60 protein-coding genes (2 of these 60 running past the window's edge) are annotated in these 56,280 nt (G+C 53.2%); 42 read left to right on the forward strand and 18 right to left on the reverse strand.

The window, feature by feature from the left end; genetic code table 11:
* Positions 1-321, reverse strand: partial view of an AAA family ATPase gene (locus ACQE3D_RS17895; RefSeq protein WP_427551137.1) — the beginning only. 864 nt of this gene lie to the left of the window's left edge; the window shows 321 of its 1,185 coding nt (coding positions 1-321); it begins with the start codon at positions 319-321; its stop codon lies off the left edge, out of view.
* A 423-nt stretch (positions 322-744) separates the two neighbouring features.
* Between ACQE3D_RS17895 and ACQE3D_RS17900 the strand changes: the two genes are divergently transcribed.
* The 8 genes from ACQE3D_RS17900 to ACQE3D_RS17935 all read left to right on the forward strand — a co-directional run bounded on the left by ACQE3D_RS17900 (position 745) and on the right by ACQE3D_RS17935 (position 8,110).
* Positions 745-1,497: a hypothetical protein gene (locus ACQE3D_RS17900; RefSeq protein WP_427551139.1), complete on the forward strand. Its 753-nt coding sequence runs from the start codon at positions 745-747 to the stop codon at positions 1,495-1,497.
* A gap of 2 nt (positions 1,498-1,499) precedes the next feature.
* A complete protein-coding gene (locus tag ACQE3D_RS17905; RefSeq protein ID WP_313729617.1) occupies positions 1,500-2,753 on the forward strand; it encodes a tyrosine-type recombinase/integrase in 1,254 nt (417 codons plus the stop codon).
* A gap of 138 nt (positions 2,754-2,891) precedes the next feature.
* Entirely contained in the window at positions 2,892-3,899 is a 1,008-nt protein-coding gene (locus tag ACQE3D_RS17910; protein WP_313729616.1) for an STAS-like domain-containing protein, read from the forward strand.
* Between the two features lie 28 nt (positions 3,900-3,927).
* Complete coding sequence (locus tag ACQE3D_RS17915; RefSeq protein WP_313729615.1) at positions 3,928-4,218, forward strand: HigA family addiction module antitoxin; 291 nt, start codon at positions 3,928-3,930, stop codon at positions 4,216-4,218.
* An 89-nt stretch (positions 4,219-4,307) separates the two neighbouring features.
* A complete protein-coding gene (locus tag ACQE3D_RS17920) occupies positions 4,308-4,961 on the forward strand; it encodes a hypothetical protein (RefSeq protein ID WP_313729614.1) in 654 nt (217 codons plus the stop codon).
* A 132-nt stretch (positions 4,962-5,093) separates the two neighbouring features.
* Positions 5,094-5,345 carry a hypothetical protein gene (locus tag ACQE3D_RS17925; RefSeq protein ID WP_313729613.1) on the forward strand — a complete coding sequence of 84 codons (252 nt, stop codon included), beginning with the start codon at positions 5,094-5,096 and terminating at the stop codon, positions 5,343-5,345.
* A 488-nt stretch (positions 5,346-5,833) separates the two neighbouring features.
* Positions 5,834-6,628 carry a hypothetical protein gene (locus tag ACQE3D_RS17930; RefSeq protein WP_427551140.1) on the forward strand — a complete coding sequence of 265 codons (795 nt, stop codon included), beginning with the start codon at positions 5,834-5,836 and terminating at the stop codon, positions 6,626-6,628.
* Positions 6,629-6,832: 204 nt separating this feature from the next.
* A complete protein-coding gene (locus ACQE3D_RS17935) occupies positions 6,833-8,110 on the forward strand; it encodes a replicative DNA helicase (protein WP_313729611.1) in 1,278 nt (425 codons plus the stop codon).
* A gap of 54 nt (positions 8,111-8,164) precedes the next feature.
* On the opposite strand, the gene ACQE3D_RS17940 is transcribed toward ACQE3D_RS17935, so the two are convergent.
* Positions 8,165-8,503, reverse strand: coding sequence for a hypothetical protein (locus ACQE3D_RS17940; RefSeq protein WP_313729610.1), 339 nt, complete (start codon positions 8,501-8,503; stop codon positions 8,165-8,167).
* 46 nt (positions 8,504-8,549) lie between these two features.
* On the opposite strand from ACQE3D_RS17940, the gene ACQE3D_RS17945 reads away from it, so the two are divergent.
* From ACQE3D_RS17945 to ACQE3D_RS18025, 17 genes are all read left to right on the forward strand, one after another.
* Positions 8,550-9,095 carry a hypothetical protein gene (locus ACQE3D_RS17945; protein ID WP_313729609.1) on the forward strand — a complete coding sequence of 182 codons (546 nt, stop codon included), beginning with the start codon at positions 8,550-8,552 and terminating at the stop codon, positions 9,093-9,095.
* 17 nt (positions 9,096-9,112) lie between these two features.
* Positions 9,113-9,670, forward strand: coding sequence for a hypothetical protein (locus ACQE3D_RS17950; protein WP_313729608.1), 558 nt, complete (start codon positions 9,113-9,115; stop codon positions 9,668-9,670).
* 215 nt (positions 9,671-9,885) lie between these two features.
* Positions 9,886-11,733, forward strand: a complete 1,848-nt coding sequence (locus tag ACQE3D_RS17955) for a phage tail tip lysozyme (protein ID WP_313729607.1) — start codon at positions 9,886-9,888, stop codon at positions 11,731-11,733.
* Positions 11,734-11,735: 2 nt separating this feature from the next.
* The gene (locus tag ACQE3D_RS17960; protein ID WP_313729606.1) at positions 11,736-12,494 is read left to right on the forward strand and encodes a hypothetical protein; all 759 of its coding nucleotides are present in this window, start codon (positions 11,736-11,738) and stop codon (positions 12,492-12,494) included.
* A 2-nt stretch (positions 12,495-12,496) separates the two neighbouring features.
* Entirely contained in the window at positions 12,497-13,495 is a 999-nt protein-coding gene (locus ACQE3D_RS17965) for a hypothetical protein (RefSeq protein WP_313729605.1), read from the forward strand.
* A gap of 49 nt (positions 13,496-13,544) precedes the next feature.
* On the forward strand, positions 13,545-13,877 hold the full coding sequence (locus ACQE3D_RS17970; protein WP_313729604.1) for a hypothetical protein: 333 nt from the start codon (positions 13,545-13,547) through the stop codon (positions 13,875-13,877).
* A gap of 54 nt (positions 13,878-13,931) precedes the next feature.
* Positions 13,932-14,465 carry a helix-turn-helix transcriptional regulator gene (locus ACQE3D_RS17975; RefSeq protein WP_313729603.1) on the forward strand — a complete coding sequence of 178 codons (534 nt, stop codon included), beginning with the start codon at positions 13,932-13,934 and terminating at the stop codon, positions 14,463-14,465.
* Positions 14,466-14,543: 78 nt separating this feature from the next.
* Positions 14,544-15,260: a VPLPA-CTERM sorting domain-containing protein gene (locus ACQE3D_RS17980; protein WP_313729602.1), complete on the forward strand. Its 717-nt coding sequence runs from the start codon at positions 14,544-14,546 to the stop codon at positions 15,258-15,260.
* Between the two features lie 46 nt (positions 15,261-15,306).
* On the forward strand, positions 15,307-15,486 hold the full coding sequence (locus ACQE3D_RS17985) for a YHYH domain-containing protein (protein WP_313729601.1): 180 nt from the start codon (positions 15,307-15,309) through the stop codon (positions 15,484-15,486).
* Positions 15,483-15,926 carry a hypothetical protein gene (locus ACQE3D_RS17990; RefSeq protein ID WP_281021092.1) on the forward strand — a complete coding sequence of 148 codons (444 nt, stop codon included), beginning with the start codon at positions 15,483-15,485 and terminating at the stop codon, positions 15,924-15,926. Before ACQE3D_RS17985 ends, ACQE3D_RS17990 begins: the two co-directional genes overlap by 4 nt.
* A gap of 249 nt (positions 15,927-16,175) precedes the next feature.
* Entirely contained in the window at positions 16,176-16,751 is a 576-nt protein-coding gene (locus ACQE3D_RS17995) for a hypothetical protein (RefSeq protein WP_313729600.1), read from the forward strand.
* 19 nt (positions 16,752-16,770) lie between these two features.
* The gene (locus ACQE3D_RS18000; RefSeq protein WP_313729599.1) at positions 16,771-17,256 is read left to right on the forward strand and encodes a helix-turn-helix domain-containing protein; all 486 of its coding nucleotides are present in this window, start codon (positions 16,771-16,773) and stop codon (positions 17,254-17,256) included.
* Positions 17,253-17,867, forward strand: coding sequence for a hypothetical protein (locus ACQE3D_RS18005; protein WP_313729598.1), 615 nt, complete (start codon positions 17,253-17,255; stop codon positions 17,865-17,867). The genes ACQE3D_RS18000 and ACQE3D_RS18005 overlap by 4 nt, the downstream gene beginning before the upstream one ends.
* 3 nt (positions 17,868-17,870) lie before the next feature.
* Positions 17,871-18,623: a hypothetical protein gene (locus ACQE3D_RS18010; RefSeq protein WP_313729597.1), complete on the forward strand. Its 753-nt coding sequence runs from the start codon at positions 17,871-17,873 to the stop codon at positions 18,621-18,623.
* A 5-nt stretch (positions 18,624-18,628) separates the two neighbouring features.
* Positions 18,629-19,471 (forward strand): hypothetical protein, encoded by an 843-nt coding sequence (locus tag ACQE3D_RS18015; protein ID WP_313729596.1) that lies wholly within the window; start codon positions 18,629-18,631, stop codon positions 19,469-19,471.
* Between the two features lie 3 nt (positions 19,472-19,474).
* Positions 19,475-20,992, forward strand: coding sequence for a hypothetical protein (locus ACQE3D_RS18020; RefSeq protein ID WP_313729595.1), 1,518 nt, complete (start codon positions 19,475-19,477; stop codon positions 20,990-20,992).
* A gap of 260 nt (positions 20,993-21,252) precedes the next feature.
* Positions 21,253-21,900, forward strand: a complete 648-nt coding sequence (locus tag ACQE3D_RS18025) for a retropepsin-like aspartic protease family protein (protein ID WP_313729594.1) — start codon at positions 21,253-21,255, stop codon at positions 21,898-21,900.
* Positions 21,901-21,912: 12 nt separating this feature from the next.
* Here ACQE3D_RS18025 and ACQE3D_RS18030 read toward each other — a convergent pair whose 3' ends face one another.
* The gene (locus ACQE3D_RS18030) at positions 21,913-22,455 is read right to left on the reverse strand and encodes an HNH endonuclease (RefSeq protein ID WP_427500869.1); all 543 of its coding nucleotides are present in this window, start codon (positions 22,453-22,455) and stop codon (positions 21,913-21,915) included.
* 26 nt (positions 22,456-22,481) lie between these two features.
* Between ACQE3D_RS18030 and ACQE3D_RS18035 the strand changes: the two genes are divergently transcribed.
* On the forward strand, positions 22,482-22,739 hold the full coding sequence (locus ACQE3D_RS18035) for a helix-turn-helix transcriptional regulator (protein ID WP_313729593.1): 258 nt from the start codon (positions 22,482-22,484) through the stop codon (positions 22,737-22,739).
* On the forward strand, positions 22,736-23,383 hold the full coding sequence (locus tag ACQE3D_RS18040; RefSeq protein ID WP_313729592.1) for a Rha family transcriptional regulator: 648 nt from the start codon (positions 22,736-22,738) through the stop codon (positions 23,381-23,383). Before ACQE3D_RS18035 ends, ACQE3D_RS18040 begins: the two co-directional genes overlap by 4 nt.
* Here the strand turns inward: ACQE3D_RS18040 and ACQE3D_RS18045 are convergent.
* Positions 23,361-23,630 (reverse strand): hypothetical protein, encoded by a 270-nt coding sequence (locus tag ACQE3D_RS18045; protein ID WP_313729591.1) that lies wholly within the window; start codon positions 23,628-23,630, stop codon positions 23,361-23,363. The two genes, ACQE3D_RS18040 and ACQE3D_RS18045, sit on opposite strands and share 23 nt — an antisense overlap.
* A 381-nt stretch (positions 23,631-24,011) precedes the next feature.
* On the opposite strand from ACQE3D_RS18045, the gene ACQE3D_RS18050 reads away from it, so the two are divergent.
* Together ACQE3D_RS18050 and ACQE3D_RS18055 are read left to right on the forward strand one after the other, a co-directional pair.
* Positions 24,012-24,362 carry a type II toxin-antitoxin system HicB family antitoxin gene (locus ACQE3D_RS18050; RefSeq protein WP_313729590.1) on the forward strand — a complete coding sequence of 117 codons (351 nt, stop codon included), beginning with the start codon at positions 24,012-24,014 and terminating at the stop codon, positions 24,360-24,362.
* A complete protein-coding gene (locus tag ACQE3D_RS18055) occupies positions 24,359-24,601 on the forward strand; it encodes a type II toxin-antitoxin system HicA family toxin (protein ID WP_313729589.1) in 243 nt (80 codons plus the stop codon). Before ACQE3D_RS18050 ends, ACQE3D_RS18055 begins: the two co-directional genes overlap by 4 nt.
* Positions 24,602-24,902: 301 nt before the next feature.
* Here the strand turns inward: ACQE3D_RS18055 and ACQE3D_RS18060 are convergent, their stop codons facing one another.
* Both ACQE3D_RS18060 and ACQE3D_RS18065 read right to left on the reverse strand, forming a co-directional pair.
* A complete protein-coding gene (locus ACQE3D_RS18060) occupies positions 24,903-25,241 on the reverse strand; it encodes a hypothetical protein (protein WP_310749026.1) in 339 nt (112 codons plus the stop codon).
* A 67-nt stretch (positions 25,242-25,308) separates the two neighbouring features.
* Complete coding sequence (locus ACQE3D_RS18065) at positions 25,309-25,812, reverse strand: hypothetical protein (RefSeq protein WP_313729588.1); 504 nt, start codon at positions 25,810-25,812, stop codon at positions 25,309-25,311.
* A 341-nt stretch (positions 25,813-26,153) separates the two neighbouring features.
* On the opposite strand from ACQE3D_RS18065, the gene ACQE3D_RS18070 reads away from it, so the two are divergent.
* The 6 genes from ACQE3D_RS18070 (at position 26,154) to ACQE3D_RS18095 (ending at position 29,319) form a co-directional block, all read left to right on the forward strand.
* Positions 26,154-26,465 (forward strand): hypothetical protein, encoded by a 312-nt coding sequence (locus ACQE3D_RS18070; RefSeq protein WP_313729587.1) that lies wholly within the window; start codon positions 26,154-26,156, stop codon positions 26,463-26,465.
* Complete coding sequence (locus ACQE3D_RS18075; RefSeq protein ID WP_313729586.1) at positions 26,462-26,821, forward strand: DUF7673 family protein; 360 nt, start codon at positions 26,462-26,464, stop codon at positions 26,819-26,821. Before ACQE3D_RS18070 ends, ACQE3D_RS18075 begins: the two co-directional genes overlap by 4 nt.
* Complete coding sequence (locus ACQE3D_RS18080; RefSeq protein WP_313729585.1) at positions 26,818-27,198, forward strand: hypothetical protein; 381 nt, start codon at positions 26,818-26,820, stop codon at positions 27,196-27,198. The genes ACQE3D_RS18075 and ACQE3D_RS18080 overlap by 4 nt, the downstream gene beginning before the upstream one ends.
* 71 nt (positions 27,199-27,269) lie before the next feature.
* On the forward strand, positions 27,270-27,677 hold the full coding sequence (locus tag ACQE3D_RS18085; protein ID WP_313729584.1) for a helix-turn-helix domain-containing protein: 408 nt from the start codon (positions 27,270-27,272) through the stop codon (positions 27,675-27,677).
* Positions 27,678-28,077: 400 nt separating this feature from the next.
* A complete protein-coding gene (locus ACQE3D_RS18090) occupies positions 28,078-28,500 on the forward strand; it encodes a site-specific integrase (protein ID WP_427551141.1) in 423 nt (140 codons plus the stop codon).
* A gap of 183 nt (positions 28,501-28,683) precedes the next feature.
* Positions 28,684-29,319 carry a hypothetical protein gene (locus ACQE3D_RS18095; RefSeq protein WP_313729582.1) on the forward strand — a complete coding sequence of 212 codons (636 nt, stop codon included), beginning with the start codon at positions 28,684-28,686 and terminating at the stop codon, positions 29,317-29,319.
* A 303-nt stretch (positions 29,320-29,622) separates the two neighbouring features.
* Here ACQE3D_RS18095 and ACQE3D_RS18100 read toward each other — a convergent pair whose 3' ends face one another.
* Entirely contained in the window at positions 29,623-30,051 is a 429-nt protein-coding gene (locus ACQE3D_RS18100) for a hypothetical protein (protein ID WP_313729581.1), read from the reverse strand.
* A 25-nt stretch (positions 30,052-30,076) separates the two neighbouring features.
* Positions 30,077-30,373, reverse strand: a complete 297-nt coding sequence (locus ACQE3D_RS18105) for a hypothetical protein (protein ID WP_313729580.1) — start codon at positions 30,371-30,373, stop codon at positions 30,077-30,079.
* 1,249 nt (positions 30,374-31,622) lie between these two features.
* On the opposite strand from ACQE3D_RS18105, the gene ACQE3D_RS18110 reads away from it, so the two are divergent.
* From ACQE3D_RS18110 to ACQE3D_RS18125, 4 genes are all read left to right on the forward strand, one after another.
* Entirely contained in the window at positions 31,623-33,848 is a 2,226-nt protein-coding gene (locus ACQE3D_RS18110; protein ID WP_313729579.1) for a type I secretion system permease/ATPase, read from the forward strand.
* Positions 33,845-35,188 (forward strand): HlyD family type I secretion periplasmic adaptor subunit, encoded by a 1,344-nt coding sequence (locus ACQE3D_RS18115; RefSeq protein ID WP_313729578.1) that lies wholly within the window; start codon positions 33,845-33,847, stop codon positions 35,186-35,188. The genes ACQE3D_RS18110 and ACQE3D_RS18115 overlap by 4 nt, the downstream gene beginning before the upstream one ends.
* Positions 35,178-36,722, forward strand: coding sequence for a TolC family protein (locus ACQE3D_RS18120; RefSeq protein ID WP_313729577.1), 1,545 nt, complete (start codon positions 35,178-35,180; stop codon positions 36,720-36,722). Before ACQE3D_RS18115 ends, ACQE3D_RS18120 begins: the two co-directional genes overlap by 11 nt.
* Before the next feature lie 85 nt (positions 36,723-36,807).
* Positions 36,808-38,037: a glycosyltransferase family 4 protein gene (locus tag ACQE3D_RS18125; RefSeq protein ID WP_313729576.1), complete on the forward strand. Its 1,230-nt coding sequence runs from the start codon at positions 36,808-36,810 to the stop codon at positions 38,035-38,037.
* 224 nt (positions 38,038-38,261) lie between these two features.
* On the opposite strand, the gene ACQE3D_RS18130 is transcribed toward ACQE3D_RS18125, so the two are convergent.
* The 5 genes from ACQE3D_RS18130 to ACQE3D_RS18150 all read right to left on the reverse strand — a co-directional run bounded on the left by ACQE3D_RS18130 (position 38,262) and on the right by ACQE3D_RS18150 (position 51,166).
* Entirely contained in the window at positions 38,262-45,542 is a 7,281-nt protein-coding gene (locus tag ACQE3D_RS18130) for a calcium-binding protein (RefSeq protein WP_427551144.1), read from the reverse strand.
* Between the two features lie 20 nt (positions 45,543-45,562).
* Positions 45,563-46,060, reverse strand: coding sequence for a hypothetical protein (locus tag ACQE3D_RS18135; RefSeq protein WP_313729574.1), 498 nt, complete (start codon positions 46,058-46,060; stop codon positions 45,563-45,565).
* 20 nt (positions 46,061-46,080) lie between these two features.
* Positions 46,081-46,515 carry a hypothetical protein gene (locus ACQE3D_RS18140; protein WP_313729573.1) on the reverse strand — a complete coding sequence of 145 codons (435 nt, stop codon included), beginning with the start codon at positions 46,513-46,515 and terminating at the stop codon, positions 46,081-46,083.
* Positions 46,516-46,745: 230 nt separating this feature from the next.
* Complete coding sequence (locus tag ACQE3D_RS18145; RefSeq protein ID WP_313729572.1) at positions 46,746-50,252, reverse strand: hypothetical protein; 3,507 nt, start codon at positions 50,250-50,252, stop codon at positions 46,746-46,748.
* Positions 50,249-51,166: a hypothetical protein gene (locus ACQE3D_RS18150; RefSeq protein ID WP_427551146.1), complete on the reverse strand. Its 918-nt coding sequence runs from the start codon at positions 51,164-51,166 to the stop codon at positions 50,249-50,251. Before ACQE3D_RS18150 ends, ACQE3D_RS18145 begins: the two co-directional genes overlap by 4 nt.
* A gap of 348 nt (positions 51,167-51,514) precedes the next feature.
* Between ACQE3D_RS18150 and ACQE3D_RS18155 the strand changes: the two genes are divergently transcribed.
* A complete protein-coding gene (locus ACQE3D_RS18155; RefSeq protein WP_427550980.1) occupies positions 51,515-51,976 on the forward strand; it encodes a helix-turn-helix domain-containing protein in 462 nt (153 codons plus the stop codon).
* On the forward strand, positions 51,895-52,491 hold the full coding sequence (locus ACQE3D_RS18160) for an IS630 family transposase (RefSeq protein ID WP_427501179.1): 597 nt from the start codon (positions 51,895-51,897) through the stop codon (positions 52,489-52,491). Before ACQE3D_RS18155 ends, ACQE3D_RS18160 begins: the two co-directional genes overlap by 82 nt.
* Here the strand turns inward: ACQE3D_RS18160 and ACQE3D_RS18165 are convergent.
* The 4 genes from ACQE3D_RS18165 to ACQE3D_RS18180 are packed head-to-tail and all read right to left on the reverse strand — an operon-like array spanning position 52,477 to position 55,406.
* The gene (locus ACQE3D_RS18165; protein WP_313729570.1) at positions 52,477-54,189 is read right to left on the reverse strand and encodes a DUF3987 domain-containing protein; all 1,713 of its coding nucleotides are present in this window, start codon (positions 54,187-54,189) and stop codon (positions 52,477-52,479) included. The two genes, ACQE3D_RS18160 and ACQE3D_RS18165, sit on opposite strands and share 15 nt — an antisense overlap.
* Positions 54,186-54,491 (reverse strand): CHC2 zinc finger domain-containing protein, encoded by a 306-nt coding sequence (locus tag ACQE3D_RS18170; RefSeq protein WP_313729569.1) that lies wholly within the window; start codon positions 54,489-54,491, stop codon positions 54,186-54,188. The genes ACQE3D_RS18165 and ACQE3D_RS18170 overlap by 4 nt, the downstream gene beginning before the upstream one ends.
* On the reverse strand, positions 54,484-55,206 hold the full coding sequence (locus ACQE3D_RS18175) for a hypothetical protein (protein ID WP_427551147.1): 723 nt from the start codon (positions 55,204-55,206) through the stop codon (positions 54,484-54,486). Before ACQE3D_RS18175 ends, ACQE3D_RS18170 begins: the two co-directional genes overlap by 8 nt.
* Entirely contained in the window at positions 55,203-55,406 is a 204-nt protein-coding gene (locus ACQE3D_RS18180) for a hypothetical protein (protein WP_313729567.1), read from the reverse strand. Before ACQE3D_RS18180 ends, ACQE3D_RS18175 begins: the two co-directional genes overlap by 4 nt.
* Positions 55,407-55,734: 328 nt before the next feature.
* Here ACQE3D_RS18180 and ACQE3D_RS18185 point away from each other — a divergent pair, with 328 nt between their 5' ends.
* On the forward strand, positions 55,735-56,088 hold the full coding sequence (locus ACQE3D_RS18185) for a YkgJ family cysteine cluster protein (RefSeq protein WP_313729566.1): 354 nt from the start codon (positions 55,735-55,737) through the stop codon (positions 56,086-56,088).
* Between the two features lie 14 nt (positions 56,089-56,102).
* On the opposite strand, the gene tnpC is transcribed toward ACQE3D_RS18185, so the two are convergent.
* On the reverse strand, positions 56,103-56,280 hold the final stretch of the coding sequence (gene tnpC / locus ACQE3D_RS18190) for an IS66 family transposase (protein WP_313728405.1). Its footprint extends 1,382 nt past the window's final position; the window shows 178 of its 1,560 coding nt (coding positions 1,383-1,560); its start codon lies beyond the right edge, outside the window; its stop codon occupies positions 56,103-56,105.

Here is a 56,280-nt window from a genome sequence, read left to right on the forward strand (position 1 = left end):
GTTGCCGGCGCCTGCCAGTCTGTCGAGATCAAATAGCAGGCGGCGCAAATGCGGCGCGAGTAAAACAGCCAAGTTTTTACCTTCATGCGCTTTAACCAACAACGTGCGATAACCTGCATCAATCGCCATACGCTCGATATCGTTTAATAGAACGGTTTTACCAACGCCTCGCAACCCCGTCAGTAATAAGCTTTTTTCCGGGCGCTTAGCACGCACACGTCCCAGCAATACCCGAGCGTGTTCCAGAATGGCGTCCCGTCCGGCCATTTCAGGAGGTGGCGATCCAGCACCGGGTGAAAAAGGATTTTTGATTTTATCCATAGCAATATCTCGAATGTATCAATTTATTCATAAATATACTACGAATCATGTATACATTTAAATAAATCGATACACTTCAATCCGAATGGGTGCATCTAAGGCATGAGAGATGAAGATTGCACGATTAAGCCTCAAAAAATCGTGCGTGACTTTTGCGTGATTCGGTTGTGGTACGTTATGCATTGTACTGCTACTTAGTGCAACGGGAGTCTTGATTTAGTTAATTAAATCAATCAGTTACAATGCATCTTGAGCACTTTTAATGCGATGGTCGTGCGTTCGAATCGCACACGACCCACCATCTTTAAGTCTTTGAACTGGAAAGACAAAGTCAACTGGATTGCCGTCGAGTTGAAGCAACATAACCGCAGCAAGGCGCAAATTTAGGCGCACTCTGCATTATTTGCTCAATGAGGTGGCGTAATGAACCAGTTAAATCAATCCCTCCCAAGCTCAACGGACAACCGTCCTTCTGAGCAGTCGTTGCTAATCCCTATTCGTTCAAAGAGCCCCGATAAGCTTTCCGCGTGCGCGGAATCCGGGCCGTATGCTGTCGAAGTATTTGCCGTAGGCACGGAAAACAAAATTCTTGGCGAGCGCTACGCCGTAAGGCAACATGCCGAGCAATCTGCCAGGCATCTCGACGCCGATCAAATGTTTCTTCACCGCGAAATTCGTTTTTTTCCCTCGGAGCTTTCCAAAGCTCGACAGGAGTTACTCAGCGAAGTGATCGGCGCGACCCGAGGAACATTTTTTGTCGTTCAGGGTGGCGATGGTCACCCACTCCATTATCATCTGATCGGTCCGCGGTTCCAATCCCTAGAACAGGCCGAAGCCTGGCGATACCTCAGCTTGCCGTATTACCCAGAATGCCAAGTCGTGCAGGACGAGTCCGGGGGCTTCGAGTTTAGCGCGACTAATCAGTCGGAGATCAATCATGTCTCGGCTTTCAGCGTGGTGGCTTTTGATGCCGAGCAAGGCCAGTCGGTTTCAATTGCCGATCGCTACTTCACGACCGAGGCCGACGCACGCCGCTATCAGCTTGAATTGCTACCAGATTACCCGGACTGCAACATCGTTCAGAGTCGCTTCCGCTTTAATGGCGTTCGCCATCGTCAAGAAATCCTGGAGGTTCTATTCGATGAAGATTCCGCCGCAGCGGGCGCGGAGGCGTAATCATGGCTTACATTCGACCACTATCGAACGGTAAGTTTCGCGCGGATGTCCGCATGAAAGGTATCGTTAAAAACAAAACCTTTACCTCCGAAAAACTCGCGCAGGCCTGGGCTGATGACATCGAAAACAACATCAAGGCCATTCCATTATTGGACCTGAGCCAATTGGCGGCCTTGAGCGAATCGGATGTCGAGCGGATGGGCGGCGCTACGCTTTTTGCTCACCTTGGTATTGATCTATTCGCGATTCGTAACTCCTCGAAGCTGGAAGCCATCAATGCGTTATCCAAGAAGGAGTTGTTGCAATTGTCGCCGCAAGAAATCGAGCGCATGGGAGGCGCCGAACTATTTATCAAGGCCGGCAAGCGCATCCGTTACAAGACGTTCCGCGAAGTCTGCGACGAATACCTGTCGCGGTGGAATAAAAAGGACTACAAAGGCCAGATGCAACGGGTTGATTACTGGTGCAGGGTTTTCGGCGATCGCATCATGACCGACATCGACATCTTCGACTTGCGAGAACACGTTGACGACATGATCGATGCAGGCGAGCGAACGACCACGATAAACCGCAAAAAAGCCGTACTTTCCAGTGTCTATAAGTTTGCCTTGAGTCGCGGCTACGTCGATGAAAACCTGGTGCGAAGCGTCGTGGTCGACGACGACACCCAGCGCCGGGATCGGGTATTATCGGACCAGGAACGCCAACGCTTGATTAAAGCCTGTCAAGCGTCCCATTGGGACAAGTTGTATCTGCTGGTGGTCATGGCAATGACCACCGGCGCCCGCAAAGGCGAATTGATGAATCTGCGTTGGAGCGACATTAATTTCAAAGAAGGCACCGCCTTTCTCGGCGATACCAAAAACGGTACGAGCCGGGAGCTTTACCTTGCGCCCGTGGTGATTACCGAGCTGAAACGCCATCAGGAAATCGGCACAGGCTTGATCTTCCCGTCGTTCGAGCTTCCCGAGCAACCGATGGACTTCCGCGCGGCCTGGCGCGCTGCCTTGAAAGCCTCAAATATCTCCGGCAAGGATATTTTGAATGCGGACGGCACCGTCAAGATCGAACGCTTTACCTTCCACTGCCTACGGCATGGCTTCTGCTCGGCGCTGTCCGACCAAGGCAAGGAAATCAATCAAATAGCCAAGCTAGCTGGCCACAAGAGCATTCAAACCACCATGCGCTATATCCACCAAGGCCGCGACCAGAAGCGGCAGATCGTCAACGAACTGGCGCAAGCGTTCAACCTGTAAAGGCTAACAGCCGGCTAGTTTTTGATTGAACTGGCCGGCCTCTCAATTCATGACGCGAATAATCAAATCAATCGGCGCTTTACGTTTAGCATATTGTGGCTTTACAATTATTTTAAAATCACTTTACGTTTAGTCCCTATGAGCACTGACCTACGCCACTCCATCTTAATAACGATTGCCGAAGACGGCAGCAATGTCGCCAGTCGTCTTGCCGTTGAACACGGCGTTTCCCGCCAAGCTGCAAGCGCTTGGCTGACAAAGCTGAAAAAAGAAGGTGTCATCACCTCATCCGGTGTGGGCCGTGGCGTGCGTTACCAACTGGCAACGATGGCGCAAGTGCAGCGCGTCTATCCCCGAGCCGGCTTACGCGAGGATATTGTCTGGGCCGAATCAATTTCGCCGTTGCTAAACGACTTGCCCGGCAATGTCCGCGACATCTGGCATTATGCCGTCACCGAGATGGTGAACAATGCCATCGACCATTCCGGCTCCGAAAACGTCGCCGTGGAATTGGTGCGCGATGCACTCAACACCACCATTTACATCGCCGATGAAGGAGAAGGAATCTTTCTGAAAATTCAGCGGGCGATGAATTTGTACGATCCGCGTGAGGCGATCCTGGAACTAGCCAAGGGCAAGCTGACCACCGACCCCGCCAACCATACCGGCGAAGGCATTTTCTTTTCGTCCAAGGTAATGGACGCCTTCGACATTCGTTCCGGCCTGTTGCATTTCATGCACGACGAATGGGGCGCCGATATTCTGCTGGAACGTCCCGCCAATGCGCCGGGCACGTTGGTATTGATGCGCCTGGCCAACGATAGCCCGCGTATCTTGCAAGACGTCTTCGACCAGTTTGCCGCGCCGGAGGAATATACCTTCGCCAAGACCATTGTGCCGGTTCGCCTGGCTCAGCATGAAGGCGAAAAGCTGGTTTCCCGATCGCAAGCCAAGCGTTTGACCATGCGCTTCGAGCGCTTTCAGACCGTGGTATTGGATTTTGCCGGCGTCGAGGAAATCGGCCAAGCGTTTGCCGACGAAGTCTTCCGGGTGTTCGGCAACGCCCATCCCAATACCCAATTACTGCCGATCAACTTAACCCCAGCCGTTGAAAACATGGTTAAGCGGGCACTGGCGGCTAAATGAGCATATTTAACAGGAATCGATGATGACGATGTTCAATCCCCCACACCCCGGCAGCATTTTGAAAGAGGACGTGTTACCCGAACTGGGTATCGGCGTCACCGAAGCCGCCGCACAGCTTGGCGTTTCCCGTGTCGCCTTGTCCCGCGTCGTCAATGGCCGGGCGGCCATTAGTGCCGATATGGCGATCCGGCTGGAAGCCTGGATGAACGGCCCGACCGCCGATACCTGGGTACGCATGCAGGCCGAATACGATTTGTGGCAGGCCCGGCAAAAGCCCAAGCCCAATGTCACGCCGATTCAGCGGCCGCGCGCGGCATAACGAATATCCGAATTAGCCAGCCTTACCCGACGGGGGACAGGCGGAGTCATTAATCGCTTGGCTGGCTATCCACCTTAATGACAATGCACTTGAATGGAGTGATTCAGGCCATGGGACCTTACCGAGAACCAACAGGCGAAGATATTTCAGATTTGCTGCTTCGTTTTGCACCAAAAGACATTTTGGAAGCCGTGGATTTAACAGAAGATAATAAAGATGAGTTTATTGATAGCTTTGATTCAGGTCGCTATCGTAATGGATATAGCTATAAAACTGATATAACGGCCTTAGCTTTATATTACAGCAATATAAATGCCGTCAATCACATTAAATATATAGATTACATAGAAAATGAGAGTCTTGCTCAATATTTCTATATAAATCCTGGTGTTATTTACTCTTTAATTCAATTTGTAAAAAGCGAAGAGTTTTATGAGGTTAATAAATTAAAGGACGATATTGATGCAGGTGATTTGCGAAAAAAAGATGAAATAATAAAACAAATTAAAGAAGAGCTTAAAAGATATAAAAGCGGTCCAAAAGCAAAATCAGAGGGAACGAGTGATAAATGGACGCCTGTTAAGAAAGACTTTTATGATTACATGAATATAAATCCAGAGTCAAAGGTTGAAGAAGCACGCAAGCTCATATTGAAGCCAAGGATTGGTATTAAAGACAGCGGATTTAAGATAATGCCAACAGATAAAACTTTGCGAACACACCTTCCGTACCCAAACAAATAAGCTAACAAATTACAGTTTTACCGGTAAAACTGCAACCATACCGGTAACTATGCAGTTTGTTTGATGAATTAGTTGTTTTGCATCAATACCATAGCCTCACACACCCAAACTAACTAAATGGAGAGTGAGAGCATGAGAACCGCAACAGATATATCCGCAGCCACGGCAACCGCCGGGCAAGTCAATGTAACGCTGGATGATATTATCCCGTCCGGCGATGTCCCCAAAAAATTCCCTCATCTTTATAGCGAAAAATCCTGGCGGTGGGCTGTTGTGCAGCGCAAAAACAATGGTTTGTCCAGGGCATTCCATAAAGTCGGCAAAACGCTATTTGTTAACACACGCGTTTTGGCCGAGTGCATCGTTTCGAATAAAGATACCTGATCGCATATTAAATGCGTTGCAAAGCCTTGTGAATTAAGGCTTGCAATGAATTAGGCGCAGATAAAGACGCAATTTCCCAGTTTTTAGAAAAAAGACTTCGACTCGACGGCAATTGAATCGGGAAATGCGTCAACAATCTACGTTAATTAATTTCGAGAAAGTTGTTAGGCGGAATGGCCGACTGGGTTGAATAATGAGCACAAAATATTTGTTTCGGAGATTAATAATTGCCTGCCGTTGTTGCGGGACGCCGTTGATGCGCGGCGAGCACCATATATGCGCGCAGTGCGCGGCCTATGGCAAGCTCGCGGCCAGCCAGGCCGAGTTTAGGACGGCAATGAGCCAGGCGGCGGGATCAGTTCCTCCGCAGCAGCAACACCGCAAAAAATAGGGCGAAAATGTCTAATCCATGGTTACGGCTATACCACGAATTCGCCACTGACCCAAAAATCCAGATGCTTTCGGAGGCGGATCAGCGGCGATTCATCATGATTTTGTGCCTGCGCTGCTGTAACGGAAATGTAACGTTACACGACGATGAGGTGTCGTTTCAGCTTCGCATTACCATTGCAGAATGGAAAAAAACGAAAGCCACTTTGCTTTCCAAAAACCTTATCTGTAGCGATAACTCACCTACTAACTGGGATAAGCGCCAATATGTGTCAGACTCAAGCGCGGCGCGGGTTGCGAGGCATAGAGAAAGAAAGAAACAGGCCTGTAACGTTACAGTAACGCCACCAGATACAGATACAGATACAGATACAGATACAGATACAGATACAGATACAGATACAGATAATATTTTTCCCGACGGGTTATTCGAAAAACCTCATCCGGAGGAGAAAGCGAAATCCGAAACCGAAAAGCATTTCCAGATCGCTTGGTCGCACTATCCCTCTCGCTCGGGCGGCAATTCCGAAACGAACGCACGAAAGGCCTTTGCAGCGCGGATCAAGTCCGGAATCGACCCCCAGGAGTTGATCCAAGGAGTAATCCGCTACGCCGCTTGGTGTGACTCTAACGCGAAGACAGGAACCGAGTTCGTCAAGCAAGCCGCAACGTTCTTCGGTCCCGGCTTGCACTTCAAAGAACCCTTTACCATCCCAACCGACCCCGCCCAACCCGGAGGACGCAAACATGCCCCAAAATCAAAATCATTCGACATTCGATCCAAGTTATATCCAGCACCCGCTCTCGGCGATAGCCCCAACGGCTCAGGCCCTGGAGCAAGTCAGCATCCTCTTCTCGAGACTTGGAGCGATCTACCGAAACTTGTGGATTGAAAGTTTCAAAAGCGATGAAGAGTTCAACGCGGCGGAAATCGAATGGGCCAAGCAATTGGATCGCCTTTCACCAATCCAGATCGAATCGGCCATCCAGGCCTGTATCGACTCTGGAAACCGGTTCCCACCGAACCTACCCGAATTCGTCAAATACGCAACCACCGCCCCCGAACCTCTGCCCAAATCGCGCCGGAAAATTTACCAATGAGCCAGACTAAACAAACGAAGTACGAGGAAGCGGTTGTTCATATCCTTCTCAACCGCCCAACAGCGCTGGCCGGCCACGAAATTGACGAGCGATGGTTCTCAAAATGGCGGCCGGTCATCGCCGCCGCCAAAGCCATCGCCGCCGCCGGCAACGAGCCAGATATGCTAACTCTCTCTGAGCACATCAAACGGCCTGGAATGCTCGAGGAACTCAACCAAATCCGAAACGGTACCCACGCTGCCGCCGAAAACCTGCCCAAATACTTGGCTGGGTTGCGGTCGATCTACCAGGCCGCGCACGTACAGCAAGTCCTGTCCAATTCACTCGCCCAGCTCCAGGCTGGCGCCGACCTAGACGAAGTGCTCGGCCGAATGATGCAGTCCACATTGGCCGCAGTCGCAACGGAGTCGCGCAACTACAACCACACAATCAAGCAGGCCCTAGGCCAGTTCGTTGATGGCCTTGAAGAGGCATTCGAATCTCGCGAGTCGGGCGGCCTAGGGCTCAAAACAGGCATCACGGCACTTGATCGCGTGCTCGGTGGCATGCATCCAACCGATCTGGTCGTAGTCGGCGCCAGGCCAGCCGTCGGGAAAACGGCCTTTGGGATGTCAGTCCTTCTCAACCTAGCCAAGACGGGCAAGCGAGTCGGATTTATATCGACAGAAATGGGGGTGTGCCAGCTCATGCTGAGGGCAACATCGGCCAATAGCGGAATCGCCGGCACCGCTCTGCGAGACGCCAATCTGCAGGACTCCGATTGGCCCAACATCACTGCGGCGATTAACCGCATCGCACACCTCGATGTCAGAATATTCGACAATCCGGACGTCACTATCGCGGACATAGCCCTGCGGGCTAAAGCTTGGGCCATCGACGGCGGGATCGACATCATTATCGTCGATTACATAACGCGCATTAAGCCGATCAAAACAAGCGGCAACCGGACCGTCGATGTCGGCGAAATCGCCATTGGCCTGAAAAACATTGCCCGCCAAATCAACATCCCCGTTATGGCGCTAGCCCAGCTTAACCGTGAGTCGACCAAGCGCTCCGACAAACGGCCGAACATGGCCGAGCTCAGGGATTCCGGTGTGATCGAGCAAGAAGCCGATCAAATCTTACTTCTCCATCGCGACGACGACGACCTCGCGCCAGCCGAAATAATCATCGATAAAAACCGGCATGGAGAAGTGGCCACCGTGCGCTGTTGCTACCTGCCCCAAACCATGCAGTGGACAAACCTCGCGGATCGATACGCCGACGCCGCTTAATCCAACCGTCGAACAATTTTTTAACCACCCCGGAAACCAAAAATGCCAGCCAATCTATTTTTGCCACGACTTGAAAAACTTGCCACCGACCAGTCGCCAACGCTGCTTGAGCTGATCCGGCGCAAAATCAATAGCCAGCCCGAAGAGGACGCAACCGACCCGGAATACCTTCGCAACGCCTTCACAGTCATTTCCTCGCACTACGTCGCCGCGATCGACGCAGGTGACATCAAATTCGCGGATGAAAGCGAAAAAAGCCAATTCTTTTGGATGTTGCAACTTTTGATCGATTACGCAACCGGTGGGGAAATGCGGAAATTGTTGCCCGCATCGGCCGAAGCCGAAAGCGGCAAATAAACCGGAAAAGGCAGGCGAATTGGCGAAAACCACCATGTAACCTACGCCATAACCTCAAATTTCCACCAAAACTGGAGTGAAAATGCCAAAAATATCGAAGGTAGAGTTTTTCAAAGCTCAAACAATTAAATCCGCCGTCGGCCCGGCCGCCGAAGCATTGGCAAAAATCGACGGCGCAGCCCTTGGCCTCAACGATAAAGACGCAAAAACCGTAGCGGCCGCCGCCGAAATCATCGGAAAAATCGACTCGTCGGCGCAAGCAGTGATCGACCAGGCGAACAGCCAGTACTTGAACCGGGACCAAGATTTAATCAACCTCGCATCAAGCCGCCTATTCCGGATCGGCTCCGACATTGAAGCGGCGCAAGCGCACAAGCGCCACGCCGAGCAGACCCACCTCGAAAAAACGACTGAGCTTAAGAAGCAGGGCTTCAACCAGGTCGAAATCGATGAAATTCTGGATGATCCCACGCCGGCGATCGAGGCCTTCCAGCAGAAAATCGCCGACTTAGGTGCGGAAAAAATCAAGGTTGAAGCATTTTTGGCCGACGCGCCCCGTTTCGCCCCCGATTTGTTAGTCGGAACCACCATCGAAGTCGCCGCCGAACATCCGGCCGAAGCGGCGTAATTGCAAGGACAGCAAAGATGAACATGCAAAACGTCACGGCAGCCACGCTCTTGGCTGCCAAAACCCGAATGACCGCACTAGGCCAAACATTCCGTGCCGCCAGCCTGGCAATCGAGCAACGAAACGCGGAGCACGACCGCCACCGGCAAGCCGCGCTACGCGAGAACATGCGGCCGAGCGAGTTCCTGGCCCTATTTCCAAGCCCGCCCGGCTCAATTGAATTCGCCGCCGAGGACGCCGAAATCGCCTCCAAGCAGGCGCAAATAGCGAGCCTCTCGGGGACAAATATCTGGGTCAGAGATCGTCTTGAAAATGACATCGACATGTTAAATGTCCAAAAAGGCCTAAAAACCTCGGCCTACAACCGCCAGCTCGCCAAACCCGAACGGCCGCTGACCGCCGCCGAATTCGCAACTCTGTACCCGGCGCCAACGCACATCACCGATCAAACAACAATCGCAGCGGGCCAAACCGAAGCGAATAAACTCAACTCATTCATCTACAGTGGCCCCTACCCGTCACCAGGGCTTTACGATGTGGACCTTTTGTCCGGAACCGCCGTGGTGTATCCGTAATGTCATTAGAAAGCGACAGCCGAGGATTCCTCGTTGGCGAGCCGATTGATCTGGGGCGCATGCCGACTGACATCAGTCGAATTCGCGATGATGTCTCAGCGATTCGCCAGGCAATAGCCGGACGCTGGCGCGAACACCGCCGGCCGGCGCCGTCGGCCGTCCCCGCCCGCGACTCGGCCGGCCGATTTGTCAGCGCATCGCCGGCCAAGGTGGCCGTGGCCGAGCCAAGCGCCACCAGAACGAGTGCCGCCGCCATTGCGGAAGCGGCCGGGAAGGCGGCGATTGCCGAGAGGATCAAGAGATCTTCAAATCAACCGGCGGCAATACCAGGTCGCGACTCGGCAGGCCGATTTACGTCGGAAGGCGGATCGGCCGGCAACCGATCGGCAACGGCTTCGGCCATTGCGTCGATCAGTGACCGGTTATCCCGTTTGACCGCCGCCGCGTCTGGCATCGACGACGCCGACCCGGCCGTGAAGGCGGCGCGCGAAGTAGCTGAGCCGCTACGTCGAGGATTCGAATTTTTCAGGGGCGACAAACAAACGCCGTGGCTGAAAAAAATCTTTACCAAGCTGGCGATTTTTCAGAAAGAGGAATCAGTTTTCAACAAGGCCGCGAAGGAAACGCTTGAAAAGATCGAAAGAAAGCCCGTATCCGTCAGCACGCAGAGTAATGGTTCGTCGTGGTTAAACAAGCTCCCGTTTGTCGGATCAATGCTCAGCACCTTGGGCAAAACCGCTATCGGCGGTGGCCTGCTTGGAATGCTAGCCAAAGGCGGGCGCGGCGCATTCGGCATGCTCAAACGCGTCCCTGTTCTCGGCGCCTTGCTGGCGGCCGGCGGCGCCGCATTCGACATATTCAGCAGCGAAAACGACAGCAGCCTGTCTCGGCGCGATAAAGATAAGGCGGCTGGAACATCCGTCGGCGGCTGGGTTGGCAGCCTTGGCGGCGTCGGTGCCGGCGCTCTGGCCGGCTCAATGCTCGGTCCGGTCGGGACTATCGTCGGCGGCATCGTCGGCGGATTCTTGGGCGACCAAGCAGGCCAACTTATCGGCGACAAATTCGGCGGGTGGGTTGCCGATTTGCGCGAAGCCGATGTTCCCGGCAAGATCGCGGGCGCATGGGATGGCGCGGTTGCGTCCATGTCCACGACTTTCAATGAGGCTTGGGCAAAGGTAAAAGACATTGGGGGGCTGGTAACGCAAGTTATCGGCGAGCAGATCGGCGGATTGGCCGACTACATCAAGGCCAATACCGGCATCGACCTCAAGCAGCAAGGCGCGGCGTGGTTGGATCGGACCAAGGCTAACGCCGGTGGCGCTTGGGATTTTACCAAGAAGGCGGCGGCGGCGTTGGTCGACACGGCCATGCAGGGCGTGGATTGGGCCTCAAAAAACACAACGGCCGGCAAGGTGATCGGCAAGGCAGCCAGATTTTCTAAATCTGGCGGTGAAATCGGAAGTCCAGAGCGAGCCATGCAATTGCTGATGGAAAAAGGCTGGTCGAAAGAAGATGCAGCCGCAATTGCCGCCAACATCAGCCAAGAAAGCGGATTCGATACTCGAGCGAAAGGCGACAATGGCACCGCCGTCGGCGCCGCCCAGTGGCACCCCGACAGGCAAAAAACGTTTGAGCGGGTTTTTGGGAAAAATCTGAGCGATGCTTCGTTCGACGAGCAAATCGCCTTTGTAGACTGGGAACTAAAAAACTCCCACCGTCGAGCCGGCCAGGCCATCAAGTCAGCGTCCGGCATTAATGCCAAAACGGCCGCAGTTGAGCAAACCTACGAAATCTCAGCTCTTGGCAAGCGCGGCGGCGTCCAGCCTGAGCGAATCTCCGATGCGAGAAAGTTTGCCGCCATTGATGTAGCTCCGCCCGTATCGATGGCTATGCCTAAAATTCCGATGATTCCACAAATCGCCGAAGCGCCAAAAGTCATCGAGCCGCTTGGATCGCCGGCCGCGCCGGCCTTCACCGTCAACCTGCCGTCCCAGGATGTTGGACAAAACTTATCAGATCGCCGAATAGCCCACATAGCCAGCGGCGGCATCGGAGGAATATAAAAATGGCCGAGTCCCAAACGCTCACGTCGGACTGGGGCGCGCTGTCGCCGCATTTGATCGCGTCCTTTTGGGAAGTCGATCGCGAAGGCAACAAGAAAAAGGACTCTAACACCATCATTAAGGCGGCGGTGACGGACGATGCTAATCTGGAAATAACGCTCAATTGGCAATCGCCCTTCGAACAAGCCGGCCCAGAGACCAAGGCGCCAACGTTGTTCGCCCTGATGCAAACCGGTGTCGCGCAGCAGATATTCGACGCCTTTGGATTCGATAAGGATCTCGATTCCACCGCAAAAGCCACCAGACTGCTTCAGCAATTCGAAGGCCGCACCGGCATCACCAGGCTTAATTCGGTCCAAGTGTTCAACGGCATGCCACCGGCCAAGATTCCCATGACGCTTCTTTTCCGGGCGTGGCGCGATCCTGTGGCCGAAGTCGAAAGCCCGGTCGATCAGCTTATGCAGTGGGCGCTGCCGATCGAGCTGGCTAAGGACAGCACCCTTCTTACAAACGCAATCGACGCGGTAAAGGGATCAAAAGATTGGATTGAGGCCGTTCTTCCGTCCAAATCGCCTACCCTGCTCGCATTCCACTACAAAGGCCGCACCTTCGCGCCGATGGTCATTGAATCCATCAGCCAGCCATTGACGGCGCCGATCGACAGTTCCGGGCGATTTGTCGAAATGACCTTGCAGATCACCTTGGCGACGTTGGCCGCCATCGACCGAAAAGACTGGCAGTCCATTTACAAAACTAAATAGCCATGACGAAGCCGCCCAAGCTTGACATCGCCGGTCAAAAAAAAGAACTCAAGGCCCTCCGCGAGTTCGATCAGAATCGCCGCGACAATGCCAACAACATCCTCCGTCCCGAGCAGATCGTCGGGAAGGATTGGAGATCGGCCAAGGTTCTAACGACCACCCTCGGACTGGCCAACGGCCAGATGCGCAAGATCACAAAACAAGACCTGATCGAGTTCAGCAAAAACATCGCCCGCCTGGAATCCAGGGTCGAGAAAGGCGTCACCGCCAATGAAGTCATCAACCTGTCGATGCCCGAAGACAAAAAACGCAGTAAGGAGCAGATTAATTTCGCAGTGCCGGTGACAATGAAATACGGGGACATCAAATTCCTTACCAATGCCGGGCCAGACTCAAAGGTAACTCGACACAGTGTTCACATTATTTTAACCGACTACGATCATGGGCTTGCCAAGGCGGGCACCCCGCTCCAGGCGGCAAAGGAAATTGCAAAAGGTAATTTGCTTTTCGACTGCGACTGCGACCATCACACTTTTGTATTTCGGTACATCACAACCATCATGAAGGCCAATGCCGGTCGGCCAGAGCATGGGTTCCCAAAGCTCAAAAACCCGCAACTGAACGGGATCGCATGCAAACACGTCTTGCGGGTCATGGTCGAACTCAATACCTCGATTTTCATCTGGAAAAAAATTGCGGCGATGATTGAATCCGACCGCGCCAACAACGCCAGCAAGGAACTCAAACGCCGACAAAAAACGGTATCGCTGACGCAACGCGAGGCTTCCGAATTAGCGGCCAAGCAGAAGCTGACCCCCCGAAAAATCGAGGCCATCACCAAAACAGCGAAAGCCGCTCAGAAGGTGGCCAAAACGGCACCGCCGCCGAAGCGGCCAAAGCGCGCCTCAGCGCAAGAAGCAAATAATGCGGCCGCCATCTTGGCGGCTTCCGGAATGACCATGGAGCAAATCATGGCCCTGATAGCCGAAAATAGGGGATAAACCGCAGTCCCGCCCGAACCCGCTTTTTAACCAACCCCGAGGAACAACCATGCAACTACCTAATTTTCAGCACCGCCTGCTCCCTTCTGGCGGCGAACCGTCGGAATTTAACAACCTCGATTTGTACTCCGCGATAATCGGTAAAATCGAAGACATCCACGCTCTCCACGACATCGTTCGTAGCCAATTTGAACACGAAAGCGGCGTGGTCATCAGCCCGGAAACCAACCTAAATCTTCTAAACCAAATCCAAAACCACCTAGCCGACCTCGAAACCGTCGCCGAATGGCTCGTAAACAACTTCCACATTCAGCCGATTGCCGATGAAATCGATGAACCCATTGCCACCGATTTAGAAACAATGCCCGAGGTCACTCACTAGGCTCATGAATGGGCGGCCCGCCGCCCTCAACCCAACTAGCCCGCGCCGGCAATAATGACCAACCCCAAAATCATTTACACCAACAAAACTGAAATCGCGGCTTTAAAAGCGGTCGGCGCACGCCTCAAAGAGGCGCGAGAATTCCTAAAATTAACGCAAACGCATGCAGCGCCCTTGCTGGAAACGTCGGGTCAAGCACTGATCGACGCCGAAAGCGGTCGGCTCAATCCCCTACCAATCAAATTCTTGAAAGCCGCCGCCGAGACCTACTCTGTGTCCGTCGATTGGCTACTCGGACTGGTCGAATGGGAACGAGAAGACGCCGGCCGCGACCTGTTGGCCGGCCTGCAGCGAATCCACCTAAAACACTACGCCGAGCTCGTCGCCCGCCAGGCCGAGGCGGACGAAAACAACGGCCGCGCGCAAGCGGCGCTCGCCGAAATCGTCGCCGCTTTCGAGGTATTCATAAAGTCCAATCCGGATTTCGAAGACATGCCCGCCGGGGCGCGGCTATTGCGGGCTGTTTCCACCGCCAAAAATAGCCTAGTCGCCCAGTCAAGCGGCAACAAACAGACTTTAAGCGTTTGATTTTTAACAGCCCCAGGTCTAAAGTTACTACAGGCCGCCGAGGCCTCTTTTAACCTCTAATTGACCAAAGGGTAACAAATGATGAGATTCAAAAAACCATTGCTGATCATCGGCGCCCTACTTAGCGGGATCGCATTTAACGCTCGGGCGACCCTCACAAGCTACAGCGGTGCGGATGGAATTGGCTTAGTCTACAGCAGCGTTAGCAATGTCACCTGGACCCGAGACGCCAACCTGTTCAAAACGCTGTCCGACGCCAACCCCAATCTGATCAATCTGATTGCGGCTGTCACCCCCATCTATAACGACCCGGTTATGGGCGTTCAAGCCGTCGGCGACGATGATTTCGATACCGCAATGGGGCTCTTAAGCTGGTGGGGCGCTGAAGCCTTCACCAACTACCTCAACAGCATCAACTATGGCGGCAGCAATCAATGGACGCTGCCCAGTGCAGGCACCAACCCCAGACTTGGATACAACAAGACTGGCAGCAACTTTGGTCAGTTATTTTACACCGAATTAGGCGGCACAGCCCATAACAGCATCCCTAACACCGCCGTCTTCAACAACGAGCAAAGCGCTGCATACTTGGCAGCGGAGTACGCACCCTATCCCGTTTACTCTTGGGCCTTCAATACCTCCGCTGGCGAGCAATTTTTCTACCCTAAGGGCCTTAAAGGCCGCGCATGGGTCGTCAGCCCCGGACAAGTGCCCGCCGCCGTGCCGTTACCTAGCGCTGCCTGGCTGATGGGCGGCAGCCTATTGGGATTGGCTGGCATGAAACGTCGCAGCTAAGCGCGCGCTCAAATAAGTTTTTTCTGGCCAAGTGGGTAGCCGTAAGATGACTAAACTCGCCGCTCAAATTCTCTCCTTACCGATCGCGCTGTTGGCGGCGTACCCCTTATCCGGCGCCGCCCACCCCGGCAAGATCAATGCCGAAGGTTGCCACACCGAGCGCAAAACCGGCGATTACCACTACCCCGGCCCGCGCCCGGTTAGCTCTACGTTAAGCCTCACATGAGCGACCCCGACGACTTCTACTTGCAGGTGGCGTTCGCCTTGACGGGGTGCCAACTGGTTGAGCAAGCACTTAAGCTCTACATCGCAGAGGCACTCGAATACGTCAAGAAGTGCGTCGGCAAGCGCTTGCCCTTCAAGATGACGGGCCAAGACTACGAAGACGCATCCTTAGAGCGCCTGATCGAAGCCTTTCGCAAGTTGACCGACAACGAAGAGCTTGTGGCTGCCCTTCGCAAATTCAAGAACGAGAGGAACTTCCTCAGCCACAAGGGGATTGCTCACTGCCTAGACCCCACGGGTGAACTCGGGAACATTTCTGTTGCGGAGGTCATGCCTAGGCTTCAAGCAATTCAGACCGAGGCGCAAAGACTTCGCATCGCCATCCACGAAGAAGGCGTTACTTTCAAAGGGCACCTCTACTTTGGCTCATTCCCAGAGTGAGGCCTAACCCTGCGGTCAACGCGAGGCCCAGCGACAGTCCACCAGGCCCGCCTGCCTCGTGTTACCGTGAACGTTAAACGAGCAATTTGTGACATAAACCGGCCATTCAGAAATCAATCCTGACGGTCGGAAATTGGCCGATTCCAGCCCATCACCCTAAATAAACCACTGAATTAAACCCGGAAATCGCCGCGAATTTAGCAAAAAACCCATGATTAAATGCCTAAAAACCACCGATTTTAGGCATAAATGCTTATTTCTTATACCAATTTAAAACCCGAAGAATTCAAACACGCGATGTCGCTGAATTTCGGCGCGCGGATGCTCCAGGCCCGCGAACTGTGCGGCCTGGAGCAAATTGAAGCCGCTCCACTATTCGGATTTGCCAATTCGTCCCGCCTGAGCAAGATCGAATCGCCAACGCACGAAAGCCTCGCCTACATCCAGCCCAAGGTTCTGGTCCCGGCCGTTTTAAACTACAACGTCAGCGCCGACTTCCTATTTGGCTTCTCGAACTATCCCCAGCGCGACATCAAGCAAGCCCGCGAAAACCAGGTTGCGGACCTTTTAACCGACCTGATCGCTAACGAAATCGCCGACATCCGCCGCCTGGTGGATACGGTCAACCAGATCGCCAAACAGACCCAGCGCTTTGCGGAAAAAACTCAAGAAATTCAGCAAGCGCTCGACCGGTTTCGGCAACTGAACCCGGATTTCGACGACATGGCCGGCGGCGCCAAACTCGATCGCTTAGTTTGCCAACTGCGCCAAGACGCAAAGCACAACGCCAACGAACTGGCCGAACTGCGCCAGTCCCTCCAATAACCCTTTTAACTTTACCACCATGGCTGAAAACACCAAAAAAGGCGGACGCCCGAGAGGCTACAGGCCGCAATACGTTCAGCTCGCCCACAATTACACGCTACTGGGCGCGACAGAGGGCCAACTCGCCGAATTTTTCAACGTCTCGGCGGCCACTGTCAAAAGCTGGACTAAACATCGGCCGGAATTCGCCGACGCGATTAAGCGCGGAAAAATCCTGGCCGACGCGGAAGTCGCAAACGGCCTATTTCGGCGCGGCACCGGGTACCCCTACACCGAAGTCACCACGCGGGAAATCAAGAACCCAGCCGGCGAAGTCACGTCCGTTGAAGTCGTCACAGTGACCAGCGAAATTCCACCGGACACTGAAGCCTGCATATTTTGGCTGACCAACCGCCAACCTGACAAATGGCGAAACCGACTGGAAATTGAGCACGCCGACAAGCGCGAATCCAGCACGCCGGACCAAGATACCCCGGCCACACCCCAACAGGAAGCCACCCCATGAACTCGGACGCCTTTGCAAAAATCGAAAACGCCGCCCACGACGGCGCGTTCGGTCATAACCAGCGGCCAACGCCGACCGATCGGCAATGCCTGGCCGGCAATTACAAGGTCGGCCGCGCCTCAATTTACGGCATGCCGGTTGCGATTGAGCAGCCGCGACACAGCTATCGCACCGGCGTCGATCCGAAAACCGGCCAGCGCTGGACTTCCAGGCTGGCCGCGCATTACGGCTACTTCTCTGGCACCAAAGGTGCCGACGGCGACCCCGTCGATTGCTTCATCGGCCCCTACCCTCAATCGGAAACCGCCTGGGTTATCAACCAGCACGTCGGCGACGCCTTCGATGAGCACGAGGTCATGCTGTGTTTCCCCGATTTTGAGACCGCGCGCCGCGCCTATCTCGACAGCTACGAACGCGGCTGGAAAGGCCTGCACAGCTTGGTAAAAGTTTCGCCGCAGCAATTACGCTGGTGGCTCAAGAACGGCGACCTGAAAAAGGCATTGACCTCCGCCGATCTGGCCGCCGCCGATGGGCCGGCCGCCGCCAAGGCCAAAGCCGCACGCGCCGACGCCGATTATTTGAAAACGCGATCCACCATCCTGGGGTACTAAACCATGTTCCAACCCGTCAAAGTCGGCTTCGGCCATTATATGGGCAGGTTCTACGCCTCACTGGTCGCCACGACCCAGCCGATGACCGAATACCTGGAGCGCGGCGTTGCCAAAAGCATCGCCTGGGCGCCGTCGCGTATGAGCGATGCCGCCGAAGTAATGTTGGCGGCCTGGCAGCGTAACGATACCGACAGCGCGCCGACACAGCCAGCCAAGCTACCGGTCATCTTGGTGGCAATGGACCAGAGCCACACGCCGACCGGGCGCGAGTTTGCAAGACAGATCGCCGACTCGATGAAGGTCATTATGCCCGGCGACACCAAACAGCGCCTATTCGGCTTGCGGACTGTATTCGGCGACATCCGCACTCAACTGGTGTTCGCGGCGGCTGATGAGCCGACGGCGCGGTCCCTGGCGGCGCAATTCCTCAGCTTCATTGACGCGGTACCGAATCGCCGGTTTGGCTATTCGACCACGTTTGCCGGCGTTAGCGAAGACTGGGTAGCGACCATAGAATCGCCGGACATTCCGGCCGTCGCGATTCGTACCGGCATGAAGAACGTGGTCATGCTGGCGGTGGACATCACAATCAAAGCCCAAATACCGCTCTACGACGCCCCCAAGGCCGGCGAGCCGAACGACGGCAAAGGCGTACCCGGTACCGACGATCCGGCCGGCTATCCGGTGGTGATAGAGGTTGATTTCGACGACAAAGCTCTGAACCTCCAGCAAGCGGTTACCGCCATCAGTCCGTAGCCAAAATGGCGAAGCTAACTAAAGATCAATGGCACGATGCCAGGGAAATCTGGGAATGCGATCCAAGAGACGGCTTCGATTGGCTTTCCAATCATCTTGGCAATGTTGTTTCTAGGCAAGCGATCAGCAAGTCCGCAAAGCAACAGGGGTGGGCGAAAAGACCGGGGCAAGTTGCGCAACTAAAATCGAAAAGTTGCGCAACTATTCAAGAGGTAGCGCAACCAGCGCCAAAGCCAATTCCAAATCAAAAGCAACAGCCGGCGAAGAAGCCGGAAGCTGTTCAGGAACCGGAATGGGAAGAGGTTGATGAAGCGGAATCCAGACGGACCGGTCGCCCCAGTATGTATATGCCTCATTTTGATAGGCAGGCTTACCAGCTCTGTTTGTTGGGGGCAACCGATAGCCACCTCGCCGAGTTCTTCATGGTGACGGAGCAAACTATCAACAACTGGAAGAAGGTACATGTCACCTTTTTTGAGTCCATTAGGGACGGCAAGATGCTGGCCGATGCCGGCATGGCCGAGCGGCTATATCAGCGCGGTATGGGCTACTCATGCCCGGACACACACGTAGCCGTCATCAATAACAAAATCGTCCTGACGGAACTAGTCAAGCATTACCCGCCTGATACAAAAGCCGCGTTTCTGTGGCTCAAAAACAGACAGCCAACGCTGTGGCGCGACAAGGTGGAAGTCAAGTCGGAGGTGTCAATAACGCCTATCCCGTGGGATGAATTGCGGGAAATAACCAAAGCCTCGGTTGCCGAAGCCGAGCGCAAGCACCAAGAGCTATTGGCTACCAGATATGCCGCCTTTGGGCTAAAGCGGGAAGAGTTCGATAACGACTGATTTATGGCGAAGGAGACTTTAGTCGAAGACCCGCGATGGCTGGGTTTTTGCCAGGAATACCAGGGCGATATTGTTCGTTTCGCGATCGAGGTCTGTGGATATACGCTGTCGAGCCAACAGATCAGGCTGTTGCGATCCGTCGCCAGGAGCAGGTCTCGCGTTTCCGTATCATCAGGTCATGGTACCGGCAAGACAAAATCGCTGTCCATCATTGTTCTGTGGCATCTACTGTGCCTGCCGAAATCGGTCATGCTGATTACGGCAAACGACATGGACCAGTTGAATGCAACATTATGGAAAGAAGTTGCGATCACGGTCGAGAGAATAGGGATTGGCTATTTTAGCTGGCTATACCCTCACATTTTCATAGGCGCCGACAACCACTGCCACGTCGTCGGCTATGACGATCAGTGGTTCGTTGAGAGCAAGACCGCCAACGCCAAGACCGCTAACAAAATGGCCGGTCGTCATGGCGAAAACTTCATGGTAATTGTCGACGAAGGCTCGACGGTGCCGGATGAGGTATTCAACACGCTGACCGGCGCGTTGACTGAAGAGCATAACCGGATGGTGATAACCAGCCAGTACACTCGGCTGTCCGGATACTTCCACCGCACGCAAACCGAATTGGCGTTGACAAACGGCGGCTCTTGGGACGCCATGACGTTTTCGTCTGTCGAGTCCCCGTGGGTTTCCGACGTGGACTTGGCCGAAAAGCTACGCGACTACGACGAAGACGAAAAGCGGGTCAGGCTGTTTGGATTGCCGCCAGAGGATTCATCAAAGTTCTTGTTGTCTTTGAAGTTCGCGAATGCGATGTACAGCTACGGCAGGATCATTGGCGATGACGAGCCGTATGGCTGGGTGGTGTCGTCGGACGTTGCGCTCGGCGAAGGGTTGCGCGATAAGTCGAGCATTGGTGTTGCCAGGGTGATTGGCTACGGCGACCGAGGGGACAATCCACGGCGAGTCGAACTGATACAGATACCTCTATACACGAACAAAGTGAAATCCTCGAAATTGGCGCCGAGAATAATCGAATCCGGCGCCGATCTACCGAACCCTACCTATGTCGTTGACAAAGGCGGCATTGGCGGAACGGTATGCCAGCAAATCGAAGAGCAGGGCCAGGTATTGAAGCCGGTAGTTTGGGGAAAGCCATGCTGGCAAAAAGAAAATAATGATCGCTACCAAAACTTGCGAGCTCAAGCCATGCACCATGCGGCATTGGCGGCTAAAACCGGCAGGCTGTCGATACTGACCCCAGATTTTCGTCGGCAGATGGTTGCCGAAGCATCAGGGGTTCCAAAGGATCACACCGGAAATTTTCGGCTAAAAATTCCCGAAAAGGGATCGCCCGCATGGGAGGGACGCGGAAGCCCCGACTTGTGGGATATGGTTTGCTTTCTTTTCATGGAAGGGGTCGATTACATGGTTTCCGAAAACGCCGGGGCGAATACCGGTAGCGTAGTTGCCGCCGCCGTCGCTGCCGCAAGTGATATGTTCGCCGGCGTGGATTAACCGGAAAACGCCACCCCTATGCAAGCACTCAGCGATCCGACCGCAAATCGTGACCCCGACGCCAGTCTTACGTCCCGTCTAATGCGATAATTCCGACGTCAAACTTAGCAGATTCCAAGGGCGGGAAAATGGGAATACAGGATAGAGACTACTACCGGGAAAAACACCGACAAGCCTCGCAGCCTAAACCCGGAGGTGCTCGGTTTCTGATATACCCGATCCTGGCGCTTGGTCTACTTTGGTATGGGGCAGACCGGTTCTTGAAGGATCGCCAATTTGGTCTTCAGCCGGCGCCGGTCCCAACAATTATTCAGACCAGCCCCCCGGCACCGGTAACGATTGACCCGGCACCCACCCAACAACGATCCGCGCAACCTCAAACGGGAGGGGCCATCCTTACCGCTGATCGGCAAGGTCACTTTCGCGGTACCGTCGTGATCAATGGCGTGCCGATGCCGTTTATGATCGACACCGGCGCAACCACAACCGTAATCCCAGAGAAATGGGCGCCAGCCGCCAAGCTAGCCCTAGGACGAGTGATTCAAGCCAGCACAGCAGGTGGCGATGTCGCGGAGCGCGAAACCCGAATCGAATCGCTTCAACTCGGCAATGCGCTGATTCAGAATCTCAACGCCCACACCAATCCCTATTTGAACGAAGTTCTGATCGGCATGAACACGCTGAAGCTGTTCAAAATGGTTCAGGAAGGCAACCGGCTTACATTGACCACCATCGGTATACCGGCCAGCCAATCACCGGCCACAAAGCCTTCGGCAACGCTTCCAGGCGCTACGGTCGCCGTGGCCGCATCAGGTACTGAGCAGACGATCAAAAAGCCAACCGTCATCAAGAAATCCGTAACCTGTGACGCCAATAAGGTCTGCAAAACGGTCTATAGCGACCACTGACCTGAGCTTTCCTCATAGCCGCAATCCGTGCCATTTCCCCTGGCTAAGCCGGCGACTGACCAGGGCCTTGTAGTCTTCCGGGGTAGGCGGCTCTTTACGCTGATGCCTTAATCGATTGCAATAAGCGCACGCCGCAACGATATTTGTTCGATCAGCGCTGCCACCTTCAGAGTGAGCCTGCAAGTGTTCGCCAGTGCATTTCAAGCGCATGGCCTTACTGGGCTTTAGTCGATGCGACGATGCGAATTCATCAAGGTTGTTAATCCACATCGGCTGCTCGCAGTAAAAACAGCGGCCGGCTTGGCGGTTGAAAGCGATTAAACGGGGTTTGACGAGGGATTTTCGGCGGCGTGCCATAACAAAGTCTCCAAACTGGTTGAAAGTACCCCCGTTGCCGTGTTTGGCTGAGCGGGGTACCAGTCGGAGTTGTCGAGCTGGCACAACAGGCTTGCTGGCAGCAAAGCCCACGGCCTGATTATACGTTCCTGGGGACGCTATTTTCAAACCGGAAAACGCGCGAATCCGCCTAAAAATCGTCCAACAGAATACAGCCATCACTTTTTAGACCCAAGGAGGTCGTGATGGCGTATCAACCCAGCCCGAACCGAATCGCGGCGCAATCACCCGGTTTTTACCGAATTTGGCATATCACCGGCGACAAAAAGCGCGGAATTGAGCCGATCCTGCCGATAGGCCGCTCAACATTCCTGGATGGGGTGGCCGCCGGCAAATACCCGCAACCGGTTAAGCTTGGCAAACGGACCTCGGCATGGCGCAAGTCCGACATTTTGGCCCTGATCGAAAGCTTCGAGCCTGGCGCCAATATGGGGGCGGCATGAAAGCCAAGGCCAAAACCAACCTCGCGTTGGTCGAAGTACATGGCCGGAAATTGACCACGACCAGCTTGGTGATAGCCGAGCAATTTGGAAGGCCTCATAAAAGCGTTTTACGAAGCTTGGACACGTTGAAAGATCGGCTCAAATTTGTGCCAATCTCCTATAGCGACTCATACGGGCGCGAGCAAAAACTGTATCAGCTCGACGAGCGCGCGTTTTTGATCGCTATGCCATTCATCGGCGGCAAGAAATCTGTGGACGGGCAAATTGCGCTGGTCGATGAATTCATGCGGTTGAAGAAGCTCATCAACGAGCCCGGCCGTAACGCCGAACTGATCGCCAAGCGCAACACCGGGGCGGAAATGACCGACATGTTGCGCTTCATCCGCGAGTCCGCCGGCAAACAGACCGCCGCCAAGCACTTCATCAGCGAGCACATGTTTTGCAATCGCGCCCTGACCGGCAAATGGGCGGCGATCGATGAAACCGAGCTGGACGTGTACGACACTCGCTTAATGGCCGAGATTCGTAAACACAATATGCGCTTGATGACGCGGCATCCCAAACAGGCCGACCGCAAAGAACTGATGGATGTCTTCGTTGCAAATTACCGGGCCAAGCACCCTAGGCCGGCTTTGGCGGCGTGACTATCACCAGCGCCGCTGCGATGTCGATTTTGTCCAGCAAGGCGTCCAGGTCTTCGCCGTCGCTGTTGCCGTCGGCGATGGATTGCAGGGTGTCTATGCTTCCCTGTAGCTCACTTGACTTTTCTTCTGGAAGGGCTATATCCTCTCCGAGGCTGGAAGGGATGCGAGCAGTGTCATCATCCCCAGCAAGTTCAGTAATGTCTGCCCTCGTACTGGAGCCATCCTCTTGTTTTTCAAATGCGGTCAAAAGCCAAGCCTTTGATGCGCCATTCCACCCATCACGGCAATTACCTCGCTATTGTCTACGCTATGGTCATAAAATCAGAAATGTTTCCTCTGTTGTGTACTCGCGTTCCTTGATCTAAAATTCCCTCAAGTTGGCAACTCGCTAAACCGGAAGGATTCGTTCCCCGGTCATTGGAAGTAGTTGCAGGGCAAGCCGCGTCAATCGCGGCTTTGTCTTGTGTGGCGCTATAAAAAACAGCTTCTTGACATTTGTTGAGCTTTATTGATTGCCATACTTCAAGGTAAACTATCGACCAAACTCGACTTACAACGAGACAAATTTGTAAGCAAAGCCTCACGCTAAATGACGCGAGACGAATACTAGATGGGTAGGAGTAAAACAATGGCCGAGTCACTGAAAAGTAACGGTTGCGCTCAGGTTCTGCATTGCTTGGCGAAAAAACATGACGGATATTGGTCGGCTAGATGCTTGGATTTTACCTTGTATGCCGTTGGCGACAGCCTGGAAGAAGCCAAGGCAAAGCTTATCGACCAAATCGATGAATACCTCTATGACGCGATTGAGGGCGACGACAAAGATTACGCTCCAGCCTTGTTATTGCGAAAAGCACCCTGGCAAGATTGGGCAGTCTTCTACATCATCGATTTTCTCCAGCGTTGCCGGTCACTGTCGGAGTGGTTAGGCGAAGCATTTAGCCCGAACATCCCGCACGGTCCGTATCGGCACGCATGAGCGGGCATCACCCGCCGCTTTCTTGCGCCCAAGTCAAAAGTATTCTGAAAAAGCTGGGGTTTGAGCCCCTACCCCAAAAAGGCACGTCTCACGAACACTGGAAGAAGCGGGAAAACGGCCAACTTTTCAAAGTCACTGTCGATTGTCCGAAACAACCGTTTAGCCATGACCTCATCCGATACATGGCACGGCAGGCCGGCGTTACGGTGAAACAGTTCTACGACGCGCTGAGGGATTAAGGGTGAATGGCCGGCTCGAAGTAAAGCTATCGTTTCAAGAAAAACGCGAACTCCAGCGTTTGATCGTTCGGCAAAACCAAGTCATTGCCAGCGACACCGCATAACCGGCTGAAAAGGCCGAGGCCAACAGGATCAAGTCCGAGGCTTTGTTGAAATTAGGTGTTGTCCCGATTGAGCCCGCGAAAAGCTTGTCCAACTTTTAGCCAATCCGACCTCACTTCAAGTATGCCGGGCCGTTTCCAAGTTTTGTCACGGCTTTGTCACAGGGTTTTCCACAGAGATTGGGGATAACATAACAGGTCTAGTCGAACCATCTGGCCAGAAGACGACTGATAAAACCGACCTGTCTTTCGCCATAGCGATCAAGTTGTCCGGAGGCGAAGTAATTCCGGGCCGCAAAGAAACCGCAGATCAGCGCCAGGGCAGTCGCGAGCCATTGGAGCCAATGCACACGCTTAGCAAAGATCGCTTCCACAATTGGCCGAAACATATTGCTTTGAAGCGATTCGAGTTGGTGGTTGATCCATGCCGGCAACAACCAATAAAACACCACGAATTGCACCAGTCCAAGAATCAAGGCACCTTGCCAAGAAAAGCGGTTGGCCATGTAAGCGGTGTCGGACAACAGGCCTCCGGCCATTGATCGGTTCCGGTAATTTCGGCGATAGCGGCGTCTTGGCATAGGATCGACTAATTACACTTTCAAATTAATACCCGTGGTAACGATCATCACTGAAGGCTACCGTGGTAATGGTGGCGCTATACGAGCTAGTTTTGTACTCGTTTTTGCACGCCGTACAGCGCCAATGCCCTTCGCCATTGCCTTGTAGGCGTATTAACTCCTGGTTTTTGTCGTAGCAATGTTGGCAGTACGGGCCGTCTTTCTCGTTACCGTCTACTCGCCAGTAATATGGGCTTTCCCACTGAAGTTGGGCTTTGATTTTGAGCTTTTCTTGAAGCGCACGGACTTCCCCGTCCTTGCCAATTAAAAGCTGCTGCATATCTATTATTTCGGACTTCGCGTCGACCAAGGCTGAAATAATTTCGACCAAGCGCTGCTTTGCCTCCACTTTTTCAAGGGAATCATCGCTATTTTTTAGCAAATTAGCGATTTCGATAGCGGTTTTAATAGTTGTCACAATGGCTGGTGCCGAACCTAAATCCATTCGAATCCTCTCAAAGATAAGTGTTTGGCGCATATCATCGGCCACATTGCGTATCTAAGCAATATCTTCATTCTCTTTGATGGTTTAAGAATTTCCTTGACATCTCCGTCGCCCCAGTAGCAGAATGTTTTCGACCCCGGCGCACCGGGGGCGGGATTGAGACCCCGTTTTTATCAGTGGCGATGAAAAGCGCCGCATACCCTTGCGGCTTTTTTGTGCCCGTCATATCAGTACGGCAGTGCTGTACGAATTCGTTATGGCGTGGTTATTTGGGCAGCCTTACGGCTGGCCGCCCCACTGAGCGGTAGTCTCAACCCACTTAACCACGTCGCCCAACGATTGAGACCAATGGGCGGCGGTTACTTACTTTTCAGTGGAGAACCGACATGCACACCCCAACCACGGGCAAAATCCGCCCAAATTCAATTGATTTCAGCCATCGCATTTTCGACATTGGCGGGAACGCCGATATAGTCTGCTCAATAGAGGAAATCGCCGGCAGAGCCGAAGCGGTTATCGGCACAGTGCAAGCGCTTTGCATAGCCGGCGAAGACGAAAACGGGCTCGGCAAGATTAATCGCATCAACCCGGAAACCGTCTACTTTGCGCTGGATAGCGCGCTAAAGGACCTCAGAGACATTAAAGCGATTGTCTTGGCCTGGACCGACGCCACCGATACCGTTGGAGATGCAGCATGAACAATCCAACACTCGCCCGCGCCCCCGTTGACGCTCTGCTACAGCAACTTTTCGATTTTGACACCGAACGCCAAGCCGCGACCGAGGCCGGCATTCCGGCGTTGATCCGTCTGGCCGAAGTGGCCGATCGCGATACCGGCCAAGCCAATACCGTGCGCTGCTTTCTGCTTGGCCTGTATAACGGCTACCACTTCCCTTTCAATCTGGTTCGGCTTCGGGGCTTGGACAAAGTCCTGTTCGATGACTGCATGGCCGTGCTGACGCTGGACGCCCGAGCCACCGCGAAGGAGATTCACCAGTATCTAGGCGATGGCGGCGACCGCTTTGTTCGCTGGGCGCAAGGCGGTGCAGCATGAGCGCTACCCCAGCAAACACCTTGGACAACGCCTACAACGCCGCGCAGCGCGCAAACGCTATCCTGGCGCTGATATTTGACGGGTTTATCGATAGCATTCCGAACGAGAACGTCCAGACAGCCCTGTATTCAGTGCAGCGCGAGGTCAACGAGGTTCTGGGGATTGTCGAAGCTCTGAACTGGCCGGAAGATCAAGCGCCAGACTCCGATCCCGCAGCCGGCGCCAAAGCCGAGCCGGCCGGAGACTGCGCGCGCTCAAGCGGCGCCGGTCTGTTCGACAAGCTGCTTCGTTTTGCCGAGTCCATCACCGAAGAGGCCGCAGGCATCGACGTTGAATTGAGGCGTTACAGAGAAGGCTTAGCGGCACGGGAAGGTTAATATCGCCGCCATTCGACCGAAGGCGTAGAGGCATAATAAACCTTCCAGAAACCATAAGACGGAAGAAAACAATGGAAATCTTAACCCTGCAACAGGCGGCTGAAATGCTGATGATGCACCCCATCGTCTTGGCCAGAAAAACCAAGTCCGGGGAAATCCCCGGTAAGAAACCGGGTCGGCGCTGGATTTATGTCAAAGAACACCTTGCCGACTGGATCAGCGGCCGTTATCCCGATTCTGAACAAGCGTTGCGAGTCATTGATGGAGCTAAACCAAAGGAGGAAAACCCATGCCCATCTTCCAACGTGGCACCACGTGGTGGATTGACATCACCACGGCAAACGGCGAACGAATACGCCGATCTGCTAAAACTAAAGTCAAAAGAGAAGCCCAAGAACTGCATGACAAGCTCAGGGCGGAGCAATGGCAGGTCTGCAAGCTCGGAAAGAAAGAAGACCGCACCTGGCAAGACGCGGTGATCAAGTGGATTACCGAGCAGGACGGCCACAAGCGCAGCATCGAGACCGATCGCTATCACCTGCGCTGGCTGGACGACCACTTGGGCGGGAAGAAGCTTAGCCAGATCGACAAGCCGCTTCTGGAATCGATCAGAGACGCCAAGAAGTCGGAGGGGTCAAGCAATGCGACGGCGAATCGGGTCTTGTCGCTGATCCGGGCGATATTGAACCGGGCCAAGAACGAGTGGGATTGGCTCGATACTGTGCCGGTGTTTCGGTTCTTGCCTGAGCCAAAGGAGCGAATCCGATGGTTGACGCACGAAGAGGCCGCCGCCGTCATCGCCGAGCTTCCGGAGCATCTGGCGGCGATGGCTAGGTTCGCGCTGGCGACCTCACCGGTTTATTGTGGAGACAGGTCGATTTGCGGCGAGAGTGCGCCTGGATCGAATCTCATCAGGCCAAGGCCGGAAAGCCGATTGCGGTACCGCTCAATTCCGATGCTATGGCGATCTTGCGAAACCAGCAAGGCCAGCACCGGGACTACGTGTTCGTCTACGAAGGCGAGCCCGTAAAGAAGGCCGGCGGGAATGCGTGGCGAAAGGCGCTGGTTCGGGCCGGCATTGAAGATTTTCGCTGGCACGACCTTCGTCACACGTGGGCCAGTTGGCATATTCAGGCCGGGACGCCGTTGGACGTGTTACAAAAGCTTGGCGGATGGGCGAGCTACGACATGGTTCTAAGATACGCGCATCTATCGAGCGAGCATCTCAAGCCATACGCTGGCAACTCAAAAATGATTTCCCTCGATATTGTGGAATTCGCAAAACTCAAAATAGCTAGTTGAATTAGGTCTCAGTCTAGCAATCAATCTCGAGCCGGCCCGGCACCGGCTTTTTTCGATGCAAACTCGCGGCCACGCTGCAGCGGACAGCTCCGCCAAAAACGGTAGTATTCCATTGCTACATCGTGATCTATTTGGTTCAATACCATAGACAAATCACCGATAGTTCCAACTTAGAGCGCATTAATGACCACTGCGGAAAGAGTTTCATTACTTGTTTCAATTACGGCCGCAATTATTTCTTTCGGCGCATTGTATTTTCAATTCTTTTGGTCCCACGATGAATTGTTGGTTGATTGGACTTATTCGGTGAGGGGGTCGCCAGAGATGAAATACCAAGGGCCATCGGTAGAAAGCATATACGGGCAAATCGAGCTATCTGTAAGCCCAGATATGGTATTCGTGAACGGAGGCAACCGTTCCGTAGCCATCACTGATATTCAATGGATCGTCCTGTTCAACCAGGAGACTCAAGTCACTAATCTGTGGAATCATGGTCATAATCCTCCACTGTCGGCTTGCTCAGTTGGCGCTGGTGGTTCATCACAGTCTTGGGGTCAATTGGAAATCAATGGAAAGTCGAGCGACGCAAGCACTATTATCGTAAAGCCAGGCGAAATTACTGCGTTTCGAGTTAATTTTCAACCTTTGGTAGAGCAGACTGATATAAATTGGAAATCAGATTCAAAGGTTACAACGTGTTTCAAAGTTGATTTACTCAATGGGGATGGTAAGAGGCTCACAAAATACCTTCCCGCTGCAATTATAAAAGTAGGTAGCGCCCTCGGCGAGGAGCGTTCCGGGCCAATTAAGCTTCTCTGAATCCACACATATTCGCTGAAAGCAATCTAAACGGATCGAGCTGACAAGGAATAACCGGAACACCACCCCAAACTCTCCGTGATCCTGCGCTAAACTCAAAGCTCCAAAATCACAGGAGCGATAATGCCCAAGACCAGACAAACACCGCCGCCGGCTCGGCCCGGTTGGTACTACCCGGATTATTTCGTAGCGCAGCGGGCTAAAATCAGGGATCAGCGGCGGGATTCTCAAGGAATAAAGAAACAGGCCTAAGCGAATGCTGCGGCCGGCCCGGTATCTACGATTTTACCTTGGCTAATTGTTTTAAGGGTCGCAACCTTCTGGCGCTTTTATCGGTGGTCTTTTTGATGCCGGGTCCGATGCTGGATCGGCAAAGCGTTTTACGGCTTCATAAACCCACCATGCCCGCGCCGGCCACATGCCATCTTCCAGGCAGATTCTTTTTAGAATTAGATCGGCGGTGCCGCGATGGACATTGCGATCCAGATACTCGTCCCGCATCAATTGATACAAGGCGTCATGCACTAGGGAGCCGCGCATAAATGATGGAGTGTCGATGGTGGGGCCGGATGGCCCATCCCAGGCGTAGCCTTTGCGGATGGTAAGTTGGCCACTGGTGTCCAGGTCAATGTAATCCGACTGGATGAGAGAAGCCGGTTTAATTTCGATAACGACGGCGTAGGTTTCTTTGAGTTGGTATTTATAGCCGTCGTTGTAGGCGATACATCTCATTAGGCTTTCCTCACGAAATTAGTTGCTAACGCCGCCGGCGCGACTCAATGAGCCGCGTTTTCTCGGGGACCCATTGTTCCGAGGCGACTTGTTCTGTGATGGTCCCTTGATGCACCAACTGACACAGACCCAGATAGAGTGCATAGAGGTTAATGATGCCCCTGTCGTCCATGTGTTTTTCCATCAGTTTTTGTAGCGCGTCGTTGCTTTGAGCATTGCAAAGTTCGCCGGGCATGACGGTTTCAATCTCGGTCAGTTTCGAAGTAACGGCCGATTGGGCATTGACTGCGACCAGCAGGAGGGAAAAGGCTAGTTTCTTCATTGTGCGTCCCAATTTCATCGTTAGACGAAACATAGTCCATTTTTATATTTTGACCGACTTGGCGGGGACGTTGCGCCAGCTCAATTCCATTCTGCTCGCTGACGGTTTGGACATGGCTCCGGCAGCGATTTCAGGGGGGACATTCTGGTAACAGTGGACCGAATTCAAGGCGTAAATTTAGGCGCAGTAGTCAAACGACATGAGCCTAAATTGAATCAAACCAAAACAAAACTACTTGAAACTGTGTACATATAAGGAATAAACTACAGTTTCACGTTGTTTCAATTCGTTGGTGAGGCACTTTTAATGCGATGGTCGTGCGTTCGAATCGCACACGACCCACCACCAATTCGATAAGAAAATCAACCAGTTACTGAGAAATCAGAGCTGGTTTTTTTGTGCCTGAAATTTAGGCTTACGCGAGATTTAAGCGACTTGGCATTATGCTCAGTCCAGCTTCGTCGTGACGATGAATCACTGTTTCAGCCGATAGCAGCTTTCATTCAAACCAGACAATTGGGTCACCGATGACAGTAATCGGTGGCAATTGCTTAACTCAGAACCAGCCTTTTACTTGCTAATCTATTTTTAATTCTCGATTGCAAATCACTCCCCTTACATCGAGGATCGTAACGCCTCCCCAAGTTTGGCATTAGCCAATAACAGGCTTACACTTGCTTTCGACATAAGCTTCCATTGGAAAGCGAGCATGGGATGACAAAATCAATGAGCTGGCACCGAATCACGCTATGCCGTCAAGAATATGAATCGGGTGAATTGTACGTCCTTCGGGGAGCGTTCCATGCTGCTTATACCGCCAGAAATGGCCCTGAAGGAATGGCGATGTTCGGCTGCTGGACTGATGATGATTGCTATTTCGTTTATATCTGCATATTCCGATTAAAGCCGCCACCCATTCCGACCGCAAACCCACCAGTGATTCCTGTTCCAAAACAGCCGGTGGCGCCTATACTCAATTTCACTGTGTAATCACTGACGATCTTTCAATCTTGGCGCTCCCACACATTGCCAACCCGTTCCTCTAGACAAATGCCGCAACGCAGACTAGATTTGCCCGGTCTTTTCGCAGAACGGGCTTGCCGTTAGCGACAAAGTTCGAATTTACCAACCTGTATTTCATTCGCCTCTAGTCAAGGATGCCCGTGTTCGATTTGCGATTCGTCAGCTCCGTCAGTGTACTCAGTGTTTTCCCACTGATAAACGTGCCAGTTCTAACCGGCTACTCGCAATGACATCAGCGAATCCAAACTCTCCAGGCCTGGACACCGGACTAGCCGCGTTATTAATGATGGCCGCCTTCCACGGCGTGGCCGCCGACGAAGCGGCGTTGCGCCACGAGTTTGGGCCGATGTTGGTGGCGGATCGCGAGGGGCGTTACCGTTTCGACCACCGAGCCTTGCAATTGGCCGCACAACGGGTGGGCTTGACCGCCCAGTTGCGCCGGCAAGACCCGCAACGTTTAGCGTTAGCGCCGTTGCCGGCAATGGCGAAGGACATCGACGGCCGCTACTTCATCCTGGCCAAATTCGATGCCGGGGTGCCGGCGCCCGTGGTTTCGGCTCCGGGCGGCCAGCCGGCCGGCAATCAGCGCACGCCAAACGCCGACGCCAATGTCCTGATCCAGCGCCCCGGCGAACCGCCAACGGTGTTGACGTTGGCCGAGTTGCTGGCCTGCTGGACTGGCGAGCTGCTGTTTTTCACTTCCAAGGCCAGCTATGCCGGCGAGGCCGCGCAATTCGATTTCACCTGGTTCATTCCCGCCCTGATCAAGTACCGCAAGCTGTTCGGCGAAGTGCTGTTGATTTCGCTGGTGTTGCAACTGATAGGCCTGGTCACGCCGCTGTTTTTCCAAGTGGTGATGGACAAGGTGCTGGTCAACCACGCGATGAAGACCTTGAACGTGATTGCGATCGGCTTAATCGGCGCGATGCTGTTCGAAGCCGCCTTGTCCGGCATCCGCACTTGGGTGTTCGCTCATACCAGCAGTAAGATCGACGTGGAACTGGGCGCCCGCTTGTTCAAGCATTTGCTGGCCCTGCCGACCGCTTATTTTCAGGCGCGCCGGGTCGGCGATTCGGTCGCCAGAGTCCGCGAGCTGGAGAATATCCGTTCGTTTCTGACCGGTAATGCCATCACCTTGCTGCTGGATTTGCTGTTCTCGGTGATATTCATCGGCGTGATGCTGTACTACAGCCCGTGGCTGACCCTGATCGTCGTGGTATCGATACCGCTGTATATCTTGTTGTCGGTGGCGTTCACCCCGGTGATTCGGGCTCGACTCGACGAGAAATTCAACCGTGGCGCCGAAAGTCAGGCCTTTTTGGTCGAAACCATCAGCGGTATCGACACGGTCAAGGCGATGGCGGTCGAACCGCGTTGGACCCTGCACTGGGAGAAACAACTGGCCGCTTACGTGTCCGCCGGCCTGGCGGTGACGCAGGCGGCGACCTTGGCCGGCGGCGGCGTCAACCTGATCAGCAAACTGGTGACCGCCGCCATCATGTGGCTGGGCGCCACGCTGGTGGTCGACGGCCAACTGACCGTCGGCGAACTGGTGGCCTTCAACATGCTGTCCGGGCAGGTCTCGGCGCCGATCTTACGGTTGGCGCAGCTGTGGAACGACTTTCAACAAGTCGGCATCTCGATGCGCCGCCTGGGCGATATTCTCAACACCCGTAGCGAAATCATGGGCCAAAAGACCCGATTACCGCGCATTGCCGGCGCCATCGAATTCGACCAAGTCTCGTTTCGCTACCGGCCGGATGCGCCGGACGTGATTCGCGCAGTGAATTTAAACATCGCGCCGGGCGAAGTGATCGGCATCGTCGGCCGCTCCGGTTCCGGCAAAAGCACCTTGACCAAACTGGTGCAGCGTCTGTTCGTGCCGGACCGCGGCCGGGTACTGATCGACGGCCACGACATCGGCATTATCGACACCGCCTCGCTACGCCAGCAAATCGGCGTGGTGTTGCAGGAAAACACCTTATTCAACCGCTCGATTCGCGACAACATCGCCCTGGTCAACCCGGCCTTGCCGTTCGAAGCCGTCATCGAAGCCGCCAAACTGGCCGGCGCCCACGAGTTCATCTGCGAATTGTCGGAAGGCTACGACACCCTGGTCGGCGAACACGGTACCGGTTTGTCCGGCGGTCAGCGCCAGCGCATCGCCATTGCCCGAGCGCTGATCGGCAATCCGCGGATTTTGATCTTCGACGAAGCCACCAGCGCCTTGGACTACGAATCGGAAAAAGTCATTCAGGACAATATGCGCCGCATCTGCCAGGGCCGTACCGTATTGATCATCGCTCACCGCTTGTCGGCGGTGCGCGACGCCAGCCGTATCGTGGTCATGGAACGCGGCCAGATTGCCGAGACCGGCCGGCATCAAGAGCTACTGCAAGTACCGAACGGCATCTACGCCCACTTGTACCAACTGCAGCAGGCCGGGGCATGAGCCTGCGCCACCGATTGCAAGCCTACGCCGAACTGTGGGGCCGTTACCGCGACACCTTCCGTTACTTCTGGCAACGGCGCCGAGAGCTGGATCGCCCGCCACTCTCGAACGACGAAGCCGAGTTTCTGCCGGCGGCCCTAGCCTTGCAGGCCAAACCGGTCTCGCCCTTGGGCCGCGGCGTGGCCTGGCTGTTGATGGCGTTGGTCGCCGCGACGCTGGCCTGGGCCTGTCTGGGCGAAGTGGACATCATCGTCAACGCCGCCGGCAAGATCATCCCCAGCGCCCGTACCAAGACCATCGCCTCGCTCGATACCGCCAGCGTCGCGGCGATTTACGTGCGCGAAGGCCAGTTCGTCAAGCAAGGCGACCCGTTACTGGACCTGGACAGCAGCGCCTTCGACGCCGAACGCGACAAGGCCAGGGCCAACTATATCGAAGCCCGCTTGCAGGAGGCGCGGGCCGAGGCCTTGATCGACGCCATCGATCATGGCAAGGCGCCGGCCTTCGCCTGTCCCGCCGAGGTACCCGCGGCCAAGTACCAAGCCGCGTTGGCGCATTTGGCGGGCCAATACCGCGACTTCATCGCCAAGCGGCAGCGCCTGGACGGCGATATCGCCCGTTACGCAGTGGCGCTGCCGCTGGCCGCGCAACAAGCTCGGGACTTCCAGGCCTTGGCCGAGGCCCACGACGTCGCCCCGCACGCCTACCTGGAAAAGGAACAGGCGCGTATCGAGCTGCAAGGCCAACTCGACAGCGCCAAAAACCAGCGCGCCGCGCTGATCGCCGAGACCCGCAAATTGGCCTTCGACGAACGCACCCAAGCCGGCAAACTGGCCAGCGACGCCGAGCAGGACGCCGCCCGCGCCGACGCCCACGGCCGATTATTGAAACTGAGCGCCCCGGTGGCCGGCACCGTGCTGCAATTGGCGGCGCATACTGTCGGCGGCGTGGTCGCGGCGGCCCAGCCTCTGCTGCAATTGGTGCCGCAAGACAGTACGGTCGAAGTCGAAGCCACCCTGGAAAACAAAGACATCGGCTTCGTGCGGGAAGGCCAACGCGCCGAAGTCAAGATCGACGCCTTCCCCTATACCAAATACGGCACCGTCACTGGCCAGGTGGCCCACGTGTCGCGCGATGCGATTCAAGACGAGAAGAAAGGTTTGATCTACAGCGTGCGTATCGCCCTCGACCAAGCCACGTTGGCGGTAGACGGCCACGAGGCACTGCTGTCGCCAGGTCTGTCGATCCAGGCCGACATCAAAACCGGCCGGCGCCGGGTGATCGAATACGTGTTGACGCCGTTGTTGCAACACGGCCGGGAAAGCTTACGTGAGCGTTAACGCCAAAACGGTGCGAACAGCGTGCCGCCCTGGCCGTTCGGCCACGGCACTGGCGCTGAGTGTGGCGCTGGGCCTAATGCCCGAGTTGGCCCTAAGTGTTGATCTATCCCCCGTACCCAACATTCCCGACGTGCTCGACGATCCGCTCAATACCCGACCGCCAGTGCTGACGCAGGGCGCGGTGTTGCCGGGCGACCGGCAAAGCATCGTCTGTCCGGTTGAAAAAGACTTCGCAACGCCGTTGCTGCTGGACGACGCGGTCGATCTGGCGCTATGCAATCATCCGCAAGCCCAAGCCGCCTGGGCCGAACTCAAAATCCAGGCCGCCAATCTCGGCGTGGCCAAGGCCGGATATTGGCCGACCGTGAACGCGGCCGTCAACCATCTGAACAGTTATTACCAATATCCGGATTCATCCATCCCCTCGAGCGAGACCGACGGCTTTACCTTATACGGCAATCTGAGTTGGCGCTTGTTCGACTTCGGTGGCCGCGCGGCCAATCTGGCCGCCGCCAACTGGCTATTGACCCAAGCGCTGGCCAATCAAGACGCGGTGTTTCAACGCATCCTGGACGGCGTGATTCAAGCCTATTTCGACGCCCAAACCGCCAACGCCCATCGGCGGGCCAAGACCGATAGCGAGGCCCTGGCCGGCCAGACCCTGACGAGCGCCCGCCGCCGCGAGGCCTGCGGCGTCAGCGGCCGTAGCGATACCCTACAAGCCGAAACCGCCCTGGCCAAGGCGGCATTGGGACGCAGCCGGGCCGACGGCGACTACCGCAAAGCCTTGGCGGTACTGCGCCAGGCGATGGGTATCGCGCCGGAGACGCTACTGAATTTGCCGGACAACGTCGACACAGCGGTGGCCGGCGAGACGCTGGCCCAAGACGGCCGCGATTTGCAAACCTGGCTGGCCGAAGCCCAGCGCCGCCATCCGGCCATCGTCGCGGCCCAAGCCCAGTGGGAAGCCGCCAAGGAACGTATCGTTCAGGCCCGCGCCGAAGGTTTGCCGACGCTGGACTTTAGCCTGAACGCCTATCAAAACGGCTACCCCAATCAAGCCCTGTCGCAAAACCAAACGAGAGTGGAAACTATCGGTATCAATCTGACCATCCCACTGTTCGAAGGCTTTGTCCGCACCTACAAAATCCGCGGCGCTCAGGCCCAAGCCGAGCAGCGCGCGGCCGAACTGGCCGACACCGAGCGGCAGACCCTGCTGGATGTGGTCAAGGCCCACGCCGAGGCCGAAGCCGCGCTGCGCAACCTCAGCTATTCGGCGACTTGGCTGGAAAGCGCGCAAGCCGCGGTCGACAGCTCCCGGCGGCGTTACGACAAAGGCGCCGCCGACATTCTGGAACTGCTGAATACCCAGACCGCGTTGGCCGACGCCCGTCAGGAACGCCTGCGCACCCTCGCCGACTGGCGAGCGGCCCGCTTGCGCTTGTTCACCAGCAGCGGTTTGTTGGGACGGGACCTGATCGAGCAGGCTGAAGGGCGATACGGAAACGGTCGGCCGGCTATCAGCGCCAAATAGTGATGAACGCCATAGAACGGTATTCGCCGATCCGCCAAACGACGACACACATCGCAAACAACCCAACATCAAGCGCTAAGCTCCGATGAAATGCCTATTCGTCCATCAAAATTTCCCCGGCCAGTATCGCCACTTGGCCGCCCATCTGGCCGCCGATCCCCGCCATCAAGTCGTGTTTATCACCCAACGTTCGGAAGGCGAACTGCCGGGCGTGCGGAAAATGGTCTACCGACCGCACCGGGCACGATCGCACAGCGTTCACCAATATTTGCGGGAAACCGAAACGGCGGTGATCAACGCTCAAAGTGTCGCCCGCATCGCCTTGGACTTAAAACGGGCCGGTTTCGTACCGGATTTGATGCTGAGTCATAACGGCTGGGGCGAAATCTGGTATTTGAAGGAGGTATTCCCGCAATCGCCGCTGCTGGGTTACTTCGAGTTCTTTTACCGGCTGAGCGGCGCCGATGTCGGTTTCGATCCGAACGAGCCGACCGCCTTCGACGACGGACCGCGCTTGCGGACCAAGAATCTGGGTAATTATTTGGCCTTGGATACGGTCGATGCCGGACTCTGTCCCACTCACTGGCAGAAATCGCGCTATCCGACCGGCTACCACGACAAATTGCACGTCATCCACGACGGCATCGACACGAGCATCGTCCGCCCGAATCCGGATGCGGCCTTATCCCTGGCGCAAGCCGGGCTGACGTTGAGCCGGGCCGACGAAGTCGTCACGTACGTGGCCCGCAATCTGGAACCCTATCGCGGTTTTCCCAGCTTCATGCGCAGTCTGCCGGCCGTCCTGGCAGCCCGGCCCCAGGCACTGATCGTGATCGTCGGCGGCGATGAGGTCAGTTACGGCAAGCGCCTGCCGCCGGGGCAGACCTATCGTCAACAGTTACAGGCGGAACTTGGCGACGCCCTGGATGGGCGGCGGGTGCATTTTCTGGGCAAGGTGGCGTATCCGACCTTTCTGAAGATATTGCAACTATCGAGGGTCCACGTCTACCTGACCTATCCCTTCGTGTTGTCCTGGTCGGTGCTGGAAGCGATGGCCGCCGGCTGTCTGGTGGTGGCTTCGAATACCGCGCCGGTGCAAGAAGTGATTTGCGACGGCGATAACGGTTGGTTGGTGGATTTCTTCTCGCCCAGCGAGATTGCCGAACGAGTCATCGAAGGTTTAAAGGCGGGGCCGGAGGGGTTTGCCGCCATGCGGCACAACGCCCGGCAAACGGTGATCGAGCGCTACGATCTCAACACGGTGTGTTTGCCGGCGCAGCTTGGATGGCTGGATCGGTTACGGCGGCGGGATTAACAAGCCCGTCAAAACAGCGGCCGCTTCCATTCCTTTTCGTTTCCATAAACGAGGCGGCGCTCAACAGCACCGAGCGTCATTCATACCAGTTCGAAATGGTTATCTGGTCACCTAATCAAGCGCGGAACCAAGGAACTGATTAGGAACGCATTCAACCAAAGCCGGCGCTCCAACGCCCCATCCCCGAGATGCTTGACCTCGGGGATGGGACACGCTGACGCCGCTTATTGCCAGTTGGCCGCAATCACCGGCGCCAGCGCGGTTTGGTAATTCGTCGGCAACGTGGTTTGGCCCGACGACGGCGGTGCAAAGGCCGCCATTGCCGACACCAGACTCTCGACCTGACTATCCAGCAAGGTCAAATTGCCGTCCGTGGTCTTGAACTGCTCGACGTGGTTGGCGCTGCCGCTATACCAGTTTTGCACGACCAGCTTATCCGACGTTCCGATGATGCTGACTTCCAGGTTGTTCCCCGCATGGACGAACCACAACTGGTCGGCGCTCACGCCGGTCAGGAACTGGGCCACGTCGGTATTACCCACCGTCGCATCGTTCTCGACCACGGTGTCGGCACTGTAGCCCCGGTCCAGAACGTAGGTGTCGTTGCCGGTACTGCCGCGCAAGGTATCGGTGCCGGCGCCACCTCTAAGGGTATTGGCGGCGGCGTTGCCGTAGATGATGTTGTCCAGACCGTTGCCGGTAGCATTGATCGCGGCTGAGCCGGTCAAACCTAAATTCTCCACATTGTCGGTCAAGGCATAGCTGACACTGGCGTACACCGTGTCGCTACCTTCGCCGGCAGCTTCGAGAACGACATCGCCGGTGTTGTCCACCTCATAGGTATCGTTGCCTTGCCCACCGCGCAAGGTGTCGGTGCCGGCACCACCTCTGAGGGTATTGGCGGCGACGTTGCCGTAGATGATGTTGTCCAGACCGTTGCCGGTAGCATTGATCGCGGCTGAGCCGGTCAAACCTAAATTCTCCACATTGTCGGTCAAGGCGTAGCTGACGCTGGAATACACCGTGTCGCTACCTTCGCCGGCAGCTTCGAGAACGACATCGCCAGCGTTGTCCACCTCATAGGTATCGTTGCCTTGCCCACCGCGCAAGGTGTCGGTGCCGGCGCCACCTCTGAGGATATTGGCAGCGACGTTGCCGTAGATGATGTTGTCCAGACCGTTGCCGGTAGCATTGATCGCGCCTGAGCCGGTCAAACCTAAATTCTCCACATTGTCGGTCAACGCGTAGCTGACGCTGGAATACACCGTGTCGCTACCTTCGCCGGCGGCTTCGAGAACGGCATCGTCAGCGTTGTCCACCTCATAGGTATCGTTGCCTTGCCCACCGCGTAAAGTGTCGGTGCCGGCGCCACCTCTGAGGATATTGGCAGCGGCGTTGCCGTAGATGATGTTGTCCAGACCGTTGCCGGTAGCATTGATCGCGGCTGAGCCGATCAAGCCTAAATTCTCCACGTTGTCGGGCAAGGCGTAGCTGACGCTGGAATACACCGTGTCGTTACCTTCGCCGGCATTCTCGATAACGTGGTCGTTAGCGTTATCGACTGAGTAAGTATCGTTACCGTCCAAGCCGATCAACGTATCTGCGCCGGCGTTGCCTTTCAAGGTGTTGGTGCCGGCGTCGCCGGTTAGTTGATTGTCCAACGTATTTCCGGCCAAGCTTAGCCCAGTACCGTTGGATATCGCGTTTTCAACGTTGGCGGTCAACGTATAAGCTTGGACACCTGTGATGTACACCGTATCGGTGCCTTCTCCGTCATATTCCAATACGGAATCCACGAGTCCGTCGGAGGCATCCAGGTCGTAGGTGTCATCACCATTCCCACCCGCTAAGGTGTCGCTACCTTCGCCGCCAACTAATGTATCGTTGCCCCCTTTGCCAATTATGTTGTCGCTACCCAATTGCCCAATTAATGTCCACGAATAATCATCGGGCGATACTAAATTATCATTTAACGCCGAGCCCATTAGCGTTGTACCAAGCGCCGACGCAAAGGAATAACTCCACTCATCGTCATCGAAAATTAGTTCCGGTTCGTCGTCTTGAAAATACCAATCAACTAACCGCAACGAGTCGGAAGTATCGCTAAATGTAATCAATAAATCGTTCCCGGACTTAACTAATACCACATCCTCAGGATCAATTCTCCAATCAAATACTACGCCACCCGAGAACTTGTGCGCTACGGCCTCTCCCATGCCCAAACGAAACTCGGCAGTCGGCAACGGTAACTGCCACTCTGAGATAAATGAAGTATCGGAATTTACGAAGTACGGTTCATCCCACTCCCCTGAGAACCCCAAAAATGACGGCGTACTGGATAACAATTCGTCAAGCCCGAGAGTACTACCATCGGCGAAACGAACGGTTACCGTATCGAACGAAGATACGTCAAATTGTGCATTCTCGCCAGGTAATAAGATAGCCGCGTGAGACGCACCATTCCAATTCAATTCCACGGTTTGGAAACGTTCGCCGTTAATTTTTATTACGCTGTAGCGCGATTTTAGATTGAGCTGCGTCACGCCATCCGGCAGTTCCAAAACATCAATGCTTGCTACGCTAACGAAATAATTAGTCTCGAACCATGGATTGATAATGTCAAATCCCCCCGCAGAAAGTACATAGCGATCGGAACCTCCATTTCCTAGCAAATAATTCACGCCATTGCCGCCAATCAGTACATCGGCATTCGACGTTCCTAACAGGGTATCGTTTCCACCGTCCCCATCAAGAAACGCCACGGTCTCTTCATTACCCTCGCCATGAAAATTCCAACTGTCGACGAAATCATTCCCATCACCGGCTTTAATAATCAAAGCAGGTGGTGCGTTTCGAATAACAATATGATCGTCGCTTACACTTCCCTCAACTTTAATTAGATTCCTCACGGTATTAATCGTTTCAAGCCTTAATTTTAAATGCGAGGGCAAAGTTTGTCCAGATTGTAACTGACGGCCTAACTCAACCGCACCGATCTCGCCACCGGTACTTTCAGAAACTTCAGAGATGTTTACGCTCGCATTAACATGAAAGTGTTGCTGCTGATACAGAAACTGATTTTCGACTTCCTCCCAGGATAATAGATATTGACCAACAATTCCACCAAAAGGGTGGACTGTCCCACCAATGGGGATGAAAAATGAATTAGCTTCCCAGCCGAGGCCAAGATTGACAATTTCAGATTTTAAAACTCTATTCTCGCGATAAATATTTTCAAATTCCTCGAATTGGTTTCGGTTCCATCCTGAAAGCGCTGTCCTATAAACACCAGAATCCCAATTCTGTTCATAACCCCGTGCCTGACTTAGTTCGTCTAATATCACGGTTTTGACAGCCAGTTCGGTTTTCAACCAATCGGTCGTATAGATATAGCCGGATTCCTGGTCAGGTCGTGAAGTTGCTGGGGGCGTGAAATGAATAAAATCGTAATTGAAATGAATTTGCGATTTTTGCTCAAAAGTTCCATCATTCAATTGAGTGAAACCAGACTTTACCAATCGGTCGGCGGCCCTGGTCCGCCAATCAAGTACAAAAGTTTCTTCTAAGCCAGCAATTTTCTCGATCGAGGCTCTATAAGCCGCATTAGTCGCTAAAACTTCCGTGAGCGATTGGGTTTCGCCCTCTCGGTTTTGAATCAACCACTCGTGCGGCAATTCATAAAAGTCCGCGAGTTTCAATCCCTGATTGCCATTTTGCCAGGTGAGCAATAAAGAGCTACCGTCAACACGCCCTTCCAAATCAGAAAAATTTAACCCAACCAATCTGATAACACTGGTTTCGTCCGTTTGCTCAACAACCGTATCGATTCCCATATTGCCAGACTTTAGTATGTAGGTATCGGTGCCATTGCCCCCCAACAGGGTATCGTCGCCTTGGCTACCGTCTAGGATATCGTCACCATTCATTCCTTCCACGGTGTCAGCAAATTGGGATCCCAGTAACAGATCGTCGCTTGCCCCACCCGTTATTCGAGAATGACGTAAATTATCAAGCTCCGTACTGTCGATTGTTGAGCCGTCCGCGAACTGAAACTGGCCGATAAACTCGTCTTCATTGAACCAGTCTTCCAGGGTTAGCGTCGCTTCCGGTCCATTGAGTAATTGAATAACGAAGTCACCGTTAGCTTGGCGGATCAGTTGAATGTCGCTACGCCGTATTCCCTCGCTGAATGACACGCGATCATTTTCGGCACCCGGCTGCCAAGCGATCACATCATTCCCGGTTTCCGAACCCCAACGATAGCTATCGATGCCATTTCCACCGATGAGTAGATCGTCACCTAGTCCGCCGACCAGCGTATCGTCGCCTTCGCCGCCAACCAGGGTGTCGTTACCGTCGTCCCCTATCAGCCAGTCGTTACCGTCGATTCCAAATAGTTGATCTGCGCCGTTGCCACCCCATAAAGTATTCGCGCTCGTATTCCCGCTAAGAGTGTCCATGCCGGCGCCGCCGAAGAGATTGCCGTCCTCGTTCTGTACGGTGAGGTTCATTGAGAGATTGACATTTGTACCTACCCAATCACGCAGGGATGCAATATCTAAACGACCGTCATCACTTCTGATCGACAGATTGGTTCCGAACAACGCTTGAAGGACTTGAACGTTACTACCATCTGGTCTGACTACGACTAAATCGCCGGATTGGACATTGATTATGGGCAAATAGCCGCCAGATCCTGTTACGGTGGAGATTTGGAGACGATTTGTGCCGAAAAAATCCGCTATCCGCGTGCTACCACCCACGTTGACAAGGTAGGTATCGTCTCCCTCGCCCCCTAGCAAATAGTCGGCGCCGCCTCCACCATCTAATATGTCATCACCCTCTCCGCCAATTAATACATCGTCTCCATTCAAGCCATTTATGCGATCGACAGTATTGCTTCCGATGATTGTATCGTTGAGATCCGTGCCATCCAGATCAAAGCCACGTGCCAAGAGTTGTTCGATGCTGAGCGTGGTACCGTCGGCGAATTCGAAGCGGCTGACCGATGAGCTGTTGAACACGTCGGTTTGGTCGAAGTTTTCGATATGTACGGCATTGCCGCTGCCCAGGTCCAACATCAGCGAACCCAAACGCAATTTAACATCGCTAGAATTCACGCCGTTGCCGAAGATAATTTTGCTGTTCTTTTCGGGATCGGTATCGATGATGTGGTCTATACCTTCGCCGGCGTTGATGAGATAGGTATCGAAACCCTTACCGCCATACAGCGTATCATTACCGGCACCGCCGATCAGGGTATCGTCGCCACCATTGCCGTAGAGGGTATCGTCGCCGGCGCCGCCGTCCAGATAGTCTTTGCCGTGATATTGCAAGGCCAGCTCGCTTTCCGTATCGTCGCCCCACACGATGTCGTTTTCGGCGCCGCCGAGCAAAATATCGTCGTTACCATTACCGAACAGCAAGTCGTTACCCGCACCGCCGTCCAGAAAGTCCTTGCCGTGCAGTAAAGCCGGGGTGGTCGAATAAAACCCAGTGGTTACCGAACCGTCGCCGCGCAGAAAGTCAGTGCCGCCACCGCCAACCAGCAGGTCGTTGCCGCCATTGCCGCTTAAAGCGTCATTATCCTCACCGCCGTCCAGGTAATCGTCGCCGTGGCCGCCAACAATGTCGTCGTCTCCGGCATCGCCGTAAACCACATCCGGGGCATCGTCCAGCGTTAATGATCCGCCGCCGCTAATGATAGAGGAGTTATTACCACTATCGTAAATTCCCCAGGTGCTGCCCAGGGTCCAGATGGTTTCCCCGGCGGGCGCTTGCCAGACATCGTTAGGCCCAGTGCGTTGCGGTGCGTTTAAGCCTGTGGCGCTGAGGATTTCGTCGTTGCCGGTTCCGCCATGAATGGTGTCCGAGCCGGACCCGCCGCCAATCAAGTCGTCGCCGGCACCGCCGTCGATCCGGTCGTTGCCGCCCCGGCCATCCAGCGCGTCATTGCCGCCCAGACCGTTGATGAAGTCTTTGTCGCTGGCGGCATGCTGGTCGCCGTAAATCACATCGCTGAAGTCTTGTTCGGAAACGCCGCCGGTCAGCGTCCCGTCGACCGACCAGGAGGTCGTCCCCCAATTGTAGGTTAACGCACCGGGAGAACCCGTAAGCGGCGCGCGCTGGTCGCCGAGGTAGGTGTACTCTGCGGCGCCAGGCCCGGCACCATCGCCCAGGGTAATTCCTATATCGCCCGGATGCCAGTTTAGGATTTTGACGGCATCTCCCTTACGCAGGATGTACAAGGTCTGGGTGTTGTCCGACTCGGTTTGTAAGTGGTAAGTGATGGTGTCTTGGAGGTTTGTTTGGTCTTGCCAGGTGGTGGCGCTGAACTTTTTCCATTCATCGGCGGCGGTGTTGCCGTCGCCCTGTATGTCGGTCAAGCTCCAATAGAGATGGCCTTGGCCGTCGCTGTCGATCAGGGTATCGAAGCCGTCGCCTTGGCTGACGACATAGATGTCGTTGCCTTCGCCGCCCAGCAAGGTGTCGCTGTCGGTGCCGCCAATCAGCGTATCGTCCCCGCCGTTGCCGACTAAAATGTCGCTCCCACCCAGGCCTTGGAGGGTGTTGGCTTGGTTGTTGCCGATGAGGAGGTCGTTTTGATCCGCACCGACATTGATTCGATAACCATCGCGTTTGGCACCAATCAAATCCAACTGTTGCTCAGTGGCAAGTTGAATGTCCAACGGGTTGATGGCATCACCCAGGCTATCGGGGAGATAAAGCCCAATCAATACGCTGGCGGCTTTCTGTAGGCTGTTTTCTAGGGTTTGAACGGCGTTATCTGGTGATAAATGGTAATCTCGATTAGCGTTACTAATTTGACTGCCGTAAGTGGCCTCATAATTTAGAATATCGTCATGATGCCGGTTATACATGGCGTAGATTTGTCTGGTTTGAGCTTCGTCTACGGTATCAGGATCATAAAGACTAAATATTTCGGATTCGTAATAGCGGCGTTTGGCTATACCATCGACAAAATTGGGATTTGAAGTTTGAGCGTTATAGCGTATTTGAAACCAAGCCTCTGCTCTGTCATCTGCATAAATCGCATCGTAAAAACCTTGCATTTTGTTATGAATAGCTGGCAACCCACGATTATATGTTATTGAAACCAATGCAACACGCTCCCATGATTGGGGCACAGCAAGTTCGTTTGCGGCTGACTCATAATTCTGATAAGTTTGGCCGAGCAGTAATTTCGCCTCTAAATTAGTCAAGTTTTTGCTAAATTCAGAGATGGCAATTGTTGTTTTTTGGCTAAGGATTGGTTCCAAATCGATTTTCTTTAGAACTACCCATTGCTCATCACTTAATGTAATGTTGGCATTTTTCCAGATAGTAACATTATCGTTACGCTCAAACGTATATCCATAACCTATAGTAGCTTTCCCATCTCCAATATTTTTAACATATTGAATATATCCCTCGGCTCGACTGATCACATCAACTACAGCGTCAACATAATCCTGTGTATTTTGAAAAAAACTGTATTTAATCATAAAAACTCCAAAATTCTATTTTAAAGGCCATCGCAAATTATCTTTATTCCGCCGTCGCTTATACTGTATACATTCCTTTTTCCAGTCTTATATTTTTCAGCTTCTGACGTCTCACCAACTAAAACATAGATTTTTTTATTTACGCGAATTAGAAAAAACTTTGCCTCTTCTAGTTCATATTTTTTCCCACTAGAAAGATTGACATATAAAGAGCAAAGACCATTAATGCCTGCGCCACAGCTCCTTATAATAGAATCGTCAATGCCATCACCTTCGATATCAATGCCTTGATAATAATCCTCTCCAGGTCTTATTTGCTGATAAGCTAGAATAAAGTTGGCCCGATCTTTTTTATTCTGTCGATGCACTAATTTGTCATGGATTTCTTTACATGTATTTTTATGCTGATCCGCATAACATAGATTGAAGAGCGCAAGAATAAAAAAAATACACAATATTTTTAAAGACATCATATAGCCACTTCCTATATAACTGGTATTGAATGTGGTCAGTGACATGGTTATTTTCCTTTGTATGGTTAACGTTCTTCAGCCATACGAATACGGCAGATGGTCTCAAATTCTAATAGCGGTTGATCGCTACCTTTCACAAACCGAGACCCTTTGATGTATTTCAATATATCCATATAGTCTTTGTATATGTGATTGGGCTCAAAATCGTCATAGGGCGTTTCAAAACGAGCGCCAATCAAATAAGTAACGCTATCCAGAATAAAAGGACGAAGTGAATGCCATTTGATGGTCGGAATATTCTCTGCGCCATGTATCAATCTAATGCCTTGTACATTTCTTTGCTTATATATCGTGGCGCCTATTAGGTCTTTTATGTTCAGTGTACCGAGGGGATAGACAGAAAATGAACTGGCACCGTAGACCATACCCTGGAAAAAACCATCCTGAACGGCTGTTTCTATCTTTCCGTCATTGTCAAGGCCGTAAGGTGCAATAACCATCGGGCATTACGCCATATTTTCAAACTATTCAAATTCATATAAATCTCCATCAATTTTTTAATCGCTTCCATTGATGATGCTTGTCCAATTGCGGAACATCCGTTATCAGGTCGTCGCCGTTGGTTCTGACACGACCCCTTGGCAGGGTCGGTCGATTTTGTCTAACAGGTTAACTCGTTACCATAACCCTTTAGTACCATTCGTTTCGTTTTTTGCAACAGCTTGCGCATTTACGCGCTTTTTCTGGATCGCGCCGCTAGCGGCCAAGCGGCCTCGTTTGCAGCATTCCGGCGCTTGGTTACCGTCTCGGTATCGAGTGCGCCGTTCACCGGACCGAGGCCGACGCCGTTCAGGTTGGGCCGGGTCGAGTCGGCGAAGGGGTAGGTCTGGTCGGTTTTGGCGAAGGTCCAATCGTTGGTTTGGGTGGTGTAGTCGGCATCCGCAAAAATGATGTCGTTACCGGCGCCGCCTTCCAGCCAGTCGCTACCTTCGCCGCCCATCAACGCGTCGGAACCGCCGCCGCCGATCAGCATGTCGTCACCGCTACCGCCGCTGAGAAAGTCGCCCAAACGATCGGCCGGGACCGAGCCCAACCCCGCTTCGGCGTTTTGTTCGTCGGCGTACAGTACGTCGTTACCTAGGTCGCCTTGCAGGATGTCGCGGCCGGCCCCGCCGTCCAACACGTCGTTGCCCTGGCCGCCGTCCAGCAGGTCGTTGCCGTTGCCGCCGTACAGAATGTCGTTACCACCCAACGCCGCCGCCTGAACGACGGCCCCGTTGAGTTGCTTGCGGTGATGAACCACACCGTCTTCGTCCAGCTCGGCGACTTGGGCCTCGGACCAACTGCCGCTTGGGTTGGCGATACCGCCGTCGCCGTAGAGCATGTCGTCATCGCCCCCACCCACCAACACGTCGGCGCCATCGCCGCCAGCCAATATATCCTGGCCGGTGCTGCCATAGAGTTGATCGTTGCCCGTGCCGCTGCTCAACAGGTCGCCGCGTTGTCCCGTTCCCGTTGCGGTTTGGCCTTGGTTGTAGAGCGTTTGGAAGTCTTGTTGTTGGTCGGCGTACAGCAGATTGTCGCCGCCGCGATTGGCCAGCAGGATGTCGCTGCCGGCATAGCCTTCCAGCAAATCGTTGCCGGTATCGTCGTAAAGCGTGTCTTCCCGGCCGGGATCGGCTTCGGTACCGACGATGACGTTGCCTAGAGCATCGGTGCCGATCTGGATGCCAGCGATATTGGGGTCTTGGTCTAGGGGTTTGAGGTCGCCGAACAGCTTCAAACCATTTGGCGCAGCGGGCGCTTGACCGGCGGCCAAATTGATACCCAATTCGCCTTCGGCCCAGTTTTTGACGAATAAGGTATTGCTCGCCGTAGCGATCAATAAATCCTGAGTACCATCGGCACGGACCACCAAGTTGTAACCGATGCTATGTTGGAGATCCTGCCAAGTGTTGCCGGCATGTATCCATTGGTTGGCGGCAATGCCGGTCTGGCCTTTGGCCTGTATCCCTTCGAAGGTGATTTTACCTTGACCATCGGTATCCAGAATGGTGTCCATGCCATCGCCGGCGATGAAGGCATAAATGTCGCTACCACGGCCGCCTTCCAGGTAATCGTTGTCCTTGCCGCCGGTTAATAGGTCGTCTCCGCCGCCACCGTAGAGCCTGTCGCTGGTATTGCTGCCGTTAAGCATTTCGCCAGACTGCGAGCCGAAGACGATTTGATGATCGTCCGAAAATAGGCTTAAGTCGTCAATAACAATTTTGAGCGGCTCGCCATCGACCAGTAAAGTCTTGTCGATATAGGTCCAATTGCCTGAAAATTGCAAAGTATCCCATTCGTCACTATAGGATTTATCCTTATAAAGCTTGAAAGCTTCACTTGCCAAATAGGCACTAGGAATGATTGGATTGCTCGCTGTTACTAGAGTGACTGCAGATAGGTAATTGGCTACAATCAAGTCGTTATAATCGTGTTTGCCACCGTCGTATTTTAGTTTCCAATCTAGCATCGCGGCTCGGTCTCTAAGATACTGCTCGGTTAGATCGCCGGTACCATTGGCCGAGTTATACAAATCCAGCGCCCCGTTTACGTTTGAAGCCACATAATCGAGGCCAGTCACGACGAAAGGATTGAGTTCGGCCAATGCAAAACGGTAGGCCAAGCCTTCGGCATCGTTTTGGGTTGCTTTAGCTACCATGCCGGATGAGTTCGCATCGCTTAGCAAGGTTAACGCAAAGCTTTTGCCATCATCGATCTCGGTCTTTATCGCAGTCTTAATCTCGGCTAATTTATTGTGCAACGCATTGCGAGACTCGATGTTCGACCACGAATTGCCGTCGGTGAGATTGACTGTGGCACCGGTTTTGGAATCGATATAGGTGGCATTATGCAACTCAGGTGCTTGGCCGATACCGACAACGGCTTTGTATAGTTTGTCGACTAAAATTTCCAGTGTATTGCCTTCGGATTGGCCCTGCTGGCCGGGTTCGGTACTGGCATTGCGATTGTTGGCCGATTGGATCAGGCGGTTTAATTGCTCCAGAGTGACGCTGGTATCAAGCGCCGCGAAGGTATCCATCACCGTCAGCGAATCTATCATCAACACCAAGCTGTGCGTATCGCCGAAATCGTTGACATCCCAATGATCACTGATGGCTAAAGCTTTGAAGCTGGCATTGAAATTGTCGATCAAGTCGGCGATATGCTCCGGGGTGCCTCGCCACAAGGGTTGATCTTCGATCTGCACGATGGCTTGGTCAGTGGTGTGCCGATAACCGCTGACCGCGACGGCCGAAAAACCCGAGCCGGCGACTTCGGTAATTTTGTCCGACAAGCCCGTATTGGCATAGAGCGTGTCCGTAAAAGGAATGGCGGCCCCAAATGGCGCACCGGTAGTTGCGCCTTCTGCGGCCAGTTTCATCGCCAGATGAAAGCGCCAATCGCCCATGACACCTAAAAAAGATTGATTCGGCTCGCCGGTGCTGTCGGTCAAGGTTCGTACCCGCCGCCATTCGGCTTCGGCATTATTGGCGGCGGTGATGGCTTGATCGTACAGCCCTGAACCGACGGTTTGGGCAAGCGACATTAGTAAATTTTCGTCGGGTTGGCCGTTGTTCCAGAGTTGATCAAACCTATTGATGACTTGATCGAGGCTGTTGCCATTGTTCAGGCCACCAGTACCGGCCGAGTTGAACAGGTAGACATGGTCGATTTGATTTATCCAGCCTTGTTCTTGAGCCAGCATCGCGAACGCTGTGGCCAAGTGGCCACCCAACGAATAGCCTGTGACGGTGAAATGGGCGTCGGCCGGCAATTGGCCGCTACTTCTCAGGCCGTCGAACCATTTCATCATGTCGCTGATTTGGCCGAAGGCCCAGCCGTAATCGTGAATGGAGTTGTTGGTGCCGCCGTCGCGGATGTTATCTTCGACGAATTCGGTGCTGCGGAAGGAGATGACGTATTCGGGATTAGAACCTGGGGTTTTGAACAGCGTACCGCTGAATCCGGTGTCGGTGTCGGTGTTGGCTTGTTGGGCGACGACGATCCAGTTGGCTTGAAAAGCGTCTATTTCCTTATCGGTGAGTATCGACGTGTGTTTATTTCCTTTTTCCAGCGCAATTTTAAACGGATCATCCTTCAGCAAATTACCCGTAATATCGGTTAAAAAAGCTTCCGACACCACTTGCAGTTGCATGTATTTCAGATAAGTCGTTATTGCCGATGAGTTCATGGATTTTCTCCTTGTGTGGGATGAATTACTTTTACGACGAAATCTCGCTGACTGCGTCCCGCCATTAATCGTTGGGGGCATGACCACGCCAGTTCAGTTTTAGCAAATGACCATGGCTGCCGGGCGGCGGCGGCACTCCCGCCGCCCCTGTCATGCAAATAGCCGATACGTTCGCCCAGCAACTCGCCGGTTTCCAGATCGACGACTTTCAAGGCACTGCCGGCGATCCACATCTTGCGTTCTTCCGGAGTTTCCAGGTCGTCGTAGGTCACGCCGTAGCGCGGCGGCGGATCGCCGGCTGGTTCGCGAGTCAGAACTAAGTCGTACCAAGTGCCGTCATCGTGTTTGGTAGGCTCCAGCAATTCTCGGGGGATGTAACCGACTTTGCGAAGCAGTTCGCTCCATTCTTTGCCTCTGACCTTGTCGTGTCTTTGCCAACTGACGGTATAGCGGTAGCGTTTACCGTCACCGGGATCGATCGCCTCGACGTATTTGAACGCGGGCTGCTGTTTGCACCTATTGGTATTCCCAACCCAGCACTGAAGCCCAAAACCGCCATCGTTCAAAAACGATTTGATATAACTGTCGAAATCCATATAACCCACGGCATGGTCGTTCGTATAGATGCCCATGGCGGGGTAGAAGTCGCCCAGGCTCTCGTAAGGACTCTTGGCGTCATTGCTGTATTGACTGATACCGGAGCTGGGATCCAATTCGATCTTCATCAAAAACACCCCATCGACACCATCGACGGTGCGGTAAATCTTCTCGCCCGAGCCCTTACACAGTTCGTGATAGCGGTCCAAGGCCTTGGTCATGGTGGCGAGCTTGGCGTCAATAAGCTGCTGTTTCTGGTGGTTTTGATGGAGCTTGTAAGCCACAGGCACCAGGAATATCGCCAGCACCAAGCCCATTGCCAGATATCGGAACTTAGGATTATTGATATTGCGCCGAGCGGCGGAAACGGTTATCCATAGCACGACCAAAAAAGTAGCGACACCGCCTATCGCCACTGCCCAGACGATCAATCGCAACGTCCCCGGGGAGATAAACAAATTTAAAAGTTCCCAACCCATGTCTTAATCTTGGTAATTGGCAAAGCCGTAAGGCGAAATAAGCAGCGGCACCGTATGGATGCTTTTGCCGTCGTATTCAATTTCATATTAATCTCGGTTAAGCGCTTAACAACAAATCACCATGCATTAAAATAGCGAGATTTCAGGTGTGGTGGTAGCGACAGAATGCGGGCAAGAGCAATAGAATTGAACGAAAGCGAACGAGAGCAGCTCCAGCAAATTATCAAAAAAGGGAGCGATTGGCGAGAACGGGAGCGGGCACAGACCATTTTGATGTTAGCCAATGGCCAGACAGTCATTGCGATTGCAGAACAGCAAGGCGTGAAACCGGAAGCTATACGGGAGCGGCGGCGGAAGTGGTGGAGAAATGGGCTGAACAGTTTACCGGATCAACCCCGCAGTGGTGCACCAAGTAAATTGACTGACGCGCATCGATGCCGGCTCAAAGAATGGATCGATGCGGAACCTTTAAACTGCCGGGCATTGGTCAGTCGTCTAACGACGGAATGCGACGTGACGATTAGCGCCAGCACCTTGCGGAACGAGTTAAAACGGATGGGCTATGTATGGAAGCGCACCCGTTACAGTTTAAAAAAAAGCGTGATCCCGAGCGCTTCGAGCGGGCCCAACACGACATTGCCGCACTGATTCAGCAAGCGCAAGCCGGCGAAATCGAATTGGCCTATGTGGATGAGGCCGGATTTGCACCACAACCACCGAATCGTTCGGCTTGGACCAAAAGCGGAGAAGTTCATGCCATTACCGCTAAACGCGCGCAGCGGATGAACGTCATTGGCGCTTTGCTTTCATCGGGTCGATTAATGCTGACTAAGCTGTGGCAAAGCGTCAATGGTCTGTGGTTTTTGGGCTTTCTGATGGCATTGGTCCAACGCGTCAGCAAGCCATTGGTGGTGATTTTAGATAATGCGTCCATTCATACGGCCAAAAAACTGAAGCCGTATTGGGATTTGCTGGAAGAGAAAGGTATTCGATTTTATTTCCTGCCGCCCTATAGCCCTGAGTTGAATCGGATTGAATTGCTGTGGCATAAAATGAAATATGAATGGCTGCCATTCAAAACATTTATGCCGGATGAGCTTGAGCAGGCTATTGACGAAATTGGCCGAGGGTTTGGCTCACAATACACGCTAACTTTTTGCTAAGAGCTTATTGACATGATCTTGAGCATCCTCAGAGAAACGAAAATAGGGTCTATCATCAAAGTCGCTTTTTTGGGCACCATATTTACAGAAATCCATTTCAGCCAACTTTTCAAAAATCAAATAAACACGATCTCTTGCATCCTCATCAGCTTTCACATCAACAAGATTCCAGTCGATCATGTCTGGATAAACCATCAATTGAAAACGTTGCAACAAACCATCGTTACCTCCCTTAGAGGCTGAATTCAGATAATCAAGCAATTTATCAGGCTGAATACCCCCTAGCAGCGAAATGCAAATATTCCCAGCATAGGTCAGTCCACGCCCAATCTTAATATCTGTGCATGATTCATTACCATTCCAGGCAGTAAGAAAAAACGCTCTTTCCTGGGCCCCTTCCTTTTTGTCCCAGTGTACAAGCGACCCAGTTAGCTCGTCTTTATAAACTAATGTACCGCGCTCATTTGTCACATGAAGGTAAGCCAAACTTTGATGGCTGGAATCATTTACAACAAAAATTCGCGGACCAATTTGTTTGTTTAATTTCAACTTGAGCTGGACCAACGTATTCTTAAGTTGCTCAATGTCTTCAACTGACTCTGTATCGTCGTCAGAGTCAGGGGGGTTATCCAACTCTTTCTCTATCTCATCGATTTGACGTGAAATCTCATTTTTTTCAAGTTCATCTAAGAGTTTCTGTTCCTCGTAAAGTTGAAAGTATTGTTTTTGTAAGCGTTTAAGTAAACTTAATGCTTGGCCCATACTTGGCGATTTCATCATCAAGCTCGGAGGTCCGATACAAATAGCCCAAAGATTAGGAATCACACTCCAATTATCAAGCTGTTTAGGACGAACCGAACACCCACTACCTATGATAGAGCCAATAGCTCCTACCAGCGAAACGGCTACGAAATCCATCGGAGTTTGCATCCGATAGCTCGTATCTTTCACAAACGCTCGTAAGGGCTCGGGAAGCATTTTTTCAGCGAAAGGTTTAACTGGCAGCAAGTCAGAGTCTGTTAATGCGGTCGGCTCTAACCAATCAGAATCATCGGCTGCACCGGAAAGCCAACTTTCCGGCACATCTTCAACTTTATCCAATAGTTTCGTTATACGCTTCCTTAATGAAGCGATACGATCTTCATTGAATTTACTGTATCCATCCCAATCAGATTCATAACTTTGGATGTAATCAACAATATCGCCAGATTCAGGAGAATTCGGTAATCGCAGAATCTTGATTTCGATGTCGGGATTTACTTTCTTGAGCAATTGACAAACATCTTTTGCATACTTTTCGCCAGGTTCATCGTTATCAGGCATAACAATAACTCTATTGATATTTTCAAATGGTGACCAGTCCGCTTTTTTCGCACCATTCGCTCCCCCAATTGAAGTAACGGTACAATATCCGAGTCGATTCATAGTCAATGCACATTTTTCACCTTCAACGATACAGACTGTGTCAGCATCAGCCAATGAAGCCAAATGGTGTAGCCCATACAATGGTGTGGGGTCTAGATCGATACCAGGCAACCATTGGTTAGCTTTCCGTTTAAAGATCGGAATAACATCTTTGTTACCGTCGTCGTCTTCGTATCGTACGGTATACCCAATTATTGTTTTGTCCGGATTTTTATAGGTCCATTGGTAAACACGATTTTTTCCATTATAAATATCAGGGATCGCCATACTCATAGCAACCCCCAATCAGCTTGCAGCTTTTTCAACGCATCGACAAAGCTTAAGTCGTAGTGCTGCTTGGTAAACGCAATAATATCGCTACCCTTGGCGCCGCAAGAGAAGCAGTTGAATGCGCCACTGTTAACATTGACGAAAAAACTCCCCGCTTTACGATCATTATGAAATGGGCAAAGACCTGCTTCATTCCAATCGTAACGATCAAGCTTTATGTTTCGCAGCACCGATTGATAAAAAATCGTCGGTGAGATTTCATTTTTTATTTTTTCTGCATTTAGGCCGGGGCGGAATTTAGACATAACTCCCCCGTTCAGCTAAGTCAGAAAACCAATCGTTAAACCTACTCTCATCGATGAACAAGTTGCCGTTGATGTTGATAACAGCGCCAGATTTAATCAGCCCATTCGCCGCGGCATTTGCGATCAGTTGAGACAGGTAAAATGATTCGTTGTTGTATGAGTAGTATTCGGCTTCACTGACTACTTCGCTAGTTTCAATCCTAACACGGTGAACTATTAGTTCATCTTCAAACACCTCATCGTCCGTGTTGAACACCAAGGTTGGTCCATATTCATAATGACCAAGCATTTGAACAACCTCGCCATCTTTGGTTGATAATGTTTGGCTAAATATCAGTGGCATCCCCCCCCGTATCCTGGCGGGCATATCAAGAACCGAGATGCCCAGTCTTTCGGAGAATTTGTTAATGGCTTCTTGTATCGAGAGCTTGTATTTTTCCTGTAAGAACTCTAGGAAATTTATACCTTTCTTATGGCAACACTTCGTCAAAAAAGCTCCAGTACCCGTGTGAATACTGGATCTTCCATCAGGATGACCACAGTTGAATGCGCAATGATCAACGCTATTCCATGAGTTAGCCTTCAGCTTTTGATTTTGATTTTGATTTTGATTTTGATTTTGATTTTGAAACTCATGCTGATACAGCTGGTGATTATCGGCTATTTTTAGGGCAATTTTCGATTGAATGGAGACTGGAACTGTTAGTTCAATCATTTTGCACCTCCTTGGTTTCGTGACCCAACCCAAGCGAAAAACTTGTCTTCATTGATCAGAACCTTACGACCAATACGGACGATAGCGCCGGATTGTGCCAAACCGTTGATATGTTCATTAAAGATTAAAGCTCTAAGACCTCCGTTGGTGAAGGCAGGGTGTTTTGTTGAAAACTGGTTTACTGTTGATAAAGTAGGCATATCTAATGCTCCTCAAATCATCGCAACATCGCGATGCCGGCTATTGTTATGGCGCTTTTTTCCCGGTTTTTTGAGGCGACGAATAGGAACTGAACAGGGAAGTCTATGGGGATTTTTTGGTGATTTTCGCTATTGACAGGTTTTCCGGTGTTTCAATGAAAATGCTAGTTTTGGAGTCTGACGCACCGGTGTATTTGACCGACATTCATACCGACATCGACCAACAGGTTGACTTGAATCGCGCGGAAAATTCGGATTGGCCTTGTCGCACGGGGTGCGAAGGCTGTTGCCACCGATTGGCGGAAATCCCACAGCTCTCGGCTGCCGAATGGGCATTGCTGCAACAAGGCCTAGCCACACATTGCCCAAAGATCTGCAGCATAGTATTCGTGACCGCATCATCGCGATGGCTAAACAGGTCGACCGTCCCATCGTCTGTCCAATGCTGGATCAATCAACAGGAACATGCCGGGTCTATCGATATCGTCCTACCGCCTGCCGTACTTATGGATTTTATGTGCAACGCGATAAAGGGCTTTACTGCAAAGACATCGAAGCCGACGTGGACAGTGGCGCGCTGGATAATGTGGTATGGGGTAACCAGGATGCGATTGATCAACAATTGAAATGCAGTAAGCGATCTTTGAAGGACGCACTAGAACTGAAACGGACAATGACTTAACCGTTGGCGTGCGATTAGTCCGTTAGGGCGTCGAGATTCCAAGGCAACAGCGCTTCGAACTCTTCGACAGTTTTTGCGGTGGGAAGCTTTCGGAACAGATCGACCAGATAGGTGTAAGGGTCGACGCTATTGGCCTTGCAGGTTTCGATCAACGAGTAAAGATTAGCGCTGGCACGGGCGCCGGCCACCGTA

This window comes from Methylomonas sp. MS20 (genome assembly GCF_050275925.1).
GTDB lineage: Bacteria > Pseudomonadota > Gammaproteobacteria > Methylococcales > Methylomonadaceae > Methylomonas > Methylomonas koyamae_A.

What these genes read in the sequence shown, in the direction of transcription:
- ACQE3D_RS17900 (WP_427551139.1), top strand. Translation starts at nt 745, where the DNA reads ATGAACCAGTTAAATCAATCCCTCCCAAGCTCAACGGACAACCGTCCT.
- ACQE3D_RS17905 (WP_313729617.1), top strand. Translation starts at nt 1,500, where the DNA reads ATGGCTTACATTCGACCACTATCGAACGGTAAGTTTCGCGCGGATGTC.
- ACQE3D_RS17910 (WP_313729616.1), top strand. Translation starts at nt 2,892, where the DNA reads ATGAGCACTGACCTACGCCACTCCATCTTAATAACGATTGCCGAAGAC.
- ACQE3D_RS17915 (WP_313729615.1), top strand. Translation starts at nt 3,928, where the DNA reads ATGTTCAATCCCCCACACCCCGGCAGCATTTTGAAAGAGGACGTGTTA.
- ACQE3D_RS17925 (WP_313729613.1), top strand. Translation starts at nt 5,094, where the DNA reads ATGAGAACCGCAACAGATATATCCGCAGCCACGGCAACCGCCGGGCAA.
- ACQE3D_RS17930 (WP_427551140.1), top strand. Translation starts at nt 5,834, where the DNA reads ATGATTTTGTGCCTGCGCTGCTGTAACGGAAATGTAACGTTACACGAC.
- ACQE3D_RS17935 (WP_313729611.1), top strand. Translation starts at nt 6,833, where the DNA reads ATGAGCCAGACTAAACAAACGAAGTACGAGGAAGCGGTTGTTCATATC.
- ACQE3D_RS17940 (WP_313729610.1), bottom strand. Translation starts at nt 8,503, where the DNA reads ATGGTGGTTTTCGCCAATTCGCCTGCCTTTTCCGGTTTATTTGCCGCT.
- ACQE3D_RS17945 (WP_313729609.1), top strand. Translation starts at nt 8,550, where the DNA reads ATGCCAAAAATATCGAAGGTAGAGTTTTTCAAAGCTCAAACAATTAAA.
- ACQE3D_RS17950 (WP_313729608.1), top strand. Translation starts at nt 9,113, where the DNA reads ATGAACATGCAAAACGTCACGGCAGCCACGCTCTTGGCTGCCAAAACC.
- ACQE3D_RS17960 (WP_313729606.1), top strand. Translation starts at nt 11,736, where the DNA reads ATGGCCGAGTCCCAAACGCTCACGTCGGACTGGGGCGCGCTGTCGCCG.
- ACQE3D_RS17965 (WP_313729605.1), top strand. Translation starts at nt 12,497, where the DNA reads ATGACGAAGCCGCCCAAGCTTGACATCGCCGGTCAAAAAAAAGAACTC.
- ACQE3D_RS17970 (WP_313729604.1), top strand. Translation starts at nt 13,545, where the DNA reads ATGCAACTACCTAATTTTCAGCACCGCCTGCTCCCTTCTGGCGGCGAA.
- ACQE3D_RS17975 (WP_313729603.1), top strand. Translation starts at nt 13,932, where the DNA reads ATGACCAACCCCAAAATCATTTACACCAACAAAACTGAAATCGCGGCT.
- ACQE3D_RS17980 (WP_313729602.1), top strand. Translation starts at nt 14,544, where the DNA reads ATGATGAGATTCAAAAAACCATTGCTGATCATCGGCGCCCTACTTAGC.
- ACQE3D_RS17985 (WP_313729601.1), top strand. Translation starts at nt 15,307, where the DNA reads ATGACTAAACTCGCCGCTCAAATTCTCTCCTTACCGATCGCGCTGTTG.
- ACQE3D_RS17990 (WP_281021092.1), top strand. Translation starts at nt 15,483, where the DNA reads ATGAGCGACCCCGACGACTTCTACTTGCAGGTGGCGTTCGCCTTGACG.
- ACQE3D_RS17995 (WP_313729600.1), top strand. Translation starts at nt 16,176, where the DNA reads ATGCTTATTTCTTATACCAATTTAAAACCCGAAGAATTCAAACACGCG.
- ACQE3D_RS18000 (WP_313729599.1), top strand. Translation starts at nt 16,771, where the DNA reads ATGGCTGAAAACACCAAAAAAGGCGGACGCCCGAGAGGCTACAGGCCG.
- ACQE3D_RS18005 (WP_313729598.1), top strand. Translation starts at nt 17,253, where the DNA reads ATGAACTCGGACGCCTTTGCAAAAATCGAAAACGCCGCCCACGACGGC.
- ACQE3D_RS18010 (WP_313729597.1), top strand. Translation starts at nt 17,871, where the DNA reads ATGTTCCAACCCGTCAAAGTCGGCTTCGGCCATTATATGGGCAGGTTC.
- ACQE3D_RS18015 (WP_313729596.1), top strand. Translation starts at nt 18,629, where the DNA reads ATGGCGAAGCTAACTAAAGATCAATGGCACGATGCCAGGGAAATCTGG.
- ACQE3D_RS18020 (WP_313729595.1), top strand. Translation starts at nt 19,475, where the DNA reads ATGGCGAAGGAGACTTTAGTCGAAGACCCGCGATGGCTGGGTTTTTGC.
- ACQE3D_RS18030 (WP_427500869.1), bottom strand. Translation starts at nt 22,455, where the DNA reads ATGGCTGTATTCTGTTGGACGATTTTTAGGCGGATTCGCGCGTTTTCC.
- ACQE3D_RS18035 (WP_313729593.1), top strand. Translation starts at nt 22,482, where the DNA reads ATGGCGTATCAACCCAGCCCGAACCGAATCGCGGCGCAATCACCCGGT.
- ACQE3D_RS18040 (WP_313729592.1), top strand. Translation starts at nt 22,736, where the DNA reads ATGAAAGCCAAGGCCAAAACCAACCTCGCGTTGGTCGAAGTACATGGC.
- ACQE3D_RS18050 (WP_313729590.1), top strand. Translation starts at nt 24,012, where the DNA reads ATGGCCGAGTCACTGAAAAGTAACGGTTGCGCTCAGGTTCTGCATTGC.
- ACQE3D_RS18055 (WP_313729589.1), top strand. Translation starts at nt 24,359, where the DNA reads ATGAGCGGGCATCACCCGCCGCTTTCTTGCGCCCAAGTCAAAAGTATT.
- ACQE3D_RS18060 (WP_310749026.1), bottom strand. Translation starts at nt 25,241, where the DNA reads ATGGCCGGAGGCCTGTTGTCCGACACCGCTTACATGGCCAACCGCTTT.
- ACQE3D_RS18070 (WP_313729587.1), top strand. Translation starts at nt 26,154, where the DNA reads ATGCACACCCCAACCACGGGCAAAATCCGCCCAAATTCAATTGATTTC.
- ACQE3D_RS18075 (WP_313729586.1), top strand. Translation starts at nt 26,462, where the DNA reads ATGAACAATCCAACACTCGCCCGCGCCCCCGTTGACGCTCTGCTACAG.
- ACQE3D_RS18080 (WP_313729585.1), top strand. Translation starts at nt 26,818, where the DNA reads ATGAGCGCTACCCCAGCAAACACCTTGGACAACGCCTACAACGCCGCG.
- ACQE3D_RS18085 (WP_313729584.1), top strand. Translation starts at nt 27,270, where the DNA reads ATGGAAATCTTAACCCTGCAACAGGCGGCTGAAATGCTGATGATGCAC.
- ACQE3D_RS18095 (WP_313729582.1), top strand. Translation starts at nt 28,684, where the DNA reads ATGACCACTGCGGAAAGAGTTTCATTACTTGTTTCAATTACGGCCGCA.
- ACQE3D_RS18100 (WP_313729581.1), bottom strand. Translation starts at nt 30,051, where the DNA reads ATGAGATGTATCGCCTACAACGACGGCTATAAATACCAACTCAAAGAA.
- ACQE3D_RS18105 (WP_313729580.1), bottom strand. Translation starts at nt 30,373, where the DNA reads ATGAAGAAACTAGCCTTTTCCCTCCTGCTGGTCGCAGTCAATGCCCAA.
- ACQE3D_RS18110 (WP_313729579.1), top strand. Translation starts at nt 31,623, where the DNA reads ATGACATCAGCGAATCCAAACTCTCCAGGCCTGGACACCGGACTAGCC.
- ACQE3D_RS18115 (WP_313729578.1), top strand. Translation starts at nt 33,845, where the DNA reads ATGAGCCTGCGCCACCGATTGCAAGCCTACGCCGAACTGTGGGGCCGT.
- ACQE3D_RS18125 (WP_313729576.1), top strand. Translation starts at nt 36,808, where the DNA reads ATGAAATGCCTATTCGTCCATCAAAATTTCCCCGGCCAGTATCGCCAC.
- ACQE3D_RS18130 (WP_427551144.1), bottom strand. Translation starts at nt 45,542, where the DNA reads ATGATTAAATACAGTTTTTTTCAAAATACACAGGATTATGTTGACGCT.
- ACQE3D_RS18135 (WP_313729574.1), bottom strand. Translation starts at nt 46,060, where the DNA reads ATGTCACTGACCACATTCAATACCAGTTATATAGGAAGTGGCTATATG.
- ACQE3D_RS18140 (WP_313729573.1), bottom strand. Translation starts at nt 46,515, where the DNA reads ATGGTTATTGCACCTTACGGCCTTGACAATGACGGAAAGATAGAAACA.
- ACQE3D_RS18145 (WP_313729572.1), bottom strand. Translation starts at nt 50,252, where the DNA reads ATGAACTCATCGGCAATAACGACTTATCTGAAATACATGCAACTGCAA.
- ACQE3D_RS18150 (WP_427551146.1), bottom strand. Translation starts at nt 51,166, where the DNA reads ATGGGCTTGGTGCTGGCGATATTCCTGGTGCCTGTGGCTTACAAGCTC.
- ACQE3D_RS18160 (WP_427501179.1), top strand. Translation starts at nt 51,895, where the DNA reads ATGGAAGCGCACCCGTTACAGTTTAAAAAAAAGCGTGATCCCGAGCGC.
- ACQE3D_RS18165 (WP_313729570.1), bottom strand. Translation starts at nt 54,189, where the DNA reads ATGAGTATGGCGATCCCTGATATTTATAATGGAAAAAATCGTGTTTAC.
- ACQE3D_RS18170 (WP_313729569.1), bottom strand. Translation starts at nt 54,491, where the DNA reads ATGTCTAAATTCCGCCCCGGCCTAAATGCAGAAAAAATAAAAAATGAA.
- ACQE3D_RS18175 (WP_427551147.1), bottom strand. Translation starts at nt 55,206, where the DNA reads ATGATTGAACTAACAGTTCCAGTCTCCATTCAATCGAAAATTGCCCTA.
- ACQE3D_RS18180 (WP_313729567.1), bottom strand. Translation starts at nt 55,406, where the DNA reads ATGCCTACTTTATCAACAGTAAACCAGTTTTCAACAAAACACCCTGCC.
- ACQE3D_RS18185 (WP_313729566.1), top strand. Translation starts at nt 55,735, where the DNA reads ATGGGCATTGCTGCAACAAGGCCTAGCCACACATTGCCCAAAGATCTG.